General features: G+C 71.5%; 52 protein-coding genes (1 of these 52 cut by a window edge). 36 read left to right on the top strand and 16 right to left on the bottom strand.

The annotated features are described in order from the left end of the window. Positions 1 to 244 carry the beginning of a GNAT family N-acetyltransferase gene (locus tag ACXAHD_RS06050; RefSeq protein ID WP_281553980.1) on the bottom strand. It extends 338 nt beyond the left edge of the window, so 244 of the gene's 582 nt are visible here — the first part of the coding sequence; its start codon is at positions 242 to 244; its stop codon lies beyond the left edge, outside the window. Between the two features lie 31 nt (positions 245 to 275). Here ACXAHD_RS06050 and ACXAHD_RS06045 point away from each other — a divergent pair, with 31 nt between their 5' ends. Further along, a complete protein-coding gene (locus tag ACXAHD_RS06045; protein WP_348650127.1) occupies positions 276 to 1,520 on the top strand; it encodes a glycosyltransferase 87 family protein in 1,245 nt (414 codons plus the stop codon). On the opposite strand, the gene ACXAHD_RS06040 is transcribed toward ACXAHD_RS06045, so the two are convergent. Further along, positions 1,507 to 2,232 carry a GNAT family N-acetyltransferase gene (locus ACXAHD_RS06040; RefSeq protein ID WP_289212501.1) on the bottom strand — a complete coding sequence of 242 codons (726 nt, stop codon included), beginning with the start codon at positions 2,230 to 2,232 and terminating at the stop codon, positions 1,507 to 1,509. The two genes, ACXAHD_RS06045 and ACXAHD_RS06040, sit on opposite strands and share 14 nt — an antisense overlap. 363 nt (positions 2,233 to 2,595) lie before the next feature. On the opposite strand from ACXAHD_RS06040, the gene ACXAHD_RS06035 reads away from it, so the two are divergent. Beyond that, complete coding sequence (locus ACXAHD_RS06035; protein WP_475049063.1) at positions 2,596 to 3,846, top strand: helix-turn-helix domain-containing protein; 1,251 nt, start codon at positions 2,596 to 2,598, stop codon at positions 3,844 to 3,846. 15 nt (positions 3,847 to 3,861) lie between these two features. On the opposite strand, the gene ACXAHD_RS06030 is transcribed toward ACXAHD_RS06035, so the two are convergent. Beyond that, a complete protein-coding gene (locus ACXAHD_RS06030) occupies positions 3,862 to 4,437 on the bottom strand; it encodes an N-acetyltransferase family protein (RefSeq protein ID WP_475049060.1) in 576 nt (191 codons plus the stop codon). 117 nt (positions 4,438 to 4,554) lie between these two features. Between ACXAHD_RS06030 and ACXAHD_RS06025 the strand changes: the two genes are divergently transcribed. Beyond that, positions 4,555 to 5,019 (top strand): MaoC family dehydratase, encoded by a 465-nt coding sequence (locus tag ACXAHD_RS06025; protein WP_281553984.1) that lies wholly within the window; start codon positions 4,555 to 4,557, stop codon positions 5,017 to 5,019. Between the two features lie 7 nt (positions 5,020 to 5,026). Here the strand turns inward: ACXAHD_RS06025 and ACXAHD_RS06020 are convergent, their stop codons facing one another. Beyond that, positions 5,027 to 5,305: a YggT family protein gene (locus ACXAHD_RS06020; protein WP_281553985.1), complete on the bottom strand. Its 279-nt coding sequence runs from the start codon at positions 5,303 to 5,305 to the stop codon at positions 5,027 to 5,029. Positions 5,306 to 5,478: 173 nt separating this feature from the next. Here ACXAHD_RS06020 and ACXAHD_RS06015 point away from each other — a divergent pair, with 173 nt between their 5' ends. The 9 genes from ACXAHD_RS06015 to ACXAHD_RS05975 all read left to right on the top strand — a co-directional run bounded on the left by ACXAHD_RS06015 (position 5,479) and on the right by ACXAHD_RS05975 (position 14,538). After that, the gene (locus tag ACXAHD_RS06015) at positions 5,479 to 6,726 is read left to right on the top strand and encodes a winged helix-turn-helix domain-containing protein (protein WP_281553986.1); all 1,248 of its coding nucleotides are present in this window, start codon (positions 5,479 to 5,481) and stop codon (positions 6,724 to 6,726) included. An 89-nt stretch (positions 6,727 to 6,815) separates the two neighbouring features. Beyond that, positions 6,816 to 7,394, top strand: coding sequence for a DUF2752 domain-containing protein (locus ACXAHD_RS06010; protein WP_281553987.1), 579 nt, complete (start codon positions 6,816 to 6,818; stop codon positions 7,392 to 7,394). Positions 7,395 to 7,498: 104 nt separating this feature from the next. Continuing rightward, positions 7,499 to 8,254: an FAD-dependent thymidylate synthase gene (gene thyX, locus ACXAHD_RS06005; RefSeq protein WP_281553988.1), complete on the top strand. Its 756-nt coding sequence runs from the start codon at positions 7,499 to 7,501 to the stop codon at positions 8,252 to 8,254. 60 nt (positions 8,255 to 8,314) lie between these two features. Beyond that, positions 8,315 to 9,238, top strand: coding sequence for a 4-hydroxy-tetrahydrodipicolinate synthase (dapA, locus tag ACXAHD_RS06000; protein WP_281553989.1), 924 nt, complete (start codon positions 8,315 to 8,317; stop codon positions 9,236 to 9,238). After that, a complete protein-coding gene (locus ACXAHD_RS05995) occupies positions 9,235 to 10,923 on the top strand; it encodes a ribonuclease J (RefSeq protein WP_281553990.1) in 1,689 nt (562 codons plus the stop codon). Before dapA ends, ACXAHD_RS05995 begins: the two co-directional genes overlap by 4 nt. 92 nt (positions 10,924 to 11,015) lie before the next feature. Next, positions 11,016 to 11,933 (top strand): helix-turn-helix domain-containing protein, encoded by a 918-nt coding sequence (locus ACXAHD_RS05990; RefSeq protein WP_289212503.1) that lies wholly within the window; start codon positions 11,016 to 11,018, stop codon positions 11,931 to 11,933. An 89-nt stretch (positions 11,934 to 12,022) separates the two neighbouring features. Continuing rightward, positions 12,023 to 12,220, top strand: coding sequence for a DUF397 domain-containing protein (locus tag ACXAHD_RS05985; protein ID WP_282229933.1), 198 nt, complete (start codon positions 12,023 to 12,025; stop codon positions 12,218 to 12,220). A gap of 176 nt (positions 12,221 to 12,396) precedes the next feature. Next, positions 12,397 to 13,974 carry a S1 family peptidase gene (locus tag ACXAHD_RS05980; protein ID WP_281553992.1) on the top strand — a complete coding sequence of 526 codons (1,578 nt, stop codon included), beginning with the start codon at positions 12,397 to 12,399 and terminating at the stop codon, positions 13,972 to 13,974. Between the two features lie 189 nt (positions 13,975 to 14,163). Continuing rightward, positions 14,164 to 14,538 carry a DUF2784 domain-containing protein gene (locus ACXAHD_RS05975; protein WP_281553993.1) on the top strand — a complete coding sequence of 125 codons (375 nt, stop codon included), beginning with the start codon at positions 14,164 to 14,166 and terminating at the stop codon, positions 14,536 to 14,538. On the opposite strand, the gene ACXAHD_RS05970 is transcribed toward ACXAHD_RS05975, so the two are convergent. From ACXAHD_RS05970 to ACXAHD_RS05960, 3 genes are read right to left on the bottom strand one after another with little or no spacing between them, the layout of a single operon-like run. Further along, the gene (locus tag ACXAHD_RS05970) at positions 14,495 to 16,069 is read right to left on the bottom strand and encodes a type III secretion system chaperone family protein (protein ID WP_281553994.1); all 1,575 of its coding nucleotides are present in this window, start codon (positions 16,067 to 16,069) and stop codon (positions 14,495 to 14,497) included. The two genes, ACXAHD_RS05975 and ACXAHD_RS05970, sit on opposite strands and share 44 nt — an antisense overlap. Next, complete coding sequence (locus ACXAHD_RS05965; protein ID WP_281553995.1) at positions 16,066 to 17,892, bottom strand: HSP90 family protein; 1,827 nt, start codon at positions 17,890 to 17,892, stop codon at positions 16,066 to 16,068. The genes ACXAHD_RS05970 and ACXAHD_RS05965 overlap by 4 nt, the downstream gene beginning before the upstream one ends. 4 nt (positions 17,893 to 17,896) lie before the next feature. Further along, positions 17,897 to 18,367, bottom strand: coding sequence for a type III secretion system chaperone family protein (locus tag ACXAHD_RS05960; protein ID WP_475049054.1), 471 nt, complete (start codon positions 18,365 to 18,367; stop codon positions 17,897 to 17,899). Between the two features lie 237 nt (positions 18,368 to 18,604). Here ACXAHD_RS05960 and ACXAHD_RS05955 point away from each other — a divergent pair, with 237 nt between their 5' ends. Both ACXAHD_RS05955 and rimO read left to right on the top strand, forming a co-directional pair. Beyond that, the gene (locus tag ACXAHD_RS05955) at positions 18,605 to 21,112 is read left to right on the top strand and encodes a DNA translocase FtsK 4TM domain-containing protein (protein WP_281553996.1); all 2,508 of its coding nucleotides are present in this window, start codon (positions 18,605 to 18,607) and stop codon (positions 21,110 to 21,112) included. Between the two features lie 67 nt (positions 21,113 to 21,179). After that, positions 21,180 to 22,712, top strand: coding sequence for a 30S ribosomal protein S12 methylthiotransferase RimO (gene rimO, locus ACXAHD_RS05950; protein WP_475049051.1), 1,533 nt, complete (start codon positions 21,180 to 21,182; stop codon positions 22,710 to 22,712). Here rimO and ACXAHD_RS05945 read toward each other — a convergent pair. Next, positions 22,705 to 23,946 (bottom strand): RNA-guided endonuclease InsQ/TnpB family protein, encoded by a 1,242-nt coding sequence (locus ACXAHD_RS05945; RefSeq protein ID WP_475049048.1) that lies wholly within the window; start codon positions 23,944 to 23,946, stop codon positions 22,705 to 22,707. The genes rimO and ACXAHD_RS05945 overlap by 8 nt on opposite strands. 155 nt (positions 23,947 to 24,101) lie before the next feature. On the opposite strand from ACXAHD_RS05945, the gene pgsA reads away from it, so the two are divergent. The 5 genes from pgsA to pspM all read left to right on the top strand — a co-directional run bounded on the left by pgsA (position 24,102) and on the right by pspM (position 27,893). Next, a complete protein-coding gene (gene pgsA / locus ACXAHD_RS05940; RefSeq protein WP_475049045.1) occupies positions 24,102 to 24,704 on the top strand; it encodes a CDP-diacylglycerol--glycerol-3-phosphate 3-phosphatidyltransferase in 603 nt (200 codons plus the stop codon). Positions 24,705 to 24,784: 80 nt separating this feature from the next. Further along, on the top strand, positions 24,785 to 25,282 hold the full coding sequence (locus tag ACXAHD_RS05935; RefSeq protein ID WP_281555506.1) for a CinA family protein: 498 nt from the start codon (positions 24,785 to 24,787) through the stop codon (positions 25,280 to 25,282). Between the two features lie 166 nt (positions 25,283 to 25,448). Beyond that, the gene (locus tag ACXAHD_RS05930) at positions 25,449 to 25,961 is read left to right on the top strand and encodes a helix-turn-helix domain-containing protein (RefSeq protein WP_281553999.1); all 513 of its coding nucleotides are present in this window, start codon (positions 25,449 to 25,451) and stop codon (positions 25,959 to 25,961) included. Positions 25,962 to 26,193: 232 nt separating this feature from the next. Further along, the gene (locus tag ACXAHD_RS05925; RefSeq protein ID WP_281554000.1) at positions 26,194 to 27,075 is read left to right on the top strand and encodes a PspA/IM30 family protein; all 882 of its coding nucleotides are present in this window, start codon (positions 26,194 to 26,196) and stop codon (positions 27,073 to 27,075) included. 32 nt (positions 27,076 to 27,107) lie between these two features. Continuing rightward, on the top strand, positions 27,108 to 27,893 hold the full coding sequence (pspM, locus tag ACXAHD_RS05920) for a phage shock envelope stress response protein PspM (RefSeq protein ID WP_281554001.1): 786 nt from the start codon (positions 27,108 to 27,110) through the stop codon (positions 27,891 to 27,893). Here pspM and ACXAHD_RS05915 read toward each other — a convergent pair. The 4 genes from ACXAHD_RS05915 to ACXAHD_RS05900 form a co-directional block, all read right to left on the bottom strand. Next, complete coding sequence (locus ACXAHD_RS05915) at positions 27,796 to 28,638, bottom strand: DNA-formamidopyrimidine glycosylase family protein (RefSeq protein ID WP_281554002.1); 843 nt, start codon at positions 28,636 to 28,638, stop codon at positions 27,796 to 27,798. The genes pspM and ACXAHD_RS05915 overlap by 98 nt on opposite strands. Before the next feature lie 122 nt (positions 28,639 to 28,760). After that, positions 28,761 to 29,492 (bottom strand): DUF4142 domain-containing protein, encoded by a 732-nt coding sequence (locus ACXAHD_RS05910; RefSeq protein WP_281554003.1) that lies wholly within the window; start codon positions 29,490 to 29,492, stop codon positions 28,761 to 28,763. A gap of 336 nt (positions 29,493 to 29,828) precedes the next feature. Beyond that, a complete protein-coding gene (locus ACXAHD_RS05905; protein ID WP_281554004.1) occupies positions 29,829 to 30,068 on the bottom strand; it encodes a CPCC family cysteine-rich protein in 240 nt (79 codons plus the stop codon). Between the two features lie 138 nt (positions 30,069 to 30,206). Beyond that, on the bottom strand, positions 30,207 to 34,823 hold the full coding sequence (locus ACXAHD_RS05900; protein ID WP_281554005.1) for an ATP-dependent helicase: 4,617 nt from the start codon (positions 34,821 to 34,823) through the stop codon (positions 30,207 to 30,209). Positions 34,824 to 35,009: 186 nt separating this feature from the next. Between ACXAHD_RS05900 and ACXAHD_RS05895 the strand changes: the two genes are divergently transcribed. The 10 genes from ACXAHD_RS05895 to ACXAHD_RS05850 all read left to right on the top strand — a co-directional run bounded on the left by ACXAHD_RS05895 (position 35,010) and on the right by ACXAHD_RS05850 (position 44,960). Then, positions 35,010 to 35,351, top strand: coding sequence for a hypothetical protein (locus tag ACXAHD_RS05895; protein WP_281554006.1), 342 nt, complete (start codon positions 35,010 to 35,012; stop codon positions 35,349 to 35,351). 166 nt (positions 35,352 to 35,517) lie between these two features. After that, entirely contained in the window at positions 35,518 to 35,964 is a 447-nt protein-coding gene (locus ACXAHD_RS05890) for a hypothetical protein (RefSeq protein WP_475049040.1), read from the top strand. A 177-nt stretch (positions 35,965 to 36,141) separates the two neighbouring features. Then, positions 36,142 to 39,090, top strand: a complete 2,949-nt coding sequence (locus ACXAHD_RS05885) for a Na+/H+ antiporter subunit A (protein ID WP_475049038.1) — start codon at positions 36,142 to 36,144, stop codon at positions 39,088 to 39,090. Between the two features lies 1 nt (position 39,091). After that, a complete protein-coding gene (locus ACXAHD_RS05880) occupies positions 39,092 to 39,577 on the top strand; it encodes a Na(+)/H(+) antiporter subunit C (protein WP_281554009.1) in 486 nt (161 codons plus the stop codon). Next, complete coding sequence (locus ACXAHD_RS05875; RefSeq protein WP_289212508.1) at positions 39,574 to 41,220, top strand: Na+/H+ antiporter subunit D; 1,647 nt, start codon at positions 39,574 to 39,576, stop codon at positions 41,218 to 41,220. The genes ACXAHD_RS05880 and ACXAHD_RS05875 overlap by 4 nt, the downstream gene beginning before the upstream one ends. Further along, positions 41,217 to 41,789, top strand: a complete 573-nt coding sequence (locus ACXAHD_RS05870; RefSeq protein WP_281554011.1) for a Na+/H+ antiporter subunit E — start codon at positions 41,217 to 41,219, stop codon at positions 41,787 to 41,789. Before ACXAHD_RS05875 ends, ACXAHD_RS05870 begins: the two co-directional genes overlap by 4 nt. After that, positions 41,786 to 42,076 (top strand): MrpF/PhaF family protein, encoded by a 291-nt coding sequence (locus ACXAHD_RS05865; protein WP_123600656.1) that lies wholly within the window; start codon positions 41,786 to 41,788, stop codon positions 42,074 to 42,076. Before ACXAHD_RS05870 ends, ACXAHD_RS05865 begins: the two co-directional genes overlap by 4 nt. Continuing rightward, positions 42,073 to 42,456 carry a monovalent cation/H(+) antiporter subunit G gene (gene mnhG, locus ACXAHD_RS05860; RefSeq protein WP_281554012.1) on the top strand — a complete coding sequence of 128 codons (384 nt, stop codon included), beginning with the start codon at positions 42,073 to 42,075 and terminating at the stop codon, positions 42,454 to 42,456. Before ACXAHD_RS05865 ends, mnhG begins: the two co-directional genes overlap by 4 nt. Before the next feature lie 105 nt (positions 42,457 to 42,561). After that, positions 42,562 to 43,899, top strand: a complete 1,338-nt coding sequence (locus tag ACXAHD_RS05855) for a hemolysin family protein (RefSeq protein ID WP_281554013.1) — start codon at positions 42,562 to 42,564, stop codon at positions 43,897 to 43,899. Continuing rightward, entirely contained in the window at positions 43,896 to 44,960 is a 1,065-nt protein-coding gene (locus ACXAHD_RS05850) for a hemolysin family protein (RefSeq protein WP_281554014.1), read from the top strand. Before ACXAHD_RS05855 ends, ACXAHD_RS05850 begins: the two co-directional genes overlap by 4 nt. A gap of 55 nt (positions 44,961 to 45,015) precedes the next feature. Here ACXAHD_RS05850 and leuE read toward each other — a convergent pair whose 3' ends face one another. Next, the gene (gene leuE / locus ACXAHD_RS05845; protein WP_281554015.1) at positions 45,016 to 45,690 is read right to left on the bottom strand and encodes a leucine efflux protein LeuE; all 675 of its coding nucleotides are present in this window, start codon (positions 45,688 to 45,690) and stop codon (positions 45,016 to 45,018) included. A gap of 2 nt (positions 45,691 to 45,692) precedes the next feature. Continuing rightward, positions 45,693 to 46,364, bottom strand: coding sequence for a pyridoxamine 5'-phosphate oxidase family protein (locus ACXAHD_RS05840; protein ID WP_348650093.1), 672 nt, complete (start codon positions 46,362 to 46,364; stop codon positions 45,693 to 45,695). Positions 46,365 to 46,402: 38 nt separating this feature from the next. Here ACXAHD_RS05840 and ACXAHD_RS05835 point away from each other — a divergent pair, with 38 nt between their 5' ends. The 7 genes from ACXAHD_RS05835 (at position 46,403) to rny (ending at position 54,611) form a co-directional block, all read left to right on the top strand. After that, a complete protein-coding gene (locus tag ACXAHD_RS05835) occupies positions 46,403 to 47,752 on the top strand; it encodes an aminotransferase class I/II-fold pyridoxal phosphate-dependent enzyme (RefSeq protein ID WP_281554016.1) in 1,350 nt (449 codons plus the stop codon). 71 nt (positions 47,753 to 47,823) lie between these two features. Then, entirely contained in the window at positions 47,824 to 48,519 is a 696-nt protein-coding gene (locus ACXAHD_RS05830) for a UdgX family uracil-DNA binding protein (protein ID WP_281554017.1), read from the top strand. After that, entirely contained in the window at positions 48,516 to 49,832 is a 1,317-nt protein-coding gene (locus ACXAHD_RS05825) for an MFS transporter (protein ID WP_475049033.1), read from the top strand. The genes ACXAHD_RS05830 and ACXAHD_RS05825 overlap by 4 nt, the downstream gene beginning before the upstream one ends. A gap of 10 nt (positions 49,833 to 49,842) precedes the next feature. After that, entirely contained in the window at positions 49,843 to 50,043 is a 201-nt protein-coding gene (locus ACXAHD_RS05820) for a DUF3046 domain-containing protein (protein ID WP_281554019.1), read from the top strand. A gap of 500 nt (positions 50,044 to 50,543) precedes the next feature. Continuing rightward, positions 50,544 to 51,590 carry a recombinase RecA gene (gene recA, locus ACXAHD_RS05815; RefSeq protein ID WP_278168039.1) on the top strand — a complete coding sequence of 349 codons (1,047 nt, stop codon included), beginning with the start codon at positions 50,544 to 50,546 and terminating at the stop codon, positions 51,588 to 51,590. A 5-nt stretch (positions 51,591 to 51,595) separates the two neighbouring features. Continuing rightward, positions 51,596 to 52,315 carry a regulatory protein RecX gene (locus ACXAHD_RS05810; RefSeq protein ID WP_281554020.1) on the top strand — a complete coding sequence of 240 codons (720 nt, stop codon included), beginning with the start codon at positions 51,596 to 51,598 and terminating at the stop codon, positions 52,313 to 52,315. Between the two features lie 517 nt (positions 52,316 to 52,832). After that, entirely contained in the window at positions 52,833 to 54,611 is a 1,779-nt protein-coding gene (gene rny, locus ACXAHD_RS05805; protein WP_281554021.1) for a ribonuclease Y, read from the top strand. A 36-nt stretch (positions 54,612 to 54,647) separates the two neighbouring features. Here the strand turns inward: rny and ACXAHD_RS05800 are convergent, their stop codons facing one another. Beyond that, positions 54,648 to 55,679, bottom strand: a complete 1,032-nt coding sequence (locus ACXAHD_RS05800; RefSeq protein WP_281554022.1) for an amino acid ABC transporter permease — start codon at positions 55,677 to 55,679, stop codon at positions 54,648 to 54,650. Between the two features lie 49 nt (positions 55,680 to 55,728). Beyond that, positions 55,729 to 56,436: an amino acid ABC transporter permease gene (locus ACXAHD_RS05795; RefSeq protein ID WP_281554023.1), complete on the bottom strand. Its 708-nt coding sequence runs from the start codon at positions 56,434 to 56,436 to the stop codon at positions 55,729 to 55,731. Positions 56,437 to 56,548: the final 112 nt, after the last annotated feature.

The following is a 56,548-nucleotide window of genomic DNA, read 5'->3' as shown; positions in this document are numbered from 1 at the left end:
ACGCGGTGAAGCCCACCAGATAGGATTGCTCGGCCTGCTCGACGGCGACGAGCACCCGGTGCCGCTGCGACGGCGGATCGTTGATCGCAGCGTCCCACCGCTGCGCCAGCCAGCCCTCGTCCACCTCGTCGAGCGCCTGGCGGGGCAGCAGTCGCCGGTAGGCGACCCGCCAGGTGGTCAACTGGATGCGGGCAATCTCACCAGCGTCGCCCGGTCGGGCAGGACGGACATATCCGAGCGCCATGAGTGGTCAGCGTACGGACAGGGGCGAGGTCATGCCGCAGCGGGCCGCCGGGGGCACCGGTCGGCGGGTGGCGATCGTCGCGGTACTCGCGGTCGTCGTCGCGGCCTTCCTCGCCGTCGCCGCCGAACGGCACGGCTTCTTCGACCTCAAGGTCTACTACGGGGCGATGCACCACTGGCTGCGCGACGGCGGCGAACTCTACGATCACATGAAGCCGTTCAGCCAGTACGGGTTCACCTACCCGCCGTTCGCGGCGCTGGTGATGTCGCCGATGGCGGTCCTGCCGTGGCATCTGGCGATCGTGGTGAGCGTGACGCTCGCCGTGGTGACCAGCGCGCTGGTGCTGTGGTGGCTGGTCGACCCGATCTCCCGCCGCGAGGGCTGGACCCGCTGGTTCGCCTTCGCGGTCGCTGCCTGCCTGGTGGCCGCGTACGAGCCGATGCGCGAGACGGTGAACTTCGGCCAGGTCAACACGCTGCTGCTGGTCCTGGTCGCGGCCGACCTGCTGTGGCTGGTCGCGGCCGGGTCGCCGGTGCCGCAGCGGTGGCGCCGGTTCGCCGGAGTCGGGGTCGGTCTGGCGACGGCGATCAAGCTGACCCCTGGCATCTTTATCGTCTACCTGCTGGTCACCCGGCGGTGGCGGGCGGCGGTCACCGCCGCCGGTACGGCGACCGTGGCGACCCTGGTCGCGGCGGCGGTCGCCCCGGACGCGTCCCGGGAGTTCTGGACGCAGGCGCTGTGGAACACCGACCGGGTAGGTGCGTTGGACTTCGTCTCCAACCAGTCGCTGCGCGGGGTCGTCGCCCGGATCGATCCGCTGCATCCGAGCACCGTCGCCTGGCTGGTGCTGGTGCTGGTCACCCTGATCTGGTGGGCGTGGCGGTGCCGCCGCGCTGTCGCAGCCGGTGACGAGGCGACCGGGCTGGCGTTGACCGGCGTGGTCGGCTGCCTGGTCAGCCCGGTCACCTGGGTGCATCACCTGGTGTGGTTGCTGCCGGCGCTGATCCTGCTGGTGGACAACGGGCTGCCCGCGGCGCGGGGCAGCCGGCGGCGGCGGGCGTTGCTTGGCTTCGCCGTGGTCGGCTATCTGCTGCTGATCAGCCGGCTGGTGTGGATCTGGCGCGAATCCGACGCCGCGAACGTGGCCGGCTTCGTCGGCAGCAACGCGTACGTGTGGGTGAGCCTGGGGCTCCTGCTGTTCCTGCCGGTGCGTGAGCTGGACCCGTCCGCCCGCTGGCCGGCACCGGCCGCCGGTCGACCGATCACGTCGAGGTGAGGCTGACGCACGTCATCTTTGCGTCTTTACGTGCGTCAGCCTCACCTCGACGCCGGATGCCGGGCCATCGTGCGGCGGTGCCGGTGGTTGGGCTGGCCGGCTGCGGCTGCCGCCACATCGGCCACAGCGGCGGGCCGTTGTCGGGTAACGCCAGCGGGTGTCGGGTGGTGGGTCGGTAGCCGTGGCGTAGGTAGAGGTCGCGGGCGGCGGGGCTGGTGGCGACGAGGTAGCTGGCGATGCCGGCGGTATCGCAGATCTGGTGTCGGTGACGTAGTAGCGCGCCGCCGATGCCATTGCGCTGCCGGTGTGGCGCCACCCCGAGGTACGCCAGGTAGGTGTGTGGTTGGCGCGGGGCGTGGGTGTGCAGCAGGCCGGCGAGTTGGAGGAACCGGTCGGCGTGGCGGCCGGTGATGCGTCGTAGCCGGGCGGTCTGCCGGTCGGTGGTGGTGTGGGCGATCGGGTACGGCAGCCACAGCGCCGCTGCGGCCCGGTCGATCGTCGTGTGGACGGTGCCGTCGGTCATCGCCTGGGCCAGCAGGCCGGGGCAGAGCCGCTGGTAGACGTCCCGCCGCCGTGCCGTGCCGGGGATCAGCCAGCGGGCGTCGGGGGTGTCGACGAACGCGTCAACCAGCACCCGGGCCAGGCGCGGTACGTCGTCCACCCCGGCCCGCCGCACCCGCACCGTGCCGGCGGGGCCGGCGGTCGCGGTCACCGCCGGCCCTGTCGGCCGTGCCGGCTCCGTCGGCCGTGCTGGCTGTGCCGGCTTCGTCGGTCGGTGGCGGCCAGGTGTCGCACCAGCTGATCGACCCCCGGCGGTACGGGTGTGAGCAGTTGCCGTAGTTGCCGTCGGGCGAAAATCCACAACGCTCCTCCAACGGCCACTTGATCGACTTCAGCACAGCGATTGCACGTACAGCACGAGCGAGCATCATGGCGTCGAACGTTGAAATTATTGATCAACGACATGGTCATCCGCCTGCGCCAAACCCACGCTGGACGATGCCGACCTGAACCTGTAGGGGTAACCTGTCGCCTGACGGCTGTAGGCAGCGATGGGCGACAGCGGGGAGGCGCGATGACATCACAGCCAGGAGTTGCCGATGAGAGCAACCCGCCTCACTTCGGTGGTGTGCTGCGAGCACGTCGGGTCGGTCGCGAGTGGTCGCTTCGGGATCTTGGCGAACGGATACGGTTCAATCGCGGCTACATCGGAAAGGTGGAACAGGGCGACAAGTTTCCTGAACGGCAGTTCGCCGAACTTGCCGACCGGGCACTAGGTGCTAATGGTTTCCTGGTGGCAGCGTGGCGAGACACAGCGGAGGAGCGACGAAAGGCTCTGGTGACGGGGCGGATGCTGACCGCCTCAACCAAAGACTCGCTAAAGATGATTGCAGCCGTGGAAGATTCCATGGATCTGACCGATCTGGAGCAAGCTACGACCCGGCTCTCGACTGCATACCTCGGCACCGCTCCTGCGCCGATGCTGCATTCCGCTGTAGAGTTACGAGGCGATGTCCTGCGCCGCCTACGAAGCCGCCAGTACCGGCCGAATGAGTTGGCCGACCTGTATCAGATAGCTGGCCGCCTTCAAGGGGTGCTTGCGTACGCCGCTCTCGATTTGGGGGACTCGGCGGTAGCGATGACGCATGCAGATGCGGCGCTGGTCTGTGCAGAAAATTCAGGTGATCGTGAGCTCCGAGCCTGGGTGCGGGGAACCCAGAGTCTCATAGCCAGATTCGACGGCAACTATAGCCAAGCTCTCGCGTCCGTCACGGATGGGCTCGCGCACTCAGCTACCAGTGCGAGCAGACTTCGCCTGATATGTGGGTACGCCCAGTGCAAGGCGAACCTTGGGGACTCGGCAGGCAGCAACCGGGCCCTCGACCAAGTGCAACATGAGCGGGAGAAGTTGATCCCAAGAGCCTCGGAGCGCGGGATATTCGACTTCAGTGAGGCCAAACAGCACTATTATGCCGGCAGCAGCCTGATCTGGCTGGTTGAAGCCTCAGACGCAGATCGGGCAGCCCGAGAAGCGTCGGAGGCGATTCGGCTGTGGGAGAACGGTCCGGAGGAGGGTCGATCGCTAGACGACGAAGCGCTGGCGCGCGTTTATCAGGCCACCGCCTACCTGAAGGTCGGTAAGCTGGACGAGGCTGCGGCCGCTGTTCGCCCAGTACTCGATCTTCCACCAGAGCGCCGCATCTCGTGGATCCACAAACGTGTCGGACGCATGGCCGAGATACCAAGCGATTTGCCGGCACTTGGAAGGCCGAACAATTGCGAGCCGAAATCCGTGCCTTCGCTGAAGTCACGTAGCTCGGATTGAACTTCCGATCACATGTCAGCTGGCCAGGGTGAGGATCCGGTCGCCGGCGATCCGGGCCAGGTAGCGCACCTCGTCGAGCCCGACCGGGGTCTGCCCGGGTGGGCGGGGCACCTGGTAGACGCTGCGTTCCCCGTCCGGGCGCAGCCCGGCCGCCTGGTAGAACCGCCGGGCCCGCTGGTTGCCGTCGAGCACCCACAGTCGCATCGTGCGCCAGCCCTGCCCGGTCATCCCGGCGATCGATGCGGTGAACAGGAGCCGACCGACCCCGGTGCCCCAGTGGACGGGGTCGACGTACATGCTGACGATCTCGCCGTATGTCGGATCGAGCAGGTCCCGGTCCTGGTCGATCCGGTACGGGCCGAAGGTGCTGAACCCGACGATCTGCTCGCCTTCGGTGGCGACCAGGGTGCGGAACGGGTGCTCAGAGTCGGCGGTGCCGACGTCGCGGCGGCGCTGCGCCCAGGCGGCGACGTTGAGCCGGTCGAGCACGTCCACGGGGATCAGGCCCGCGTAGCCGGCCTGCCACGCGCGCACGTGGATCCCGGCGATCGCGTCGGCGTCCTCCGGAGTCTCCTGCCTGACTTCTGGCATATGGGGATTTCTATCCTGTTTCACAACCGACGTCTAGTAGCACCGGCCGGGTGTCGAATGGACCGGCCGGCCCCGCCGCGCGTCGCGCGTGTGTGAACCGGTTGGGAGACTGACGGGATGAGAGTCTTCGCCTCCGTCGACGATCTGGCCAGAGCCGTGGGCGAGTCGCTGGGGCCAGGCGACTGGTTGCCGGTCGACCAGCACCGGGTCGACATGTTCGCCGAGGCCACCGACGACCATCAGTGGATTCACACCGACCCGCAGCGGGCGGCCGACGGCCCGTACGGCGGCACGGTCGCCCACGGGTTTCTCACCGTCTCCCTTGTCCCGGCACTGATGCGCCGGCTGTACCGGGTGGACGGGGTACGGGCGAGGATCAACTACGGGCTCGACAGGGTTCGGTTCCCGGCTCCGTTGCGTACCGGTTCCGCCGTACGGGCCGAGGCCGCCATCGCCTCGGTGGAGCCGGTCGTCGGCGGTGTACAGGCGGTCATGGCGGTGACCCTCACCGCCGACTCCGGCGACCGGCCGGTCTGCGTCGCCGAGACCATCAGCCGGCTGCTGGTGACTGCACCGCGCTGACCACCGGTCACGGCAGCAGCGCCCGGATCAGCGCGATGGCGACGAAGACGACGATGAAGGAGAGATCGATTGCGGCGCCGCCGACGCGTAGCGGCGGCAGCACCCGCCGGACCGGGGCCAGCACCGGCTCGGTCACCGCGTGCAGGGCGGCGGTGACGCGGGAGCGGAGCGAGTCACGCGGGCTCGGCCCGGCCAGCACGGTGCTCCAGTCGAGGATCGCGCGGGCGATGAGCAGCAACTGGAAGACCAGGAGCAGCAGACTCAGAAGTGCGAACAGGGGACCCATCGGGGCAGACCTCCAGGACGACCGGTGAGCGTTCCACTATGCCCGGCGATCGTGTGTGGTCGCTGAGAATCGCCGCGGCGGACGGGTCCGATCGGCGAAGATCGGCCGCGCCCGGCTGCCGGGTCCTCCGGTGCCGCCGTCAATGTCGTACCCGGGCGGTAACTTGCGTGGCGATGCCCTTACCAGACAGTCTCTCGCTCGCCCAGGCCCGCCGGATCGCGCTCGCCGCTCAGGGCTTCACCGACCCCGTGCCGATTAAGGTGGCGAACCGTCGGCACCTGCGCCGGGTGCTGGACAGGGTCGGCCTGATCCAGATCGACTCGGTCAACGTCCTACAGCGCGCCCACTACCTGCCGCTGTACAGCCGGCTCGGTCCGTACCCGACCGACCTGCTGGACCGGGCCGCCGGGCATGCCCCTCGGGAGCTGTTCGAGTACTGGGGCCACGAGGCGTCGTTGATCCCGGTCGATCTGCAGCCGGCGCTGCGCTGGCGGATGGCCCGCGCCCGCGACGACGCCTGGGGCGGCATCCGACGTATCGCCGTCGAACAGCCGGAGCTGGTCGACCGGGTGCTCGCCGAGGTTCGCGCCCGCGGCCCGGCGACCGCCGCGCAGCTCGAGCAGGACACGATGCGGCCGAGTGGCAACTGGGGGTGGAACTGGTCGGCGGTCAAGACCGCCCTGGAGTACCTGTTCTGGGCCGGGGAGATCAGCTCCGCCGGGCGGACCAGCACCTTCGCACGCCGCTACGACGTGCCGGAGCGGGTGCTGCCGCCCCGGGTTGTCGCCGCGCCGACGCCGACCGAGGCACAGGCGCACCGGCAGCTGGTCGAGATCGCCGCCCGTTGCCTCGGCGTGGCCGCCGAGCCGGAGCTGCGTGACTACTTCCGGCTGTCGGCGGCGGCGGTCCGGCCGGTCGTCGCCGACCTGGTCGCCGACGGCATCCTGCGGCCGGTCCGAGTGCAGGGCTGGTCGCAGCCCGCCTACCTGCACCACCAGGCCCGGTTGCCGCGCTGGATCCGGGCCGCCACGCTGCTCAGCCCGTTCGACCCGGTGGTCTGGGAGCGGGCCCGCACCGAGCGGCTGTTCGGGCTGCGGTACCGGATCGAGATTTACGTACCGGCCGCGCAGCGGGTGCACGGCTACTACGTACTGCCGTTTCTCGAAGGCGACCGGCTGACCGCGCTGGTCGACCTCAAGGCGGACCGGGCCGCCGGGGTGCTGCGGGTGCCGGCCGCCTGGCCGGTGCCGGACGCCACCACCGATCCGGGGCAGACCGCGACTGCCCTGGCCGGCGAGCTGACCCGGCTGGCCGGCTGGCTCGGCCTGTCCGAGGTCGCGACACCGGCCACCGGCGACCTGGCCGGCCCGCTGACCCGGGCGTTGCCCGCCGCCGGTTCGCGCGGCGTGGCCATTGGTTGACCTGGCGGGTGCGCGGCCTGGTCGTTGGCTGAGCCGGCGGGACCGGCCGGTGTACGGTGGGACGATCGGCATCAAGGGAGGCGTGACGGATGGCGGGTCCAGACGGCGTGGCTGTGCAACGGCCCGTCGGTGACGGTCCGGGACCGCCCGGCGACGCCGGTCCCAACCCGGACGATCACTCCCACTATCACCAGCAGTACGCGTACCAGCCGCAGGCCCAACCGGACCGGTTCACCCGCCTGGTCAACCGGCTGTGGGCGCGGTCGCCGCGCTGGCTGGCCCCGTTGGCGGTGCTCGGCTGCATCGGCGCGGCCGCCGGCTACACGGTGATCACCGATCCGACGACCAGCAGCGCGGAGGCGGCACCCAGTTGCCTGCTGAAACTGACCACCGGGCTGGACTGCCCGGGCTGCGGCGGGACCCGGGCGGTCTGGTATCTGCTCAACGGTGATCTCGGCGCTGCCGCCCGGCACCACCTGCTGGTGGTCTTCGCCGTTCCGTTCCTGCTCTACGTCTACCTGGCCTGGGTCGGCCAGCAGCTGTTCCGCTGGCGGTTGCCGCAGTTGTCGCTCAGCCCGACGGCGGTCGGCTGGTCGCTGGGCGTCTGGCTGGCGTTCTCGGTGCTGCGCAACCTGCCGTGGGAGCCGTTCAGCTGGTTCTACGTCTGACCACTGCGGCCGCCCTGCGGCCGCCCTGCGGGCGGCCGGTGGTCGGCCCGCCCGATGGACGCCGTGTTTGCCCGTGATACCGGCCGGCAACTAGAGTCCGAGAAATGTCGGAAATCGTGTCGCCGCAGGTCACGCTGATCGCCTGGACCCAGTTCCAGCCGCCCGCCGACGTCGACTGGTCGACCGACGCCGACGGTGGTCAAGCCTTGGCCGAGTTCGCTGGCCGGGCCTGCTACCAGTCGTGGCGCAAGCCCAACCCGGCGACCGCCACCAACGCCGGCTACCTGCGACACATCCTGGACAGTGGGCACCTGTCGGTGCTGGAGCATGGCAGTGTCACGTTCTACCTGACCGGGATCTCCCGGTCGCTGACCCATGAGCTGATCCGGCACCGGCACTTCTCCTACTCCCAGCTGTCCCAGCGGTACGTGCCGGAGCGCGACGCGGCCATGGTCGAGCCGGCGGTGATCGCCGAGGATCCCGAGCTGCACCGGCAGTTCGTCGCCGCCGCCGAGGCGAGCGTGCGGGCCTACACCGAGCTGCTGGAGGGTCTGGAGAAGCGGTTCGTCGACGAACCCAACCCGACGCTGCGCCGCAAGCAGGCCCGGCAGGCGGCTCGGGCGGTGCTGCCGAACGCCACCGAAACCCGGATCGTGGTCACCGGCAACTACCGGGCCTGGCGGCACTTCATCGGGATGCGGGCCACCGAGCACGCCGACGTGGAGATCCGCGACCTGGCGGTGGAGTGCCTGCGGCAGTTGCAGCGGGTGGCGCCGAGCGTCTTCGCCGACTTCGAGATCCGCCGGTTGCCGGACGGCAGCGAGGTCGCCGCGAGCCCGTACACCCGGCAGGGGGAATAGGCCACCGGCCCGTACCACCAGCGCTGAGAACGCGGTGCGGCCGTCCGATAGGTTGTCCGTATGACGCAGCACCACCTAGCCGGTCCCGGGGCGGGGACACCGACCCCGTTCGGGCGACTCCTGACCGCCATGGTCACCCCGATGAACGACGACGGCTCGCTCGACCTCGACGGCGCCGCCCGGCTGGCCAGCTACCTGGTCGACGAGCAGGCCAACGACGCCCTGGTGATCAGCGGCACCACCGGCGAGTCGCCGACCACCACCGATGCCGAGAAGGAGCAGCTGCTCCGGGCCGTCATCGACGCGGTCGGGGACCGGGCCCGGGTGGTCGCCGGTGTCGGCACCAACGACACCCGGCACACGGTCGAGTTGGCGGTCGCCGCCGAGAAGGTCGGCGCGCACGGGCTGCTGGTGGTCGCGCCGTACTACAACAAGCCGCCGCAGGCCGGGGTGGTCCGGCACTTCACCGAGGTTGCCGACGCGACCGGGCTGCCGGTGATGGCGTACGACATCCCGCACCGCACCGGCATCGCGATGAGCAGTGAGACGCTGGCCCGGCTCGGCGAGCACGAGCGGATCGTCGCGGTCAAGGACGCCAAGGGCGACCTGGCCGCCACCTCCTGGGTGACCGGCCGCACCGACCTGGCGTACTACTGCGGTGACGACGCGCTCACCCTGCCGACGCTGGCGATCGGCGGGGTCGGACTGGTCGGCACCTCGACCCACCTGACCGGTGCGCTGACCAAGCAGATGATTGAGGCGTACGTCGCCGGCGAGCACGCCGCCGCGCTGGCCCTGCACCGCCGGTTGCTGCCGCTGTTCACCGGCATCTTCCGCAGCCCCGGCACGATCCTGGTCAAGGCGGCGCTCGGGGTGCTCGACCTGCCCGCCGGTCCGGTGCGCTCGCCACTGGTCGAGGCCACCGACGCCGAGCTGGACCAGTTGCGGGCCGACTGCGCCGACGCCGGACTGGAGCTGCCGTGAGCCAGGCACACATGGAGTTGGACCTGCCGCCGCAGCTGCCGCCGGGCGGGCTGCGGGTGATCCCGCTGGGCGGGCTCGGCGCGATCGGTCGCAACATGACGGTCTTCGAGTTCGACGGCAAGCTGCTGGTGGTGGACTGCGGGGTGCTCTTCCCGGATGTGGAGCAGCCCGGGGTCGACCTGATCCTGCCGGACTTCGCCCCGATCCTGGACCGGCTCGCCGACGTCCAGGCGATCGTGCTGACCCACGGCCACGAGGACCACATCGGCGCGGTGCCGTACCTGCTCGCCCACAAACCGGACATTCCGTTGGTGGGTTCCCAGTTCACCCTGGCGCTGGTCGAGGCGAAGCTGGCCGAGCGGCGAATCGAGCCCTACACGTTGACCGTACGCGAGGGTCAGCGGGAACGGATCGGGCCGTTCGAGTGCGAGTTCCTCGCGGTGAACCACTCGATACCGGACGCGCTCGCGGTGGCGATCCGCACCCCGGCCGGCCTGGTGCTGCACACCGGTGACTTCAAGATGGACCAGCTGCCGCTGGACGGGCGGATCACCGATCTGGCCGGCTTCGCCCGGCTCGGTGCCGAAGGCGTCGACCTGCTGCTGTCCGACTCGACCAACGCCGAGACCCCCGGCTTCGTCACCCCGGAACGCGACATCGGTCCGGTACTCGACTCGATCTTCGGCAAGGCCACCGGCCGGATCATCGTGGCGAGCTTCGCCTCCCATGTGCACCGGGTGCAGCAGGTGATCGACTCGGCGTACGAGTACGACCGCAAGGTCGCGCTGATCGGCCGGTCGATGGTGCGCAACATGGGCATCGCCCGGGACCTCGGCCTGCTGCGGATCCCGCCCGGCCTGGTGGTCGGGCTGGACGAGGCGACGGCCCTGCCGCCGGACCGGATCGTGCTGATGTCCACCGGGTCGCAGGGCGAGCCGATGAGCGCGTTGGGCCGGATGGCGACCGGTGACCACCGGCACATCACCGTCGCGCCCGGCGACACCGTGGTGCTGGCCAGCTCGCTGGTGCCGGGCAACGAGACCTCGGTCTACCGGGTGATCAACCAGCTGGCCCGGGCCGGGGCGACCGTGATCCACAAGGAGACCGCCAAGGTGCACGTCTCCGGGCACGCGCCGGCGGGGGAGCTGCTCTACCTGCTCAACGTGGTGCGGCCGAGCAACCTGCTGCCGGTGCACGGCGAGTGGCGGCACCTGCGGGCGCACGCCCGGCTCGGCATCGAGTCCGGTCTGGACCCGCAGCGGGTCGTGCTCTGCGAGGACGGTGACGTCGTCGACCTGGTGGACGGGCACGCCACCCTGGTCGGGCATGTCAAGAGTCGGTACGTCTACGTGGACGGTCTCGCGGTCGGTGACGTCGGCGAGTCGTTGCTGACCGAGCGGCGGATCCTCGGCGACGGCGGGTTCATCGCGGCGACCGTGGTGGTCGACTCGGTGACCGGCAAGGTGGTCGGTGGGCCGACCGTGTCGGCGAAGGGATTCTCCGAGGACCCGGAGGCGTTCAACGCGGTCGTTCCGTTGATCACCGAAGCGTTGGGTCGGGCCGCTGCTGACGGCATCACCGATCCACACCAGCTGCAGCAGGTGGTCCGGCGGATTGTCGGCCGCTGGGTCAACGACGCGTACCGGCGCCGGCCGATGATCGTACCGACCGTGGTGGAGGTTTGAAGACGTCCTGAGGCCCGCCGGGGCTGACCGGGCGGCCGGCCGGCGGGCATACTGGTCGGACAGTTACCCACTGTCGTGACGAGAAGGCTGGCGTGCCAGGCGATCCCGGCTCCGGTGAGTCCCCTGCGGCGGCGCGGCGCAGGCTCCGACTCGCGCTGCGTCGCGCCCGCGAGTCGGCCGGGCTGACCCAGGGCAAGGTGGCGGACGCCCTCGACTGGTCGGTCTCCAAGGTCAACCGGATCGAGAAGGGCAGCGTCTCGGTCTCGACCACCGATCTGCGGGCCCTGCTGGAGTTGTACGGCGTGGTGGACGCCGACCGGGCCGGGCGGCTGCTGCGCGACGCCCGTACCTCCCGGTTGCGGGGCTGGTGGGACGAGCCGCGCTACCGGGAGCACCTGACTCCGGCGATGCTGCAGCTGCTGCAGTTGGAGGGCGAGGCCAGCGCCATCCGGGTGTTCCAGCCGACGTTGATCCCGGGCCTGCTGCAGACCCGCGAGTACGGCGAGTTCGTGTTGAACTTCTGGCGCAGCGAGCTGCCGGAGGCCGACCGCGCGCTGCGGCTCGAGGCCCGGCTGCGTCGCCGTGACCAGGTGCTGGACCGGCCCGATCCGCCGGAGTTCCACCTGGTGCTGGACGAGTCGGTGCTGTGGCGCACGATCGGCGGGCCGCGGGTGATGGTCGGGCAGTTCGCCGCCCTGCTACGGGTGGCGCGGCGACCGAACGTGCGGGTGCGGATCGTGCCGTTCGCCGACGCGGCGATCATGGCGATGCTGGCACCGTTCACGCTGCTCGACTTCGGTGACGAGGAGAACGCGCTGCTCTACCGCGAGGGCATCCTGCTGGACGAGATCGTCCACGCGGCGCAGCGGATCGGCCGGCACCGCGACTACTTCGCGCACATCTGGGACTCGGCCCACGACGAGGCGACCTCGGCCCGGTTGATCACCGAGCGGACGGCGACGTTGTCCGCCGATCTGCCGGTCGCGGAGGCCCCGTCCGTCGGTGGGTGAGTTCCGGTCGCGTATCGGCCGGGCCAGCTGCCGCGTTAACCAGGCAAATGCCGAATAGTCGGCATTAAGTCTGAAGCGGAGAAAAGACTATGATGCGGACATATCGCGGCTGGTGGCGGAGCAGCCGGTGTGACACCAACGCGTGCCTGGAAGCTACCGTGACCGCCTCCGGTGACGTGGCGCTGCGCGACTCGGCCGAGCCGGACGGGCCCTGGCTGGACGTCGACCGGCAGCAGTGGCGACGGTTCCTGCGCGGCGTCAACCGGGGCGACTTCGCCGGCCGGTAGGAGGCGGGTGGAGGCCGCCTCCCACCGACTCGGCCGACACCTGGTACGTGACGCGGCCCCGGGCGGTTCATCAACCCGGCTGTGACATTCGGCATCCGGGCCGGCCGATCCATCGACCGGCGCCCTCCGTACCACCTGTCGGCGTCCATCCGACGCCAACGGCAGAGGAGGTAAGGATGCGACGCCGACGAATCGTTACCGCCGGAATCACCGTCGCCGCGGTCGGGCTGCTCGCCGGGGTGACCCTGCCGGCCGTGGCCGGCGACGACCCGACCGACGGCGACGTCGCCACCGGTCAGCCGGCCGGTACGGACGGCCAGCCGGCCGCCGCGCACGACGACCTCGTCGCCGCGCTGCGTCGCGACCTCGGCGTCAGTGCGGCGGACGCCCGGACCCGGCTGGCCACCGAACGCTGGGCCACCCGTACCGTCGACGTTCTGCGGGCCGACCTCGACGCGGCGTACGCGGGCGCGTGGATCAGCCAGGACGGTGCCGACCTCGTCGTCGCGGTGACCGACCCCGCACAGCTGGGCCGGGTCCGCGCCGCCGGTGCCGAGGCCCGCCTGGTGGCCCGCAGCCAGCAGCAGTTGACCGGCGTGAAGGAAAGCCTGGACCGGGTGGGTGACGCCGCCAGCCCCGACCTGGCCGGCTGGTACGTCGACCTGGCCGACAACACCGTGGTGCTGCTCGCCCGGCCCGGAGCCCAGCCCGCTGCCCGGGACTTCGCCGCCGCCGCCGGAGTGCCGGCCGACGCGGTCCGGGTGGACGCCACCGACGAGGCGCCGGTGCCGCTGTTCGACGTCCGCGGCGGCGATCCCTACTTCATCGGTGCCGGCGGCCGGTGCTCGGTCGGCTTCTCCGTAATCGGCGGCTTCGTCACCGCCGGGCACTGCGGCCGCCCCGGCGACACCACCACCGGGTTCAACCGGCAGGCGCAGGGCGTGTTCCAGGCGTCGTCGTTCCCCGGCGACGACTGGGCGTTCGTCGCGGTCGACGACGACTGGACGCCGCAGCCGGTGGTCAACGACTTCAACGGCAACAACCTGCCGGTCGCCGGCAGCGTGGAGGCGCCGGTCGGGGCCAGCATCTGCCGTTCCGGGTCCACCACCGGGACCCGGTGCGGCGTGATCCGGGCCAAGGACGTCACGGTCAACTACCCGGAGGGTGCGGTCAGCGGGCTGACCCGCACCGACGTCTGCGCCGAACCCGGCGACTCCGGCGGTGCCTGGCTCTCCGGCGACCAGGCGCAGGGCGTGACCTCGGGCGGCTCCGGCAACTGCCGCACCGGTGGCGTCACATTCTTCCAGCCGCTGGCCGAGATCCTGCAGGTCAACAACCTGACCCTGGTCACCACTGAGGACGGTGCGACCCCGCCGAGCGGCGTGCCGACCGCCGTACCGACGGTCGCGCCGACCCAGCCGGCGGACCCGCCGCAGAGTCCCTGCGCCGACCACCCGGTGCTGCGCGACGGCGAGCTGAACCGGGTCGGTGACCGGCAGACCCAGCCGGACGGAAGGTTCTTCCGGGCCGGTGCCGGCCGGCACACCGCCTGCCTGCAGGCACCGGCCGGCGCGGCCTTCGGGCTCGCGCTGCAACGCTTCACCGCCGACGGCTGGCGCACGGTCGCCCGGGGCGACCGCGCCGGTGCCACGATGACCCGGTTGAACTTCTCCGGACCCGCCGGTGCCTACCGGTACCGGGTGCAGTCCGGTCGGGGCGTGGGTGGCTACCTCCTCGGGTTCTCGGTGAACTGACCGCCACCCGCCGGGGGGGGGGGAGGGGGGAGGAAGAACAAAGGGAAAAAAAAAAAAACACCCAAAACCCCCCCAAAGGAACACCCCCCCCCCCCCCGTCACCCCCCCCACACCCACGTCCCGCCGCTGAGTACGCGTACCCTGTCAGCCGTCAACCGGCGCTCGTAGCCTGGCCTACGGGAGGTCACGATGGGCTACGAGTTGCTGACCGTCGTCATCCTGGCGGCACACTTCGGGTTCCTCGCCTACCTGGCGGTCGGCGGTTTCCTGGCCTGGCGGTGGCCGCGGACGATCTGGCTGCATCTGACCGCGGCGGGCTGGGGGGTGCTGGTGGTCGCGGCCAACCTGAGCTGCCCGCTCACCGTCGCTGAGCACTGGTCCCGCCGCCGGGCCGGCCAGGCCGGCTTCGACGAGGGGTTCGTCGAGCGCTACCTGACCGGAGTGATCTACCCCGACCAGTACGCCTGGGCGGCCCGGCTGGCGCTGGCCACGGTCGTCGTGGCCAGCTGGGCCGGGGTGCTCAGGGCAGTTCGGCGACGGCGTCGGCGAACTGCGCCCCGGTGATGACCGCCGCGTTCACCAGCGCGGCGAGCTGCGCCCCGCTGACCCCGTACGCCAGGTCGGTGCTCACGTCGCCGGCCAGGATCAGCTCGCCGGAACCAGTGTCGTGCACGTAGGCCTTCGGCAGCAGCCGGTCGTGGTTCCACGAGTTGCAGAACCGGTACGCCTCGGCCAGCCGGTCCGCCGGCAGCCGCCGGTCGGCCAGCACCCGGCTGTGCAGCACCCGCTGCTGCTCGCCGAGCCGTTCGAAGTGGATCACCGCATGTCCCCACTTGCCGCCGACCACTCCGCTGTCATCGACGAAGTACCGGTCGCCGCGTTCGTTGAGCGCCGCCGTGATGCCCTCCAGAGTCAACGGCGAGACCACGTCCGGGCTGCCGCCCGCCGGCGGTACGCCGACCTCGCCGCCGGTGGCCGGCGGCTGATCGGCCGGTAGCTCGACGGTGTCGGTCAGCGGCTCGGCGGCCAGCCAGTCGGTGATCCGACGCGACTGGTGGTCGGTGCCGTTGCGGGCGTCGAACCGGCCCGCCAGCTCGGTGGCGGTGGCGGCCAGCTGCGCGCCGAGCGCGGCCATCGGCAGGTCGGCGGCCGGCCGGCCGCCGTACTCCGGCCGGTGGATCGTCTCGTCGCCGTGGCCGGCGGCGGCCGCGAGCCGGCAGACCAGGGCGCCGGCGGCGGCGAACTCCATCGCCGAGGCCTCGTCGTACGGCCGGTCGAGCCACTCCAGATGCTCGGCGAGGATCGCCAGGCCACGCTGGTGCTGACTGACCAACGCGCAGAACCGCAGATGCTCGGCCAGGTACGGGAAGGCATCACGTTCGTGCCGGTGCCGCCGGTACGCCCGCACGTGCGCCTGCGCCGCGTCGGCGTACCGGCCCAGCCGCAGGTACGGCATGATCACCGCGACCAGCGCCTTCTCCGGCTGCTCGGTGCAGCCGACCGCACCGCTGAGCACCGGTTCGACGATCGCCAGCGCCGCCTCCCACTCACCCCAGCCGGCGAGCAGCTCGGCCTGGCGGGACGGGTCACAGCCGGCGCAGTCGCTGTTCTCGTCCCGTGGGGCCGTCCGCCACCGGTCCAGCCACTGCCGGGCCTGGGCCTCGTCGCCGACATGGTCGGCTATCTTGCAGCGCAGGTTGTACACCGCCTGCAGACTCTGCCCACTGGCGGTGAACCGGCGCTCCATGTCGTCCAGCGCGGCCCGGGTCTGCGCCAGACCCACCCGGGGCGTGCCGCGCAGCGTGGCGACCGCCCACTTGTGGTACCAGCGCAGCAGTTCGGCGTCCCACGGCTCGAACAGCTCCGGGTACCGGTCGAAGGTGCTCAGACACCAGCCGAACGCCGGCAGCATCCGCCAGCGTTCGGTGTGGTGGTTGTACGTCTCGATCAGCGCCATCCGCGCGTCGAAACCGATCCGTGCCTGCCCGGCCGCGTCGGCGTGCGCGGCGATCCGTTCCAGCTCGGCGATCTTGCCGTCGCCGTCGGGCAGGTCGGTGGCCTCGTCCAGCGCCTGAACCAGCTCCTCGGCGGTCACGGGGTCTCCTCGGCGGTGGTGTCCGGCCCGGCGGCCGGATCGGTGAAGGCCCGGTCCAGCAGGGCCAGGAAGGACCGGTTGAGCGCGGCGCTGTCCACCGCCCGCAACGGATGGTGACCGGCGAGCAGCGCCTGACCGTACAGTGCCTCGACGGCGTTGCGCAGCGCCGCTCCCGCCGGTTGCCCGGCGAGCCGGCGGATGAGCGGGTGCCGCCAGTTGAACACCAGCTCCGGTCGGTGGTCGACGTCGACGTCGGCGAACGCGGACAGCACCTCCGACCACAGCTCGTCGGAGCCGGCCACCGCACGGCGCACACTGTCCTGCTCGCGGGCGGCCTGGCCGAGGACGTACAGGGCCGGCACCGTGACCGGGTCGAACTGCCGCAGTTGCGGTACGCAGTCCAGTTCGGCCAGCACCGTGCGGGCGGTGGCCAGCAAGGTCTCCGCCACCGCCAGCTGCCCGGGCGAGAGGGTCTCCAACCGGGCGGCCAGCTCACCGGGGTCCAGCCGGCGGGTGCGGATCGCCGGGTCCAGCCGGGGGAGGCGCTGCAGGATCTCCGCGTCGTAGGCGTAGCCGGCGTTGACGATCGGCGTACCGGCGGCGGACGCGATCGCGGCCAGTGACCGGAACTCGTCGACCGTCTCCACGTACCGGATCATCGCCAGATGCTGGCGGAACAGCCGCAGCGGCATCATCCCCCGGCTGGTCTCGAACGGCAGCCACGAGTCGACCAGCCGCAGCATCTCGTCGTCGCGGACGGCGAGCGCCTTGACCCCGAGGTGGTGCACCCGCAGGAAAGCGGCGAGCCGTTCCGGCTGGCTGACCGACAGCTCAAGCAGCCAGCTGCGGATCTGCTCGCCGAGCCCGTCGCGGACCGCGCCGAGCAGGTCGTCCTCGTAGAGCGCCTCGCGGCTGGCGGTCGGGCGCAGCACGGAGGTGTCGACCACGCAGCGGACGAAGAACGCCCACTCGGGCAGGAGCTTGCTGGCGTCGTCGCTGAGCAGCATCCGTTTCAGGTAGACCCGGTGACCGCCCTGGCCGACCGTTGACGCCGACGGCAGCACGAAGCCGACGCCGACCAGCCCGGCTTCCGGTACCCGCAGGTCGATCACGTCCATCGGTCGGGCACCGAGCAGCGTCGCGCCGTAGTCCAGCAGCGCCTCCCGGCGGGCCGCCGGGTCGGCGTGGACCACCTCCCACGGGGCCTGCGGCTCGGTCAGCCGGACCGGCTCGCCTCCGGGCGGGCAGAACAGCACCGGGACGTCCAGCAGCCGGGCGTAGTCGCGGACCAGGTCGCGGACCTGGTCGGCGGCCAGCCAGTGTCCGGCGTCGGCGCGGGGACGCAGCGTGACGGTGGTGCCGACCGAGCCGCGTGCGGCGTCGTCGACCTCGGTGGTGTAGCGCCCGTCGGCGTACCCAATCCAGCGCACCGCCGGTCCGCCCCGGGCCGAACTGGTCACCACCTCGACGGTGTCGGCGACCATGAAGCACGACAGCAGGCCGATGCCGAACTGGCCGAGGAAGTCCTGCCGGGCGAAGCCCAGGTCGTCCCGTTTGGAGGTACGCCCGACGCTGGCCAGGAAGGTGTGCACCTGCGGTTCGGTCAGGCCGATGCCGTCGTCGTGCACCCGCAGGCCACCGTCGGCGGTGGGCTCGATCCGGACGGTACCGCCGGCCCAGTCGGGCTCGGCCTCGCGCCGGGCGGTGATCGCGTCGGTGGCGTTCTGCACCAGCTCCCGGGCGAACACCCGGGGGCTGGCGTACAGGTGGTGGCTGAGCAGGTCGACGATGCCGCGCAGGTCGACCTGGAAACGGTGTTCCATCCGGTCAGCCCGCCAACTCGGCGACGGCTTCGCAGACCTGGCAGCCGGTGGCGATCCCGCAGTCGAGCAGGTGGTCGAGCTGCGGTGAGCTGACTCCGCGTTCCAGCGCGGTGATCAGTTCACCGCAGACCCGGGCGGTGCCGTCGTCGTCGACGTGGACGAAGGCCTTGGGCCACAGCCGGTCGTGGTTCCATTCGTTGCAGAAGGCGTACAGCGCGGGCACGTCGTCCACGGTGAACAGGGTTGGCGCGATGGTCCGCACCCGCAGCACCTCGCCGTTGGGTCCGAGCCGGGAGAACACGATCAGGTTGTCGTTCCACCGGCCGACCAGTTCGTCGTCGGAGTCGGCCTGGAAGTGGTAGCCGCGCGCGGTGAGGGTCTCGGCGATCATCGCGGTGGTCAGCGGCCGCAGCACCTGCATCGCACCGCTGCCGGAGGGCGCGTCGGGCAGGTCGTCTGGGTCCGGCGGGGGCATGCGGTGGTCCTTTCGGTACGGCACGTCGGACAGGGGGCCTCGCGCCCCGGCCGGGGGCCGGCGCGCGGTCGGGCCGGCGATGTCCGGACGGGGGTCCGGCGGTGGACGTCGTCGTCGTGGCCCCGGGGGACAGTAGGGGCCGATCGGAATGGTGGCACAGCCGCGCCGCCCCGCGTGGTTCGGACACGACCCGGAAAAGCGAGGGTTTGTATGCCGGCGGGGTTACCGTGGGACTCTATGGCCGGCCGAACCTCCCAGGCGAGTCGGCGGCGCGGCGGGTCGACCAGCCGTGGCGCCGCGACCGGTCGTGCCCGGACCCCGGCCCGCAAGCGCCCGACAGCCCGTCGGCGCCCGGCCCGCAACTCGCCGGCCGTCCTGGTCGGTCGTGCTGTCGGTGCCACCTGGATGGGGCTGGCGCACGGCGTCGGCTGGGCGGTGCGTACCGCCGGTCGCCGGGCGGCCACCGCGCGGGAGTTGAGCCCGGAGCACCGGCGCGACGGTGCCGGGCTGTTCGTACTCGGCCTGGCCATTCTCACCTCGATGGCGATCTGGTTCGGCGCGGCCGGGCCGTTCGGGGTCCGCGTCGCGGACATGATGCGGCTGTTCATCGGCGCGATCGCGGTCGCCGTGCCGTTGCTGCTGCTGATCGGCGCGGTCCGGCTGATGCGTGATCCACCGGAGGAGCCGGACCCTCGGGGCCGCGGGCTGGTCGGCTGGTCGGCGATGCTGGTCGCCACGGCGGGGCTGCTGCACATCGGCCAACGCCCCGACGACGACCTGCAACGTGACTACGCCGGCGGGCTGATCGGACTCGGCATCGGCACGGTACTGGAGCACACGGTCAGCTACTGGGTCGGCGTGCCGTTGCTGATCCTGCTGCTGGTCTTCGGTCTGCTGGTGGTCACCGCCACCCCGATCAACCGGATCCCGGAGCGGCTCGGGCTGCTCGCCGGGGTGGTGACCGGGCGTGGGCCGGAGTCCGATCCGGCCCCGGCCGGTGCCGACACCGCTGACGACGAGACCGCCGGTGACGAGCGGGCCCGCCGCCGGCCGCCGCGCCGCCGGCAGGCCAGCCGGACGGCCGACGCCCTGCCGGTGTCGTCGGCCGGTGACGATGGCACCCTGGCCGAGCCGCTCGATCTGCAGGAGACGATGGAGCTGCCGCGCCGGCCGGCGGCGAAGGTGCCGACCACCCGCACCCCGCCGGAGCCGCCGGAGCATTCGCCGACCCCGACCCGCGCCGAGCAGTTGGCGATCACCGGGCTGTCCGGGGACTACCGCCTGCCACCGGCAAAGCTGCTGCGGACCGGTCCACCGGCGAAGACCCGCAGCAAGGCCAACGACGAGGTGATCGCCGCACTGCAGGGGGTGTTCGAGCAGTTCGACGTTGACGCGGCGGTCACCGGGTTCACCCGGGGTCCGACGGTGACCCGATACGAGGTGGAGCTCGGCCACGGGGTGAAGGTCGAGCGGATCACCCAGCTCTCCCGCAACATCGCGTACGCGGTGAAGTCACCTGACGTGCGGATCCTCAGCCCGATTCCGGGCAAGAGCGCGGTCGGCGTGGAGATCCCGAACACCGACCGGGAGGACGTGTCGCTCGGTGACGTGCTGCGCTCCCGTGCCGCCGGTGCCGACCATCACCCGATGCTGGTGGCGCTCGGCAAGGACATCGAGGGCGGCTTCGTGGTGGCCAACCTGGCGAAGATGCCGCACATCCTGATCGCCGGGGCGACCGGCGCCGGCAAGTCGTCCTGCCTGAACTCGCTGCTCATCTCGATCCTCAGCCGGGCCACCCCGGACGAGGTACGGCTGCTGCTGATCGACCCCAAGCGGGTCGAGATGACCGGGTACGAGGGCATCCCGCACCTGGTGACCCCGATCGTGACCAACCCCAAGAAGGCGGCCGAGTCGCTGGAGTGGGTGGTACGCGAGATGGACATGCGCTACGACGACCTGGCCGCGAACGGTGTCCGGCACATCGACGACTACAACCGCAAGGTACGGGCCGGGGAGATCACCGCTCCGCCCGGCAGCGAGCGGGAGATCCGGCCGTACCCGTACCTGCTGGTGATCGTCGATGAGCTGGCCGACCTGATGATGGTCGCCCCCCGGGACGTGGAGGACTCGGTCGTCCGGATCACCCAGCTCGCCCGGGCCGCCGGCATCCACCTGGTGCTGGCCACCCAGCGGCCGTCGGTGGACGTGGTGACCGGCCTCATCAAGGCGAACGTGCCGTCCCGGCTGGCCTTCGCCACGTCGTCGCTGTCCGATTCGCGGGTCATCCTGGACCAGCCGGGCGCCGAGAAGCTGATCGGCCGGGGCGACGGCCTGTTCCTGCCGATGGGTGCGTCGAAACCGCTGCGCATCCAGGGTGCCTGGGTCAGTGAGAAGGAGATCGACGAGATCGTCGCCTTCTGCAAGAAGCAGCGCGAGCCGGAATTCCGCCCCGACGTGCTCACCACCGCCCAGGAGAACAAGAAGAAGATCGACGAGGACGTCGGCGACGACCTCGACCTGCTGGTCCAGGCGATCGAGCTGGTGGTGACCTCGCAGTTCGGGTCGACCTCGATGCTGCAGCGCAAACTGCGGGTCGGGTTCGCCAAAGCGGGCCGGTTGATGGATCTGATGGAGACCCGGGGCATCGTCGGGCCGTCCGAGGGTTCCAAGGCACGCGACGTGCTGGTCAAGCCGGACGAGCTGGAGGACGCGCTGGCGAGTCTGCGGGCCGTCGAGGCGAGCTGACCGCACTGGTCCGGTCGGCTGACCGATCGGATCGTCCGGCACCGCGCCGCCCGGCCGCCGTACGCCAATGGCCCGGTACCCTCGTCAGGTGTCTGCTTTTCCCCCGCCTCCCGCCCAACCGTCCGGCCGGCGCGTCGCCCTGCTCACCCTGGGGTGCGCCCGCAACGAGGTCGACTCGGAGGAGTTGGCCGCCCGGCTGGACGCCGACGGCTGGCAGGTGACCACCGACGCCGACGGTGCCGACGTGGTGCTCGTCAACACCTGCGGCTTCGTCGAGAAGGCCAAGCAGGACTCGGTGCAGACGCTGCTCGATGCCGCGGACGGCGGGGCCAAGGTGGTGGCTGCCGGCTGCATGGCCGAACGGTACGGCCGGGAGCTCGCCGAGCACCTGCCGGAGGCGCAGGCCGTCCTCGGGTTCGACGACTACCCGGATATCTCCGGCCGGCTGCGGGCGGTGCTGGCCGGCGAGCAGCTGCCCGCGCACGCCCCGCGGGACCGCCGCACGATGCTGCCCCTGACCCCGGTGTCCCGGCAGCACTCCGGTGTCGTGGTGCCCGGTCACGCGACGGTCGACGAACGTACTCCTGCGCACCTGCGCGCGGTCCTGCGGCACCGGCTGGCCGGCGGCCCGGTGGCGTCACTGAAGCTGGCCAGTGGCTGTGACCGCCGGTGCGCCTTCTGCGCCATCCCGGCGTTCCGGGGGGCGTTTGTCTCCCGCGCTCCCGAGGAGCTGCTGGCCGAGGCCGAGTGGCTGGCCGGCACCGGCGTTCGGGAACTGGTGCTGGTGAGCGAGAATTCGACCTCGTACGGCAAGGACCTGGGGGATCCGCGGCTGCTGGAGAAACTGCTGCCACAGTTGGCTGCCGTCGACGGCATCGTCCGGGTACGGGTCAGCTATCTGCAGCCGGCGGAGACCCGTCCGGGTCTGATCGAGACGATCGCCACCACGGCCGGCGTGGCACCGTACTTCGATCTGTCCTTCCAACACGCCAGTGAGCCGGTGCTGCGCCGGATGCGGCGCTTCGGCTCCACCGGGCGGTTCCTCGACCTGCTGGCCTCGGCCCGGTCGTTGGCGCCGCAGGCCGGCGCGCGAAGCAACTTCATCGTCGGATTCCCCGGTGAGACCCGGTCGGACGTCGACGAACTGGTCCGGTTCCTGTCCGCAGCCCGGTTGGACGCGATCGGGGTGTTCGACTACAGCGACGAGGACGGCACCGAGGCCGCCGGTCTGCCCGACAAGGTACGGGCCGCCACGGTGAAGCGGCGCTATGACCGGATCTGTGCGCTGGCCGACGAGCTGTGCGCGCAGCGGGCCGAGGAACGAGTCGGCACGACGGTGGAGGTGCTGGTCGACAGCGTCGACGACGGGCTGGTGGAGGGTCGGGCCGCGCACCAGGCACCGGAGGTGGACGGTTCGACGACGTTGGTGGCCGGCGCTGCCGGTGTCACCGGAGCCGGGGTCGACCTCGCCACGCTGCGCCCCGGCGACCTGGTCCGGGCGACGGTGACCGGGACCGAAGGGGTCGACCTGGTGGCAGTGCCGAGTGACGTGCTCTCGTCCGGTACGGCCGACCGGCCGCTCTCCAGCGCGGTCAGGTGAGCTGTTGACTTCCTCCCCGCCCTTGAAGAACGGGGATTCCCTGGTTCGCCCCAGGGGGTTCCTGCTTCACCGACGACCGCCCCGTCCGAGAGGAGGACTCCCGGTGAGGTCTCACACCGCCTCCACAGGCAGTCACGGAGAGCCCCTCCGCGAGAATGTTCCGGGCCGCGTTCACGTCCCGGTCATGGGCCTGCCCGCACCGGCAGGTCCACGACCGGACCGCCAACGGCAGGTGTTCAGCCAGTACGCCACAGCCCGAGCACAGTCGGGTCGACGGGAACCAGCGGTCCACGACCACCAGATCCCGGCCGTACCAGTCCGTTCTGTACCCCAGCATGCTGCGGAACTGCCGCCAGGCCGCGTCCGAGACGGCGCGGGCCAGACGGTGGTTGGCCATCATGTTGCGGACGGTCAGGTCCTCGATCACGATCGTCTGGGTTTCACGAACGAGCCGGGTGGTCAACTTGTGCAGGTGGTCGCGGCGGCGGTCGGCGATCCGGGCATGAACCCGGGCCACCGCCAGCCGGGCCTTGGCCCGGTTCGCGGAGCCTTTGGCCCTGCGTGCGAGGTTCCGCTGGGCGCGGGCCAGCCGATCGCGGTCACGGCGTTCATGTCTCGGGTTGGGGATCTTCTCCCCGGTGGACAGGGTGAACAGGCTGTCGAGGCCGGCGTCGACCCCCACCACGGCGGTGGTGGCCGGGGCCGGGTCGATCCGGTCGTCGCAGAGCAGGGAGACGAACCAGCGGCCCGCCGGGTCCTGCGACACGGTCACCGTCGACGGCGCCGCGCCCTGCGGGAGCGGTCGGGACCAGACGATGTCCAACGGTGCGGACATCCTGGCGAGGGTGAGGCGGCCGTCGCGCCACCGGAACGCGCTGGCGGTGTACTCCGCCGACCGCCGCGACCTCTTCCTCGACTTGAACGTCGGGTACCGGGCCCGTTTGGCGAAGAAGTTGGTGAACGCGGTCTGCAGGTGCCGCAACGTTTGCTGCAGAGGGACGCAGGAGACGTCGTTGAGGAACGCCAGGTCGTCGGTCTTCTTCCACCCGGTGAGCATCGCCGACGTGGCGTTGTAGGTGACCCGTTCCCGACGCAGGGTCCACGCCTCGGTGCGGGCGGCCAGGGCCATGTTGTAGACCAGCCGGACACAGCCGAACGTCCGGGCGAGCTCGGCGGCCTGCCCGGGGGTGGGGTGGAAGCGGTACCTGAACGCCCGCTTCACGGTCCTGGACACAGTCCACAATCTGGCGATTCGGTCGTGAGCCGTGGGGTCGCGTGTGGGGTGGACACCGATCCGCCCCGGCGACGGACCGGCTTTCCCTGTCCCGCTCCGCAGGAGTTCCGATTCCTCCCCGGCCGCAACGCCGGAGTATCCACGGAAGGACTCTGATGACCGAGCCGGGCGCCACCGCCGGTCCGCGTACCGCCGTCGCCGCGGTACCGGTGGTCAACGCGGCCAACGCGCTCACCGGGCTACGCATGGTGCTGGTGCCGGTCTTCGTGGTGTTCGTGATTCTCTCCGGGATGACCCACCCGGGCTGGCAGATCGCCGCCTGCCTGACGTTCGTCGTCGCGTCGGCGACCGACCTGATCGACGGCTGGATCGCCCGCCGGTACGCCTTGGTGACGTCGTTCGGCAAGGTCGCGGACCCGATCGCCGACAAGGCGCTGACCGGCACCGCGCTGGTACTGCTGTCCTGGTACGACCTGGTGCCCTGGTGGGTGACCGGGCTGATCCTGGTGCGTGAGTGGGGGGTCACGCTGATCCGCTTCTGGGTGCTGCGGCACGGGGTGATCGCGGCGAGCCGGGGCGGCAAGGCGAAGACGGCGCTGCAGATCACGGCGATCGTCTGGTACCTGCTGCCGCTGCCGTCGGTGCTCGCCGCAGTCGCTCCGTGGATCATGGCGGCCGCGCTGCTGGTCACCGTGGCGACCGGGCTGGACTACCTGGTCCGCGCGCTGCGGCTGCGCCGTACCGGGCCGGACCGGTGACCTCGGCCGGGTCGGACCGGGTGCCTCCGGCCGGCGCGTCAGCGGGCGGGCGGCCGCCGCCGGACGGCGGCGATCTCGGCATGGGGCGGTCGGCCAGCGGCAGCCCGGCTGCGGCGGTCGTGCACGCCCTGGCTGAGCGGGGCGAGACGCTTGCGGTCGTCGAGTCGCTCACTGGTGGCTTGCTGGCGTCCGCCCTGGTCGAGGTTGCCGGGGCGAGCCTGGTCTTCCGCGGTGGGCTGGTCGTGTACGCCACCGACCTGAAGCGTACCCTGGCCGGGGTGCCGCAGCGGTTGCTCGCCGACCGGGGACCGGTCGACCCGGACGTCGCGGTCGCCATGGCCCGGGGTGCCCGGGTCCGGTGCGCCGCCGACTGGGCGCTGGCTACCACCGGGGTGGCCGGCCCACAGCCGCAGGGCGGCAAGCCGATCGGGCGAGTCTACGTTGCCCTGGCCGGTCCGGCTGGAGTGCATCAGGTCCGGCGGTTGGACCTCGGCGGCGGTCGGGATGCGGTACGCAGGTCGAGCGTGACCGCTGCCCTGCGGCTGCTGACGACGCAACTACACGCCACGCGGCCCTGAGCGGGGGACACCCGCAACGCCGAGCGGATATAACTGACATCTGACTCTGATCGCCCTGCCGGGCCCGATTCGTGCTCTCGGGTGGGGTGTCGATCGGGTGGCGAACGGATAAGGTTGCGGGAAGCCTCCGGCACTCGCCGGCCGGTCCCGGACAGGGGGAGGTGCGATGGTCCTGCTACGCCGCGTTATCGGTGACGCGCTGCGTGCCCGCCGGCAGGGTCAGCGCCGGACTCTGCGCGAGGTTTCCACCGCCGCGAACGTCAGCCTCGGCTACCTCTCCGAGGTCGAGCGCGGCCAGAAGGAAGCCTCGAGTGAGCTGCTCGCTGCGATCTGCGACGCCTTGGGTGCCCAGTTGTCGGAGGTGCTGCGTGACGTGAGCCACACCGTCGCCGTCGCTGAGCAGCGGCAGGGCCTGCTGGTTCCGTTTCCCGAGCAGTCCCCGACGTCGTCCGAGCGGCCCCTGGAGGAGCGGCCGAGCCACAGCGAAGCGCTGCGCTCCGCCCCGGACGGCGCCGTCGGTACGACCGAGCGGGGCGACGCTTCGGCGCACCAGGTCGCCTCCGAGGGCGGGGTGACCGTCTCGGTCCGCAGCGACTCGCCGCTCAAGACGACGCTGCGGGCCTCCCGGCGGGTGCCGAACACCGGTGGTCGGGACCGTGACGTCGTCTGCGCCGCCTGAGCCGCAGCCGATCGAGCGGCTGCGGGCTGCCGGATCCTGGGCTCGCCACCGCTGGATCCGGGACACTAGGGTTGACCCTCAACCGGCCCACCCTGCCGGATCCCACCGATGGCGGCTTACGCGGTGGCGACGGCCTGGGACGATGGTAGGGGTGCCGGCGCACCGTACCGCCCGGGTCGGGCCGCCGTGACCGCCTGACCGTTCGCGCCGATAGTGAGGGGATACCGCAGAGATGGCGAACCCGTTCGTCAAGGGTTGGCGCTACCTGATGGCGCTGTTCGGCGCCAAGATAGATGAGCACGCCGACCCCAAGGTGCAGATCCAGCAGGCGATCGAGGACGCCCAGCGCCAGCACCAGGCACTGGTTCAGCAGGCCGCCGCGGTGATCGGCAACCAGCGACAGCTGGAAATGAAACTCTCCCGGCAGATGAGCGAGGTCGAGCGACTGCAGGGGATGGCCCGGCAGGCGCTGGTGCTGGCCGACAAGGCCCGCGCCGAGGGCGACGAGGCGGAGGCGAACAAGTACGAGCAGACCGCCCAGACTCTCGCCACCCAGTTGGTCGCCGGCGAGCAGTCGATGGAGGACCTCAAGACCCTGCATGACCAGTCGTTGGCCGCCGCCGCCCAGGCCCGTCAGGCGGTGGAGAACAACCAGATGATCCTGCAGCAGAAGCTGGCCGAGCGGACCAAGTTGCTGAGCCAGCTCGAGCAGGCCAAGATGCAGGAGACCGTGGCGTCGTCGCTGGAGTCGATGTCGGCGCTCGCCGCGCCGAAGAACACGCCGTCGCTCGACGAGGTGCGGGACAAGATCGAGCAGCGCTACGCCACCGCGATGGGCCGGGCCGAGCTGGCCGGCAACTCCGTCGAGGGGCGGATGCTCGAGGTGCAGAAGTCCACCCTCGACATGGCTGGTTCGTCGCGGCTCGACCAGATCCGGGCCAGCATGGCGGGAGAGAAGCTCGCCGGGGCACAGCCAGGGCCGGCGGTCGAGCAGACCCCGGCGGGTGCGGACAGCACGGCCGGCGCGGACGGTGCCAGTGTCGCCCGCCTCGACCAGCTCCGTGCCTCGATGGCGAAGGACAAGAACACCGGTGACGCCTCCGCCGCCGGCTGACCATCGGGCCAGGGGGGCGGGAAGGAGCAACGGTGGTGGATCCACGGACTCGTTACTTCCGCAGGCTGCGTCGCCTGCGTCGGGGTGCCCGCCGGTGGACCGTACTCGCTGGCGGCTTCGGTGGCGCGGCGGCGGTGCTGCTGCCGTACGCGGGGGTCAGTCCGGTCGACGCGGTATGGGCGGCGGCGGCCGGTGCCAGCACGGCGTTGGCCTTCTGGCGTTGGTCCGACCTGCGGGCGCTGGCCGGGCAACCGCCACCCCCCACGCCGGATCCGGCCATCGCCGCCGAGCAGGCCCGGCTCAAGCTGGTCGCCACCGTCGAGCGGATTCCGCTCGGCCGGGCCGCCGTCGGTGAGGTACGCCGACAGCAGGCGCTGCTGGCGTTGCGCGGAACGGTGGCGGCGGACGTCTGGACCCGGCTGGACCGGGCCGCGCGTACCCTCGCCGGGCTGGTGCCGCGGCTGACCGGGCCGGGCGAGTCGGCCCAGCTCGAAGCCGCGGTGGCCGAGCAGTCCCTGCGCGACCTGGCGTACCGGGTGGCCAGCGTGGAGAAGGCGGTACGGCTGGCTCCGGCCGATGCCGGGCTGGCCAACTCTCACCGGGTGCTCGTCGAGCAGTTGGAAGCCGGCACCGTCGCTTACGAAGGTCTCGTCGCGGCGGCCGCCAACTACGTCGCCGAGGACGGTCGTGCGGTCGGGCAGCACCCGTCGGTGAGCCGGCTCACCGAGGCCGGTGACCTGCTGCGGGGGGTTGCCGCCGGGCTGGCGGAGCTGCGCCAGCCACCAGACCCGGCTGGCACGTCGGGCACCAGTAGGTGACCCGGCCCGCCGACTCGGTGCGTCGCACCGCCGTGCCGCAGCGGCGGCACGGCCGCCGCCAGCGGCCGTACACGTAGGTGGCCTCCCCAGGTAGGCCGGTGATGCTGCGGCTGGCCCGCCCCCGGTTGGCGACCAGCAGCCGGCGTGCCAGGTCGACGACGGCGGCCAGGTCCGGCACCTCGCGGACCGGCGTACCGGGCGCGACACCACGCAGGAACAGCAACTCGCAAGCGTAGACGTTGCCGATCCCGGCGAGATTACGCTGGTCGAGTAGCGCCTCGACGACGGGCGTCTCGGGCCGAGCGGCGAGCCGGCGGACCGCTTCGGTCGCGTCCCAGTCAGCACCGAGTAGATCCGGCCCCAGCCCGGCGGTGAGCTCCGACTCGCGGTCCGTCACCACCAGCATCAGTTCGTGCAAGTGGTAGCCGACGGCGACGGATTCACCGGTGCGCAGCACCACGCGAATCAGGTGTGCCGGCCGGGCCGTCCAGCGTTGACCGACCCGGTAGGTCCGCCAACTGCCGTCCATCCGCAGGTGCGAGTGCAAGGTGTACCGCCGGTCGTCCGGTGCCGCGAGCCGCAGCAGCAGGTGCTTGCCACGGCTCACGCAGTCCAGCGCGGTCCAGCCGGACAGGTCGGTGGTCGCGAGCCGGGGGATCCGGAAGTCGCTGCCGGTGAGCAGCCGGCCAGCCAGCACTTCCCGCAGCCGGTGAGCGGTGTTCCAGACGGTGTCGCCTTCAGGCACGACGACAATCCTGCCGCAGGTCGTGACCGGGCGGGCCGATAGCCGGCCGACTGCCTCAGGCCGGACAGCCGACTGCCCGGGCCAGATGTCTCCGGCCCGGGCAGTCAGGGTGACGATGACGGTCAGTATCGTCGTCGGAACACGGCGAAGGTGGCTGCGGTGCCGAGCGCCAGCGCACCGATCAGCACCACCCAGATCGCTGTCGAGTTGATACCGTTGTTGATCTCCGCGTTGGCTTGTACCGCAGCGAGGAGGCTGTCGTCCGGCGGTGCCGGCAGAGGAACCGGGGGAAGTTCGCCGTACCGCACCAGACCGGTGCTCTCCAGCAGTGACATGTGGGTCTGGACGAAGCCGTTGGCGTCCTGCGCGAGCTGCCGGACGACGTCGTTACGGGTACTCGCTCGGACCGCACCGATGACCGGGAAGATGTTGCCGTGGGCGGCGCGGAGCCGCTCAACGAAGATCCGGTCGAACCGGGCACCCTCCGCGACCTTCATCTCGTCGACCCAGCCCTGCTGGGTGGGGGTCGGGTCGGTAGGCAGCTCCACGCCGAGCTCGTTGGCCGCTTCGACCACCAACAGGTCGAGCTCGATGTGCTGGTCGGCAATCTCGGCGCCGACCTCGCGGACCCTCTGCGTGCTGCCCTTCTCTGCGGCCAGCACACCAGCCGGGATCTCCCACAGTCCGGCGAGCCGGACGCCGTTGAGCAACTGGATGTCGGTGGCGGCGAGCTGGGTCGCTCCGGAGGGCTGCGCGAGCGCGGCGCCGGGCAGTGCGAGCAGCCCGGCGACGAGACCCACCAGGACTGCTGCCAACCGGCGCGGGGTGTGTGCCGCAGATCGTGCCCGGGCCATAGTGTTTCAACCTCCGAGTGGGGTCGACAGAGCGGTCGATGATCGACAAGAACGTTATGTCGAATGCCGCCTGCGCGTCAATGCTTTCGGCTCGGAACCACAGAAAAAAAGGAGCACCTAAACGTTTGCTGTGGCTAATCTTACTGAGATTGCCGGCATCGTCTGTTCAGCTGATGTTCCCGGTTCAACGTGGAGGTCACGGGCTTGTTCACATAGCGCGAATCTGGCCGCCTGGTATCTCGTGGTAGGAGTGCGGTTCGTGGCGTCGCGGTAACAGGGCGCCGATACCGTAGCAGAATGTCGGCCAATTCCTGACCCGGCGGATCACTGGAATCGCTACGGTGACTCGTCGGGACGCGGTGGCCGGACGATGTCGGCGTAGCGCAGATGGCTGGCGCCGTAGATTGCGAAGTTGAGCCGGGCATGGGACAGGCTCAAGTCGCCGTTCGGCCCGCCACGCACCACCTCAGCGTCGCCATCGCCCTGGCCGTCGTCGGTCCAGAAGCAGACGGGGCAGGTGGTGCATCCGGTCCGGTAGCCACAGCAGGGGCATCTGTCGACGGAGTACGGGACCACCCGCTAAGCCTTCCACAGGAACGTTTCGGGCATGTGCCTGAGGTACCCCGTCGGCGGTCCGTCGACAAGCGCACCGCCGACGGCGGGTACCTCCGGCGCACCCGCCCGTGCCGGCGGTGCCTGGCCCGACGTTCACGATCAGCCCCGTAACCGCAGTCCACGTGGCGTGGCCCGGAAGCCGGCGGCGGCCAGCGCCGTCCGTAGCGTGGAGCTGTGCACCCGCTCCCCGTCGGCGCGTTCGACCGTGATGGTGCCGAGTGCCCCGGAGCTCACCGCGTCGGCCAGCGCCCGGGCCGCCGCCTCGAGCCGCTGTCCGTCCTGAGTGAAGCAGAGCAGACTGCGACCGCCTCGTTCGACGTAGAGCGCCGCCTCCGCGTCGACCAGGACCACCAGCGCCCCGGCCTTGCGCCCGGGTCGGTGCCCCGCGTTCGACTCGTCGGCGCTGTCCACCGGTCGCTCCGGCCAGGGCAGTGCCGCGCCGTACGGGTTCGCCGGATCGGCTGCCGCCAGCACCACCGCCTCCGGCTGCCGGCGGTGCGTCGGATCGGAATTGGCGAGTTCCCGCAGCCGGTCCACCGCACCCGGTACGGCGAACTGGGCCGCACCGAGTCCGTCGACGAAGTAGCCCCGGCGGGCCGCACCGCGTTCCTCCAACGCGGCCAGCACCGGGTACACGGCGGCGAACCCACCCGGCTGCCCCTCGGCGGCGACCGCCCCCCGGGTCACCACCCCGTGCCGTTCGAGCAGCACGTCGGCGGTGAGCGCCGCCCGCCGGGTCGGGTCGGGGTCGCGGGATGGCAGCAGTGACCACCGACCGGCCAACTGCGGTGCGGCGGTACGGGCGACGAACTCCCGACCGACCCGCCGGGCCCGACCCCGTGCCCCGGCGGCGGTGCGGACCCGTTGTGTCGGGCGCGGGCCGAGTACGGCCCGCAGTGGAGCCAGTGTGTCGTTGGTCAGCCAGCCGGCCCACACCAGATCCCAGATCGCCGTCTCGATCCGCCCGGCCGGATCGGCAGTGTCGGCGGGCGCAACGCCAGCGGTGCCGGCGAGCGCCGCGTTGACCCGGTCGGCCAGTTGCCGGAAGAACAGCGCCTGCTGGTCGGCGAGGGCGGCGAGCACCGCCTCGTGCACCGGGGTCAGCGTGAGCGCCGGGTCCGGCGCCGGTAGCAGCAGGGGCGCGGTCTCCGTGAACACCAACCGGATCCAGCCGTCACCCGCGCCGACCGCGCCGGCACCGGACCAGGTGACCTCGCCGGAGGCGCAGAGCTCGTCCAGGTGCGCGGGGGAGTAGTCGGCCACCCGGGCCGGCAGGATCAGCCGTTCCACCGCTGCGGCCGGCAGGACCGCCCCCTGCAGTTGCTCGACGGCGGCAGCCACGCCGTCCACCCCACGACCCGGGCCGGCGACCTGCTGCCACCGGGGAAGGAACCGGACCAGGGCGGTGGCCGGCACCGGCTCGATCTCGCGGCGCAGCGCCGCGAGCGATCGGCGCCGCAGCAGCCGCAGCACATCGGCGTCGCACCACTCGGTGCCGGCCCGCCCCGGGGTGAACTCGCCGGCCACGATCCGCCCGGTCGCGGCGAGCCGCCGCAGGGTCTGTTCGACGACAAAGGCGCCCAACCCGAACCGGGCGGCGCACGCGGCGGTGTCGAACGGCCCCCGGGTACGGGCGTAGCGGGCGACCAGGTCGCCGAGCGGGTCGGCCACCGGGGCGAGGTACGCCGCAGCGACGCCGACCGGCAGCGCGACACCGAGCGCGTCGCGCATCCGCCCGGCGTCCTCCACCGCGATCCACCGCTCCTGCCCGGCGATCCGCACCCGCACCGCGCGCCGGGCCCGGGACAGCTCGGCCGGCCAGCCCGGGTCGACCTGCCGGGCCAGCAACTCGGTGTCGGCCAGGTCGCCGACGACCCGCAGCAGCTCGGCCAGGTCCTCGGCGTCGCACACCCGGCGGTGCCCGCCCAGCCACTGCAGCTGCCGGTGGGTCTCGGCGAGCACCGCCGGGTCGAGCAGTTCCCGCAGCTCGACCCGGCCGAGCAGCTCACCGAGCAATGTTGAGTCGAGGCTCAGCGCGGCGGCCCGGCGCTCGGCCAGCGGCAGGTCCCCTTCATAGAGGAACGCTCCGACATAGCCGAACAGCAGGGAACGGGCGAACGGTGACGGTCGCGGTGTCTCGACCTCTACCAACCGCAGCCGCCGTGCCGCCAGGTCGCCCATCAGCCCGACCAGCGCCGGCATGTCGAAGACGTCCCGCAGGCATTCCCGCGCCGCCTCCAGGGTGATCGGAAAATCGGTGAACTCCCGGGCCACGTCGAGCAGTTGGGCGGCGCGTTGCCGCTGCTGCCACAGCGGCTGCCGGCGTCGCGGATCCCGGCGTGGCAGCAGCAGCGCCCGGGCGGCGCATTCCCGGAACCGGGCGGCGAACAGGGCCGACCCGCCGACGGCGGTTTCGACGAGCTGGCTGATCTCGTCGCTCTCGAAGGCGACCAGGTCGGCACCGGGTGGTGTGTCGGCCACTTCGGGTAGCCGGATGACGATGCCGTCGTCAGCGGGCAGCACCTGGGCGTCGACGCCGTATCGCTCGGTCAGTCGCTGGCCGATCGCCAGTGCCCACGGCGCGTTCACCTGGGCACCGAAGACGCTGTGCACGACCAGCCGCCAGTCGCCGAGCTCGTCGTGGAACCGTTCGACGACGACCGTCCGGTCGTCCGGCAGGCTGCGGGCGGCGGCGCGTTGGTCGTCGAGGTAGCGCAGCAGGTTGTCGGCGGCCCAGTCGTCCAGACCGGACGACAGCAGCCCGGCGCGGGCGGCGGTCGGGTCCTGCCGGCCGACCTGGCGCAGCCGGGCGCCCAGCGCACGGCCCAGCTCGACCGGGCGACCGGGTTGGTCGCCTTTCCAGAACGGCATCCGGGCTGCCTGGCCCGGGGCGGGGGTGACCAGCACCCGGTCCGGGGTGATCTCCTCGATCCGCCACGACGTCGCGCCGAGCAGGAAGACGTCGCCGACCCGGGACTCGTAGACCATCTCCTCGTCGAGTTCGCCGACCCGCACGGGCCGTTCCGCCCCGGCCAGGAAGACACCGAACAGGCCACGGTCCGGGATCGTGCCTCCACTGGTGACGGCCAGCCGCTGCGCGCCCGGCCGTCCGGTGAGCAGGTCGGCGTCGCGGTCCCAGACCAGCCGGGGCCGCAGTTCGGCGAAAGCGGTCGACGGGTACCGACCGGAGAGCATGTCCAGCACCGCGTGCAGCGCCGAGTCGGGCAGGTCGGTGTACGGGGCCGCGCCGCGTACCAGGGTCGCCAGCGCGTCCACCGGCCAGGGATCGAGCGACACCATGGCGACGATCTGCTGGGCCAGGACGTCGAGTGGGTTGCGCGGGTACCGCAGCTGCTCGATGGCGCCGTGGGACATCCGCTCGCTGACCACCGCACAGGCCAGCAGGTCACCACGGTGCTTGGGCAGGATCACCCCGTGCGACAGCGCGCCCACCTGGTGCCCGGCCCGGCCGATTCGCTGCAGGCCGGCGGCGACGCTCGGCGGTGCCTCGATCTGTACGACGAGGTCGACCGCACCCATGTCGATGCCGAGCTCCAGGCTGGAGGTGGCGATCACCGCCGGCAGTTGGCCGGACTTCAACGCCTCTTCGATCTGCTGCCGTTCAGAGCGCGACACGCTGCCGTGGTGGGCGCGGGCGATCACTGCCGGGGCGCCGTGTGCGGTGTCCGACTGGGCCATGATCTCCGCCGGCATCCGGGTGCTGGACCGCCGGTCGTTGCCGCTGCTGTCGGCGCGGGGCGGGCCGGACTGCTGGTCCGTGCCGTCCGCCCGGTCTGCGGCGAGTTCGTTGAGCCGGGCGCAGAGCCGTTCCGCCGAGCGCCGGGAGTTGGTGAACACTATGGTCGACCGGTGCCGCCGGATCAGGTCGAAGACGCGTTCCTCGACGGCCGGCCAGATCGACCGGCCGGCCGGCGGCGGACCGTCGGCGTCCTCCTGCACCGTCTCGCGTTCGTCCAGCTGGTCGAGATCCGGCACCGGCACCTGGACGCTGACCTCGATCGTCTTGGCCGTGGCCGGGGCGACCACCTGCACGGGCTGATAGCCACCGAGGAACTGGGCGGTCTCCTCGATCGGCCGGACCGTGGCGGACAGGCCGATCCGCTGGGCGGGCGCCGGCAGCAGCGCGTCCAACCGCTCCAGCGACAGCGCCAGATGCGCACCGCGTTTGGTGCCGGCGACCGCGTGCACCTCGTCGACGATGACCGTACGCACGCCGCGCAGCGACTCCCGGGCGGCCGAGGTGAGCAGCAGGAACAGGGACTCGGGAGTGGTGATGAGGATGTCCGGCGGTTGCCGGAGGAAGCTGCGTCGCTGATCGGCCGGGGTGTCGCCGGTGCGAATGCCGACGGTCACCTGCGGTGCCGGTGCACCGATGCGGGCGGCGGCTTGGCCGATGCCGACGAGCGGGGTACGTAGGTTGCGGTCGACGTCGACCGCGAGTGCCTTGAGGGGGCTCAGGTAGAGCACCCGGCACCGCAGCCGCGGATCGTCGGGAGCGGGCGAGCGGGTCAGCTGGTCCAGCGACCACAGGAACGCGGCGAGGGTCTTGCCGGATCCGGTGGGTGCGACCACCAGGGCGTGCCGGCCGTCGCTGATCGCCTCCCACGCGCCGGTCTGCGCGGCGGTGGGCCCGGCGAAGGCGGCGGAGAACCACTCCCGGGTGGCTGCCCCGAAGCGCTCCAACACCGCGGTCATCGCTGTCCCTCCATCGGTCCGTCCGGCTGCCAGCGTGAACCATCCTGCCCGCCGGGTACGACGAAGCTGGGCCGTCCGAGCGACCGAATCCCACAAATTCGGGTGAGACCGGCAGGTCTGGCTTGCCCGACTTAGTAGTTATGGAGTAACTTTCTGTCATCGTCCGATCTCTCAAGGAGTACCCCCATGCCCGTTGTCGAGCGCGGCCTCCACCACGACACGGAGGTGCTTCTCCGGAAGGTGGACGGCCTGGTGGCCCTGCTGCGGCTGCGGCACCACCGGCTCGACCCAGTGGCGGTGGACCGGTTCGCCGACACCCTGCGGGCCCTGGTCGTCGACAGCGGATCGGCGAGCGCCGCCGACCGGGCGCGGGTACGCGCCACCGTGCATTACCACATGCTGTTGGCCAGCCGACGAGGTCGGCTGCCGCTCGCCGACGTGCCCGCACCCGCCGGACCGGCGACGCCGGCCCGCCCGGCGATGCCCGCCACGCCGACGACGGCTCCCACCGAACCAGCCGGCACATGACGGTAACCGTACGGTAACCACCGAATCCGCTGTGATCGCTTACCATCCAAAGTCCGGAATCCGGCGACGCCCAGGCCCGGCCACCGCCAGGCAGGCACGGCCAGCCAGGCAGCCGTCACCGAAAGACCGGTAGGCTGGCGGGGATCGACAGCGGAGGGGGGCACGGATGGCACAGCTGCGCCACCTCCCGGCTCCGCGCAGGATCGCCGTCGTCCTACTCGTCCTGCTCACCGTCACCGCCGTGCACGGTGCCGCCTCGGTCGCCGTACCGGCCGTCGCCGTCGCCGCCGGGCCGGCCTCCATCGGAGCCACGCTGCTGCACCAGACCGTCTCGCCCGGTGGTCGCAACTGCGTCGACGACGCCGACCACCGGCAGCAGCAGAGCATGTCGGCCCGGCCCGGCCCAGCCGGTGACGACCACGGCACACCGACCGGTACCGTCACCACGCCAACCTGGTCCGCCGCGCCATCCGCCACCGGCCGGGCCGCCCGGTCGTCGGCCGCTGGTCCGCTCCTGCGCCGCGGGACGCTGCCCTGCTCCAGCCGGGCACCACCCGACCGGCTGGCCGCGCAGCTGACCACCGCGGCGGCGCACCTGCCCATTCTCGACTGAGCCGGGCCACCGACCCGGCGGAGTCCGGGGCCGGCCGGCCCGAGCCTCCGCCCCGTCACGTCACCCCGCCACGGCCGCGACGCGCCGTCCGGCGTTCCTCACCCGCCGGGCCGGCGAGCCCGGCAACGGACCCGTGCCGGCGCGCGGGCCCGCGACGATACCTACCTGGAGCCATGCGTGCTGGTACTGCTCATCGTCCACCTGGCGACGGCGCTCGTGGCGCCGGCGCTGGTCCGCTGGTGGGGTCCGCGTGCCTGCTACCTGCTGGCCGCCGCGCCCGGCGCCGCCGCCGGCTGGGCACTGGCCAACACCGGTGCGGTACGCGACGGTGCCACGCTCGACGAGACGTACCGGTGGGTGCCGCAGCTCGGCCTCGACCTGGCGTTTCGGGTGGGCACCCTGTCCTGGCTCATGGTGCTGCTGGTCGGCGGCGTCGGAGCCCTGGTCCTGATCTACTGCGCCCGCTACTTCGCGCCGGGTGAGCCCGGGCTCGGCCGCTTCACCGCGAACTTCGTCGGATTCGCCGGAGCCATGCTCGGTCTGGTCCTCGCCGACGACCTGATCCTGCTCTACGTCTTCTGGGAGCTGACCACCGTCTTTTCCTACCTGCTGATCGGCCATCATCCGGAGAAGCGGGCCAGCCGCCGGGCCGCCGCCCAGGCGCTGATCATGACCACCCTGGGCGGCCTGGCCATGCTCGTCGGGTTCATCATGCTCGGTGAGCAGGCCGGCACCTACCGCTGGTCGCAGATCGCGGCCGGCCCGCAGCCGGCAGGCGGCTACCTGGCCGTCGCGCTGGTGCTGGTCCTCGTCGGCGCGCTGTCCAAGTCGGCGATCTTCCCATTCAGTTTCTGGCTGCCCTCGGCGATGGCCGCGCCCACCCCGGTCAGCGCCTACCTGCACGCCGCCGCCATGGTGAAGGCCGGCATCTACCTGGTCGCCCTGCTGTCACCGGTGTACGCGGGCAACCCCTGGTGGTACTGGCTGATCGTCACCACCGGCACCGCCACCATGCTGGTCGGCGGCTGGGCGGCGCTGCGCCAGACCGACCTCAAGCTGCTGCTGGCGTACGGGACCGTGAGCCAGCTCGGCTTGCTGGTGTTGGTGACCGGCGCGGGCGAACGCGCCCCGGCGTTGGCCGGGGCGACGATGCTGCTCGCTCACGCCCTGTTCAAGGCGACCCTGTTCCTGGTGGTCGGCATCGTCGACCGGTGCGCCGGCACCCGCGACCTCACCGAGCTGAGCGGGCTGGGTCGACGGATGCCGGCGGTCGCCGTGGCCGCCACACTCGCCGCCGCGTCGATGGCCGGGGTGCCGCCGCTGCTTGGCTTCGTCGGCAAGGAGGCGGTGCTGGAGGCGTTCGCACCGGACCCGGTCGTGTTGGCGCTGATCGTCCTCGGCTCGGTGCTCACCACCGCGTACAGCGCCCGGTTCATCTGGGGCGCGTTCGCCGGCAAGCCCGGTCGGGAGCCGACCACCGCCGCGTCGGTCGGCCCGGTGTTCGTGCTGCCGGCCGGCGTACTGGCGCTGCTCGGCCTGCTGCTCGGTCCGGCGGCCGGCGTCGTCGACACGGTGCTCACTCCGTACGCCGGACTGTTCGGCCCGGGTGACTACCACCTGGCGCTGTGGCACGGATTCACCCCCGCACTGGGGTTGTCCCTGGTCGCGCTCGTCGGCGGCGCCGCGCTGTTCCTGGCCCGGGAGCGGGTGGCCGCCGTGCAGCGGCGGCTGCGGGCCCCGACCGACGGGGCGACCAGTTACGCCCAGGCGACCCACCTGCTCGACCGGATATCGGTGGAGGTCACCGGTGCCACCCAGCGCGGGTCGCTGCCGCAGTACCTCGGCATCATCCTGCTGGTGCTGGTCACCGTGCCCGGTGGGGCGCTGCTGGTGACCCGCCCATGGACCGGGCAGTGGCGCTGGTACGACACGCCGGCGCAGATCGGGGTGGCCGCCGTCCTGGTGGTTGCCGCGATCGCCACGGTCCGGGCACAACGCCGGCTGAAGGCCGTCATCCTGGCCGGGGTGACCGGGTACTGCACCGCGTTGATGTTCGTCCTGCACGGCGCGCCCGACCTGGCGCTCACCCAGTTCCTCGTCGAGACGATCACCATCGTGGTGTTCGTCCTGGTGGTCCGTCGCTTGCCGATCTACTTCTCGGAACGTCCACTGCGCTCCAGCCGGTACGCACGGATCGCCCTCGGGGTCGTCGTCGGTGTGGTGATGGCCGGCATGGCGATGGCGGCGGTCGGCAACCGGGACGCGGCACCCGTCTCGGCGGCCTACCCCGAACAGGCGGTGGAATACGGCGGCGGGCGCAACGTGGTGAACGTGACACTGGTCGACATCCGGGCCTGGGACACCATGGGGGAGATCTCGGTGCTGGTCGTCACGGCGACCGGCGTGGCCAGCCTGGTGTTCCTGCGGCCGCGTACCGGGCCGGGTCCCCGCCGGGTCGGCGCCGCGACCGCAGCCGGCCACGGTGGCCGGCCGGGCGGCCCGTCACCGCCAACCCGGTCCCGGCGCCAACGGATCTGGCTGCGGGGCGGCGCTACCCAGACCGCGCGGGGCCGGTCGATCATCTTCGAGGTGGTCACCCGGCTGCTGTTCCACGCCATCCTGGTGTACTCGATATTCCTGCTCTTCTCCGGCCACAACGCACCCGGGGGCGGGTTCGCCGGCGGGCTGGTGGCCGGACTGGCACTGGCGGTGCGCTATCTCGCCGGTGGCCGCCACGAACTCAACGAGGCGGCACCGGTGGACGCCGGGCTGGTGCTCGGCGTCGGTCTGTTCCTGGCGATCGGCGCCGGGCTGAGCCCGATCCTGGTCGGCGCCGACGTGCTGCAGAGCGCCATCGTGGACCTGCACCTGCCGGTGATCGGCGACGTCCACCTGGTCACCTCGCTCTTTTTCGACGTGGGCGTCTACCTGATCGTGGTGGGCCTGGTCCTGGACATCCTGCGCAGCCTCGGCGCCGAGGTCGACCGGCAGATCGCGCGGTCCGCCGAGCCGGACGTCGAGGTGGACGACACCCCGCAGGGCGAGCTCGCCACCGCACCGGGTGCCGCCGGCAACGCCACCGCACCGGGTGCCGGCAGCGACCGGGTCGCCGGAGGAAGGAGCTGACATGCCGCCCAACATCGTGCTCGTCCTGGTCGTCGGGGTGCTCTTCGCCGCCGGCGTCACCCTGTTGCTGGAACGCAGTCTCACCCGGGTGGTGCTCGGGGTGATCCTGCTCGGCAACGGGGCCAACCTGCTGATCCTGCTGGGCGGGCGGCCCGGCGGGGCGCCCATCGCCGAGGTGACCGCCGCCGAGGAGATGAGCGACCCGCTGCCACAGGCGCTCATCCTCACCGCGATCGTGATCACGCTCGGGCTCACCGCGTTCCTGCTCGCCATGGCGTACCGCAGCTGGCTGCTCTTCGGCCACGACGAGGTCCAGGACGACCTGGAGGACCGGCTCATCGTTCAGCGCGCCCTCGCCGACCAGGGACCCAACGCCGAGGACGATGCCGAGGACAGCGACGACAACGACACCGACCCGATCGACGCGATCGGTGCCCCCCGTACCGCCCCGGCCCGCGCCGGCGATCTCGATCGGAGCGACCCGTGAGCTTCCTGGTGCCGTTGCCGGTGATCGTGCCGCTGCTCGGCGCGGGTATCACCCTGGTGCTGGCCCGGCATCCGCGCGCCCAGCGGACCACCAGCGTCGCGGCCCTCACCGTCACCTTCGGCGTCGCGCTCGCCCTGTTGATCACCGCCCACATCGAGGGACCCCAGGTGGTACGGGTGGGTGGCTGGCCGGTGCCGCTGGGCATCGTGCTGGTCGCCGACCAACTCGCCACCCTGATGCTGGTGGTCTCCACCGCAGTGACGCTGTGCGTACTGCTGTATTCGATCGGTGAAGGTCGCGCTGACGGCCGGGAGAGCACACCGGTGGCGATCTACCACCCGACGTACCTGATTCTCACCGCCGGAGTGACCAACGCGTTCCTCTCCGGGGACCTGTTCAACCTGTACGTCGGGTTCGAGATCCTGCTCGGCGCCAGCTACGTGCTGCTCACCCTGGGCGGCACCGAGGTACGAATCCGGGCCGGCACGACCTACGTCGTGGTCAGCATCCTCTCCTCGGTCATCTTCCTCACCGCCATCGGGCTGATCTACGCCGCCACCGGCACGGTGAACCTGGCGCAGCTGGCCGACCGGCTCGACGGACTCCCCGACGACCTGCGGCTGATGCTGCAGCTGATGCTGCTTCTCGCGTTCGGCATCAAGGCCGCCGTCTTCCCGCTGTCGGCCTGGCTGCCGGACAGCTACCCGACCGCGCCAGCTCCGGTCACCGCCGTCTTCGCCGGTCTGCTGACCAAGGTCGGCGTCTACGCGATCATCCGTACCGAGACGTTGCTGTTCCCCGGCGGACGCACCCGCGACCTGCTGCTGGTGGTCGCGTTGCTGACCATGGTGGTCGGCATCCTCGGTGCGGTCGCACAGTCGGACATCAAGCGTCTGCTCTCGTTCACCCTGGTCAGTCACATCGGCTACATGCTGTTCGGGATCGCGCTCGGCACCGCTGCCGGACTGGCGGCGGCGATCTTCTACGTGGTGCACCACATCACCGTCCAGACCACGCTGTTCCTGGCGACCGGCCTGGTGGAGCGCCGGGGCGGCAGCACCAACCTGGAGCGTCTCGGCGGGTTGGCCCGAGCCGCGCCGCTGCTCGCCGCGCTGTTCTTTCTGCCCGCGTTGAACCTGGCCGGCATACCACCGTTCTCCGGGTTCCTCGGCAAGCTCGGGTTGCTGCAGGCCGGGGTCGCCGACGGTGGCCCGCTGGTCTGGGTGGTCGCCGCCGGCGCGGTGGTGACCAGCCTGCTCACCCTGTACGCGGTGACCCGGGTGTGGAATCTCGCCTTCTGGCGCAAAACCGCACCGCAGGCCACAGCGGGCGGTCCGGCGACGGCACCGGCACCTGCTGCGGCCCCGCAGCCGGCGACCGTGCCGTCCGCCGCCCGGGCGGTGTCCGGTGTCCGGGTGCCGTCCACCGACTCGGCCTCCACCCCGCTCGCCGCCGACGGCCCGGGGTCGGTGGAACCGATGCCGCCCCTGCTGGTCGGCGCGACCACCGCACTGGTGCTGCTCGGCCTGGCGCTGACCGTGCTGGCCGGACCGTTGTACCAGATCGGCACCGAGGCGGCGGCCAACCTGGTGAGTCGTACGCCGTACGTCGACGCGGTGTTCCCGCAGGGAGGAGCCAGATGAGTCCGGTGTCCAGGGCCGCGCGCTGGCGTGCCCAGATCGTCGCGGTCGCCGCTCTGGTGGTGCTGTGGAACCTGTTCTACGGGCGGTTCTCCGTCGGCAACCTGCTCGGTGGGACGGCCGTCGCGTTGGTGGTGGTCACCGTCTTCCCGCTGCCGCCGGTCGCCTTCGAGGGCCGGATCCGGCCGCTGGCGGTGCTGCGCTTCCTCGTCCGGTTCGTCGTCGACCTGTTCATCGCGAGCGCGCAGGTGGCCTGGACCGCCGTCCGGTTTGGGCACACGCCGCGCAGCGCGGTCCTCGCGGTGCGGCTCCGAGTCCGGACGGACCTGAACCTGACCCTCACCGCCGAGGCGTTGTCGTTGATCCCGGGCAGCCTCATCGTCGAGGCCGACCCGGCCAGCGGCACCCTCTACGTCCACGTGCTCGACGTCGTCGACCACCACGACGTCGAGCAGGCCCGGCGGAAGGTGCTGGCGTTGGAGGAGCGGATCGTCCGGGCCGTCGGCTCGGCGGACGACGTGCGTCACCTCGCCGACCCTCGCCCGGCCGACCATCACGGAGAGAATCGATGACCTTTGTGGCTGTCGTGGTGACCGTCCTGCTGGCCGTGGCGGCCCTGCTGACCGTCGGGCGGATCATCCGTGGTCCGACACTGCTCGACCGGGTAGTGGCCGCCGAGGTTCTGATCGCCATCATCGTCGGCGGGCTTGCCGCCGAGGCCGCGGTCAACCGGCACGCCACCACTTTGCCGGTGCTCGTGGTGCTGTCCCTGCTCGGGTTCGTGGGCTCGGTCAGCATCGTCCGGTTCGTCGCCGCCCGCCCGCCTGCGGTGGCCGCCGCCGAACGGGAGCAACGGTGAACGGGGTGCTGACCGTACTGTCCGGCACGCTGCTGATCGGCGGCGCGTTGCTCAGCCTGGCGGCCAGCATCGGTCTGCTGCGCTTCCCCGACGTTGCCGCCCGGATTCACGCGGCGACCAAGCCGCAGGTTCTCGGCCTGTTGCTGTTCCTCAGTGGGCTGGCGTTGCGGCTGCAGAGCGGCACCGAACTGGCCACTCTGCTGATGGTCGCGGTCTTCCAGATGGCGACCGCGCCGGTCGCGGCCCACATCATCGGCCGGGCCGCCTACCGGGCCGATCTGGTACGGCGGGACCTGCTGGTCACCGACGAGGCGGACGGGATCACGACGGGCGCCACCGGCGGCGACGGAACCGGTGGGCAGCGGCGGGCCACTATATAATCCGGCCATGACCGATGCTCCTGCCCAGGAGGGCAGCAGTAGCCAGCCGGGTAGGACCCGGCTGCCGACATTCCGGCCGCCGGTCGCCGGAGCGCTGAGCCCCCGGTGCTGATCGTCTTCGGTCTCTTCCTGATCACCGTCTTGACGGTCGCGACCGGCTACTTCGTCGCCCAGGAGTTCGGCTACGTCGCCGTCGACCGGGGCCGGCTCCGGGCCCTGGCCGACCGGGGCGACCCGGCTGCCGCCCGGGCGCTGCGGGTGACCAGCCGGCTGTCGTTCATGCTCTCCGGTGCCCAGCTGGGGATCACGGTCACCGCGTTGCTGGTCGGCTACGTCGCCGAGCCGTACCTCGGCGCCGGACTGTCCGAGCTGCTCGGCGGGGTCGGAGTTCCGCCGGCCGCCAGTCTGACCATCTCGGTCGGGTTGGCGCTGATCATCTCGACCGTGGTGCAGATGGTCCTCGGTGAGCTGGCCCCCAAGAACCTCGCCCTCGCACGGGCCGAGACGTTGGCCCGGGCGCTCAGCCGGTCGACCCTGATCTACCTGGCCGTCGCCGGGCCGCTGATCCGGATGTTCGACATCGCGGCGAACCGGTTGCTGCGACGGGTCGGCATCGAGCCGATCGAGGAGCTGCCCAGCGGCGCCACCGCCGAGGACCTCGGCCAGATCATCGCCGAGTCCCGCCAGGAGGGGCATCTCGACTCGGCGATGTCCACGCTGCTCGATCGGGGACTGCACTTCCGGCAGCTGACCGCCGGTGAGGCGATGGTGCCGCGGGTCGACGTGCACACGGTGCGGGTCGACGCGCCACTGACCGGGCTGGTGGAGCTGCTGGACACCGGGCACTCCCGCTTCCCGGTGCACGGCTCGGACGGCGTCGACGATCTGGTCGGCATCGCCAGCATCGCGGACGTGCTCACCGTAGCGCCGTCGCGGCGGGCGATGACGACCGTCGCGGCCGTGATGGTTCCCCCGCTGCTGGTGCCCGAGACCTTGCCGTTGCCGGCGGTGCTGGACCGGCTGCGTAAGGGGCACCGGCAGCTGGCCTGCGTGGTCGACGAGTACGGCGGCTTCGCCGGGGTGATCACCCTGGAGGACATCGCCGAGGAGCTGGTCGGACCGATCCGGGACGAGGACGACCCCCCGGAGCCGGCCCCGGCCCGCCAGCCGGACGGCTCCTGGCTGGTCCCGGCCCGCTGGCGGATCGACGAGGTCGCCGACACCACCGGGGTCGAGCTGCCCACCGCCCCCGAGTACGACACCCTCTCCGGCCTGGTCATGCGGGAGCTGGGCCGGGTGCCCGAGGTCGGCGACCAGATCTCGATCAGCCTGGACGAGACAGCCGCCGGCAACGGCCATCATCGGGCCCGGCGGGCCGTACTGCACGTTATCTCCGTCGACCGGCACGTGCCCGACTCGGTCCGGCTGGAGGTGATCGGGTGAGCGCCGGGTGGGCGTTGCTGACCTCGCTGGTGCTGCTCGCCCTGAACGGATTCTTCGTGGCTGCGGAGTTCGCCCTGGTGGCGAGCAAGCGGTACCGCCTGGAACAGGCTGCGGCGGGCGGCTCGCGGGCGGCCCGGGCGGCGTTGGACGGCTCGCGCGAGCTGTCGCTGATGCTCGCCGGGGCGCAGCTGGGCATCACCGTCTGCACCCTCGGTCTGGGCGCGTTGGCCGAACCGGCGGTGGAGCGGCTGGTGGCGCCCCTGCTGGAGCGGGCCGGTCTGCCGTACGCGGCCAGTCACCTGGTCGCGTTCCTGTTCGCCCTCGCCCTGGTGGTCTTTCTGCATCTGGTGGTCGGCGAGATGGCACCGAAGTCGTGGGCGATCACCCACCCGGAGCGATCGGCGCTGCTGCTGGCGCTGCCGTTCCGGGCATTCGCCCGGGTGTCCCGGCCGGTCCTGTCCGGGCTGAACGCGATCGCCAACGCCGTGCTGCGGGCGTTCCGGGTCGAACCACAGGACCAGCTGGCCCAGGTGCACGGCCCGGACGAGCTGCGCATCCTGCTGGAACAGTCGCGGGAGCACGGCCTGCTGCCGCCGGACCAGCACGAGCTGCTGGCCAAGATGCTCCAGCTGGAGCGCACCACCGTGCGGGACGTGATGCAGCCGGTGGACCAGGTCGTCGCGGTGGCCCGGACGGACACCGCCGTGCGGGTGGAGGAGCTGTCCCGGGGTAGCGGTCGGTCCCGTCTGGTGGTCTACGGCGAGGCCGGCGATCTGATCGGCATCGTGCACGTACGCGACGCGGTGCGGGCGAACACCTGTGACGGAGCCCCGACCGCCGAGTCGCTGATGAGCCGGCCGTTCCTGCTGCCGGCGACGGCGACCGTCACCGAGGCGGTGGCGGCGATGCGCGCCGACCAGGTCCAGTTGGCGCTGGTCACCAACGGTGCCGGAGCCGACCGGCCGATCGGTTTCGTGGCGTTGGAGGACCTGCTGGAAGAGGTCATCGGCGAGTTCGACGACGAGACCGACGCCGTCCCGAGGGGACGGCGGATGCGCTGAGCTGCGCGTCGACGGTGTGGTCTCGCCGGGCCGGCGGTCATGCTGCTCCGGCGGGTCACGCTGCTCCGGCGCTGGCGGTCGCCAGCTTGACCCCGAAACCGAGGAACAGGGCACCCACCCCGCTGGTGACCGTCACGGCGAGCCGGCGCCGTTGCCGGAACTGCATCGCCAGATAAGTCCCGGTGAAGATCAGCACGGTCAGGTAGATGACGCTGAACAGTTGGGCGATCGTGCCGAGCAGCAGGAACGACAGCGCCGGGTACGGGTACGCCGGGTCGACGAACTGGATGAAGAACGACACGAAGAACAGGATCGCTTTCGGGTTCAGCAGGCTGATCACCGTCGCCCGCCGGAACGGGCGACGCGCCGCCGCCGGCTCGGCTGCGTCCACCAACCGGGGCGCGCCCGGGTCGTCCCGCCGCCGCCAGCGCCGCCAGGCACCACGGAGCATGGTGACGCCGACATAGCCGAGGTACGCCGCCCCGGCGTACTTGATCACGGTGAACACCGCCGGATGGGTGTTGAGCAGGGAGGCGACCCCGGCTGCGGAGAGCACCATCAGCACCGTGTCGCCGAGGAAGACGCCGCCGGCCGCCCGGTAGCCGTGCCGCACGCCGCGTCGGGCGGCGGTGGACAGGACGAACAACGAGTTCGGCCCGGGCAGCAGAATGATCGCCACGGTGCCCAGGACGTACGTCCAGATGTCGGTGATGCCCAGCATGGGGGTCATCCTCACCTGTCCGCCGGTCCGCTGGCGAGAGAAATTTCGCTGGTGGTGAAGTAGGTCGGCACCGCCCGGGTGACTCCGGTAGCGGATTGCGGCGGGTCGGCGACGGTGCGCAGCGGCAGCACCCCGGCCCAGTACGGCAGTGCGAGGTCGGCCTGATCGTCGACGGGGTCACCGGTGCGGCCCTTGACCGACACCTCGTCGAGAGCGACGGCGAGCACCGCTGTCTGCGCGAGTTCCCGGTTCGTCGGTGGCCGGCTGTCCGAGACCCGGCCCGGAGCCGCCTTGTCGATCAGGGCGTCGAGTGCCCGCCGCTTGTCGGCCGGATCGCTGACCAGCCGGGCGGTGCCGTGTACGACGACTGACCGGTAGTTCGCGCTGTGGTGCGCCTGGGCGCGGGCATAGACCAGGCCGTCGAGCAGGGTGACGGCCACACAGACGGCGAGCCCTTGTGGGTCCCGGGCGGCCAACAGGGGCGTGCTCGCGGTGGAGCCGTGCAGGTACAGGGTCTCGTCGACGCGTACGTGCAGAGTGGGCAGTGCCCGGGGCGCGCCGTCGGCGACGAACGCCAGGCAGCAGTGGTACGCCTCGTCGAGGATGCGGTGTGCCTCGGTGCGCTGGTAGGTGACCCGGTTGAGGTGTCGCGTGGCGGTGGTCCGGGCGGTGGCGGGATACATTCGGGCTCCCAAGTTTGTTCTAGTACAATATGCTATTTGTGTCAGAACAATATCAGCCGACCGGTGCGACCGCGACCGAGATCTCGGCCAGCGTCGAGGCCGGTGTCCGTACGGGTGCGTTGGCACCTGGTGCCCTGCTGCCGGCGGTGCGTACGCTCGCCGACGCACTCGAGGTCAGCCCGGCCACCGTCGCCAAGGCGTACCAGGCGCTGCGCCAACGTGGGATCGTCGACACCGACGGCCGGCGCGGCACCCGGGTCCGCGCCCGCCCGCCGGTCGCCGTGACCCGGCCCGGCCCGTCCGCGCCGGCCCCGCCGGGCACCCTGGACCTGTCCACCGGTGAGCCGGATCCACGGCTGTTGCCGCCGCTGGCGACACATCTCGCTGCGGTCGCCCGGGAGTTGGCCGACACCGCGTCCGGGCAGGGTTACGCCGACGCCGGCCTGCTGCCCGACCTTGCCGCGCTAGCCATGGTCCGGTTGGCTGACGACGGCCTGCCGGCCGGCGGTCTCACTGTCACCAGTGGCGCGCTGGACGGGATCGAACGCCTGCTCACCGGCACTCTGCGCCCTGGCGACCGGGTCGCGGTGGAGGATCCCGGCTGGGCCAACCTGCTGGACCTGATCGCGGCACTGGGCCTCACTCCGGTCCCGATGCCGGTGGACGACCGCGGCCCGACCGAACCCGGCCTGCGGGCGGTGCTGTCCGCCGGCGTCTCCGCCATCGTGGTCACCACCCGGGCGCAGAACCCGACCGGCGCCGCCCTGGACGCGGACCGGGCCGACCGGCTGCGACGGCTGCTGCGCGAGGCCGACGATGTGCTGCTCATCGAGGATGACCACGCCGCTGAGCTCTCCGATGGTCCGCCGCACGTGTTGGCCGGCGTGACACCCCGGTGGGCGTTCGTCCGCTCCGTAAGCAAGCCGTACGGCCCGGACCTGCGGATCGCCCTGTTGACCGGCGACGAGACCACTCTCAGCCGGGTGGCCGGTCGGATGCGTATCGGTTCCGGCTGGGTCTCCACGGTCCTGCAGCGGCTGCTCGGACAGTTGTGGCGCGATCCCTCGGTCGCCGCCACCGTGGCCGGGGCCGGCCGGGTCTACCAGCGCCGCCGGGAGTCGTTGCGGGCCGCGCTCGCCAACCACGGCGTCGCCAGCCACGGCGGCAGCGGGATCAACGTCTGGGTGCCGGTGACGGACGAGACCCACGTGGTGGCCGCGCTGCAGGCGGCCGGATTCACCGTCTCCACCGGAGCCCGCTACCGGCTACGCAGCGCGCCGGGTATCAGGATCACCGTCAGCGGGCTCGACGAGCACCGGGCCGGCGAGCTCGCCGCGGCGGTGCGCGACGCGCTGCGCCCAGCAGGACTCACCGGGGTCGGCAGGTGAGGTACGCGGGCCGCACTCGGACCGGTCAACCCAGGCGCTCCGGTCAATCCGCAACCGGGTAGGAAGGACTTGTGACCGTGCACGAAACCACCGCCGGAGCCGATGGGTACGTCCCCACCGGTGCCCGTAGCCTCGCCGACCTGCGCGCTGCCGCCCCCAGTTGCCAGGGCTGCGAACTGCACCAGCCCGCCAGCCAGGTGGTCTTCGGCCGGGGCAACCCCGATGCCCGGGTGGTGATGGTCGGCGAGCAGCCCGGGGACGTCGAGGACCGCCAGGGGCTGCCGTTCGTCGGCCCGGCCGGCCGGCTGCTGCGCCGGGCGGTGGACGACGCCGGGATCCCGGTCGACCAGATCTATCTGACCAACGCGGTGAAGCACTTCCGCTTCGTGTCGCGCGGCGGTCGACGGATCCACCAGACCCCGGACCGGGCGCACATCGTGGCCTGCCGGCCATGGTTGGTTGCCGAGTTCGCGATGCTGCGCCCGGACGTCGTCGTGGTGCTCGGCGCGACCGCGGCCCGGGCACTGCTCGGCCCGGCGTTCCGGGTGACCCGCTCGCGTGGCGTACCGTTGCCGTGGCCTGCCTCGGCCGAACGGGCCGAGGAGTTTCCGGTGGGTCCGGCGCAACTGGTGGCCACCATCCATCCCTCTGCGGTGCTGCGTGCCGACGCCCAGCAGATCGCCTTCCGAGGGCTGGTCACCGACCTCGGCGTCGCCCGCAGACTGCTCGCCGATCGGGGCAGCCCGACCCAGGCGGTACGCCGATGACCGCGCTCACTGCACCGTCGTCGGTGACCGACCCGCCGCCATCCGGTGACGTCACCCGCATCCAACGCCGTACGCTGCGGCTGCTCGCCGGTACCCAGATGATCGGCGGCGTAGGCGTCACCATCGGGATCTCGGTCGGTGGCCTGCTCGCCGCCGAGCTCGGCGGGGTGGCCGTCTCCGGCCTGGCGCAGAGCGCCGCAGTGGTCGGCGGGGCGCTGCTCGCCGTACCCGTGGTCCGGATCATGAACGGGCACGGCCGCCGACCCGGTCTGGTCTTCGCCTACCTGACGGGTGCGACCGGGGCGGTGCTGGTGGTGGCCGCCGCCGCGGGGCGCTGGGTGCCGCTGCTGTTCGTCGGCATGGTCCTGTTCGGCGGGGCGACGACTGCCGGGCTGCAGGCCCGGTACGCGGCGGTCGACCTCACCGAGCCGCGTCGTCGGGGCCGGCAGCTGTCGCTGGTGGTCTGGGCGACCACGGTCGGCGCGGTGACCGCCCCCAACCTGGCCGGGCTGGCCGACCGGTCGGTCAGCGGGGTCGGGCTGCCGCCGCTGGCCGGCCCGTTCGCCGTCAGTACGCTGGCGTTCCTGCTGGCCGCGCTGCTGGTGCTGGTGTTGTTGCGACCGGATCCGCTGCTGACCGCCCGGCGGATCGCCGGCCCCGCTGCGGCGACCGCCCCGGTGCAGTCCGGCCGGGCTTCGCAGGCCAGGTCCGGCCGAGGCCTGCGGGCCGCGTTCGTGGTGGTAGCCGCCCGGCCCGCCGCGCGGCTCGGGGTCTGCGCCGTCGCAGTCGGCCACCTGGTGATGGTCGGGGTGATGGCGATGACGCCGGTCCACATCGGGATGGGGCACACCGGCGGTGATCTGTTGCGCACCGTCGGGCTGGTGCTGAGCCTGCACATCGCCGGGATGTACGCGCTGTCGCCGGTGGTAGGTTGGCTCACCGACCGGGCCGGTCGCCGGCCGGTGATCGTCGGTGGGGTCGGGCTGCTGCTGGCCGCGTGTGCCGTGGCGGGCACCGCCGGCCACGACCCGGTACGCCTGGTGATCGGGCTGGTGCTGCTCGGGCTCGGCTGGTCGGGCACCATGGTCGCGGGCTCGACCCTGCTGTCGGAGTCGGTGCCGGTCGACGTCCGTCCGTCGGTGCAAGGCCTGTCGGACCTGGTGATGGGTCTGGCCGGCGCGTTCGCCGGCGGGGTCAGCGGAATCATCGTCGGGCTGTCCGGTTACGGCGTCCTGACGTTGCTGTCGGCGCTGGCCACGGTGCCGCTGCTGGGGTTGGTGCTGCGCCCGGTGCCGGCTCCGTCGAAGCAGTAAGGAGGCAGGGATGCGGTTGACGGACTTCTGGGGCCGGTTGGACGAGGCGTTCGGGCCGGCGTACGCCCGCAGTATCGCCACCGATCAGGTACTGGCCCAGTTGGGTGGGCGCACCATCGCCCAGGCACTGGCGGCGGGTGAGGAGACGGCGGTGGTCTGGCGGGCGGTCTGCGCCGCGTATCCCGACCGGGTCCCTGGCCGGTTGCGCTGATCGCGAGCCGGTCGAGCTGGGATTCACGACCTGTTGATTACGGTACGCCTCAGTCAATGCGCATAGTGTCACTGTCCCGGTTGTCGGGTGTTGGTTGGGCTCTGATGTCACCGGTGCATCAGAGCACCGGTGACATCAGAACTGGAAGTGTCTCGGGGCAACCGGAGTCGGCCTGTGTGTCGCGCGTCGCTTGTCGGGTCGGTCGTACTCCTGTCGGCTGGTCGTGCCTCCGCTTGACGGGGTACCTCTGCTTGGCGGGCGTGCGTTCGCGTAGCTGAATTCACTCTTTGCGGTCCAATGGATGCTTTGGGTGGTGAAACTCGTGGGCGTGTCTGGTTTTCCACTCGTACATCTGTTCGGCTATTGTCCACAGCTAGGTGCTCATCCACAGGTTGCGGCCCGTCGGCTGTTTTCTGTCGGACCCAGCGCCTAGCGTGACCCGGGTGACGAGAAGCTCGGCCAGGACGCCTGGGAAGTCGGCGAACGTAGGGGTGGCAGCAATGGCGGCAGTGCCAGACAAGGAAAAGGCGCTCGATCTGGCGCTGGCTCAGATCGACAAACAGTTCGGCAAGGGCTCGGTGATGCGGCTGGGCGAGCGGCCGGTGATCCAGACCGCAGTGATCCCCACCGGCTCCATCGCGCTCGACGTTGCACTCGGCGTCGGCGGCCTGCCCCGGGGTCGGGTGGTCGAGGTCTACGGCCCGGAGAGCAGCGGTAAGACCACGGTCGCCCTGCACGCGGTGGCCAACGCCCAGCGTTCCGGCGGCATCGCGGCGTTCATCGACGCCGAGCACGCGCTCGACCCTGACTACGCCAGGGCGCTCGGCGTGGACACCGACGCCATGCTGGTCTCCCAGCCGGACACCGGTGAGCAGGCGCTGGAGATCGCCGACATGCTGATCCGCTCCGGCGCGCTGGACATTATCGTGATCGACTCGGTCGCGGCCCTGGTGCCCCGTGCCGAGATCGAGGGCGAGATGGGGGACAGCCACGTCGGTCTGCAGGCCCGGCTGATGAGCCAGGCGCTGCGCAAGATCACCGGTGTGCTGAACAGCACCGGCACCACCGCGATCTTCATCAACCAGCTGCGGGAGAAGATCGGCGTGATGTTCGGCTCGCCGGAGACCACCACCGGTGGCCGGGCGCTGAAGTTCTACGCCTCGGTGCGGCTCGACGTGCGACGGATCGAGAGCCTCAAGGACGGCACCGACGTGGTCGGCAACCGGACCCGGGTCAAGGTCGTCAAGAACAAGGTCTCCGCGCCGTTCAAGCAGGCCGAGTTCGACATCATGTACGGCAAGGGCATCTCCCGGGAGGGCTCGCTGATCGACGTCGGCGTCGAGCAGTCGATCATCCGCAAGTCCGGTGCCTGGTACACCTACGAGGGCGACCAACTCGGTCAGGGCAAGGAGAAGGCCCGGGAGTTCCTCCGGGAGAATCCGGACGTGGCGGCTGAGATCGAGAAGAAGATCCTGGAGAAGCTCGGCGTCGGCGCGCTCGGTGCCGACGAGGCCGGCGGGCCCGAGCTGCCGCCGGTCGACTTCTGATCCGGATGGCCGGGCGACGACGCGGCGCACGGACGGGCCGGGGCTGGGATGCGGCTCCGCCCCGTCCACGCGCCTCCCGTGCCGGCCGCAGCCGGCCGGCCGACCCCACCGCCGGGTTCGCAGACCCCACCGCTGAGCGCGACGGCCGCACCACCGGGTCCGCCGCGGTCGGCGGTGGGCAGCCGGTGGACGAGGCGCAGCAGGCCCGCGACATCTGTCTGCGACAGCTCGCCGTCCGCCCTCGGACTCGGGCGGAGCTCGCCGCAGTGCTGCGGCGACGCGGCATCTCCGAGGCCACGGCCAGTTCGGTCCTCGACCGGTACGACGAGGTCGGGATGATCGATGACGCGGCGTTCGCCCAAGCCTGGGTGACCAGCCGGCACCACGGTCGAGGGCTGGCCCGGCGCAACCTCGCCGCCGAGTTGCGTCAGCGTGGCGTGGATCCACAGACTGCCCGGGACGCGCTGGACGGGCTGGACGAGTCGACCGAGCGGGCCACCGCGACGGAGCTCGTCGAGCGCAAGCTGCGTACCGCCCGGGGTGCTCCGGACGTGGTGTTCCGACGGTTGGTCGCGATGCTTGCCCGCAAGGGTTACTCGGCGGGGGTAGCTGTGCCGGTGGTCCGGGAGGCACTGGCCGTCCGGTCCGCCGAGGCCGCCCAGTTCACCGACACGGTGGATGCCGAGGCACTGATCGGCGAGGTTCCCGACCCGGATGCTGAGTAGCCCTGGTCCACCTGACGGGACACCATCCCCTGCGGGATGCGCCAAATTTCCGACTCATCCCGGCGCGTCCTGAGCGCGATATGCTGCCTGTGAGTGGGCCGATGCCCTACGTTCCGTTGTCGGTCTGATCATGACTTCTTGACCGAACGGCCCCTCGCGACCTAGCCTCGCGTTACAGACGAACAACCGACCCGTCGCAGGCTAACCGCACAACATAGATCGCATAACAGTACGGCATCACTTCGCAGCAGCAGTTCAGTAGCCAGACATGCCGCAACCGGACAGGCCGGTCCGGCGGCGACAGCACGCACAACGGCCGCTTTCGCCGTGATCGTGCCCGCACCCACGTCGGTGCTGTCTGGTCGTTGGTCAGCCGCCACGGTCGGGTGTTCCCATAGCCGTGGCCGGCGCCGGAGCGAGAAGCCTCCGGGAAGGCCGACGGCGGACTGGAGGCGGTCGTGGCGCAGCGCAGGAAGCCGGCGGGACACGCGAGTGTCGGTAGGCTCGGAGGGTCGGCATGACCGGGCTGGAGTGGATGCTCTTCGCCGCGGTCGTCGTGCTCGCCGGCCTGGTGCTCGCCGGCCTCGCGCTCGGTGCCCGCACGCTGCGCCGGCTCACCACACCGGCGGCCGCGACGCCGGTTGAGGAGGACCCGGCTTTCGTCGCCGCCCGCGACCGGCAGGAACGCTCCCTCGCCGCGCTGCGTACCGCGGCCGACGAGGCGTCCTCCGCCGTCGAGCAGGCCAAGGCCGCCGCCGCTGCGGCCCGTACCGACGCCGCCGCCGCCAAGGCCGAAGCGACCGCCGCCCGGGCCGAGGCCCGTCGAGTGCTCGACGCCGCCCGGGCCGAGGCGGACACCATCCTGGAGCGGGCCCACCGGCAGGCCGAGACCGAAGCCGAGCAGGTCCGGGCAGCGGCCCGGCGCAGCGGCGAGCGGGAGATCGCGATGCTCTCCCGGGCCGTCAAGGAGCAGTCCGCCGAGCTGGACCGGCGCGGCCAGCGGATGGACGAGCGGGAACGTCAGCACGCCGAGGAAGCCGACCGGGTCGCCGAGCGGGACCGCCGGTTGACTGCCACCGCCGCCGAACTCGCCGAGCGCAAGGCAGCCCTGGCCGCCCGGGAGGCGGACCTGACGGCCGCCGAGGAGCGATGGCAGCGCGAGCTGGAGCGGGTCGCCGGGCTGACCGCCGAGGCGGCCCGGGGCGAGCTCGTTGAAGCGATCGAGGGCCAGGCCAAACGGGAGGCGGCAATCCTGGTCCGCGACATCGAGGCCGACGCCCGCAACACCGCTGACCAGCGGGCCCGGCACATCGTGGTGGACGCCATCCAGCGGGTCGCCAGCGAACAGACCGCGGAGAGCGTGGTCAGCGTCCTGCATCTGCCCGGCGACGAGATGAAGGGCCGGATCATCGGGCGCGAAGGCCGCAACATCCGGGCGTTCGAGTCCGTCACCGGGGTCAATTTGATCATCGACGACACACCCGAGGCGGTCCTGCTGTCCTGCTTCGACCCGGTACGCCGGGAGACCGGCCGGCTCACCCTGGAGAAACTGGTGCTCGACGGCCGGATTCATCCGCACCGGATCGAGGAGGTCTTCGAGACCGCCCGGCAGGAGGTGGAGCAGCTGTGCCACCGGGCTGCCGAGGAGGCGCTCGTCGACGTCGGCATCACCGAGATCCACCCTGAGCTGGCCACCCTGCTGGGCCGGCTGCGCTACCGGACCTCGTACGGCCAGAACGTGCTCAAGCATCTGGTGGAGACCGCGCACATCGCCGGGGTGATGGCCGCCGAGCTGCGTCTGGACGTCCCGCTGATCAAGCGGTGCGCGTTCCTGCACGACATCGGCAAGGCGCTCACCCACGAGGTCGAGGGCAGTCATGCGCTGATCGGCGCCGACCTGGCCCGCAAGTACGGCGAATCCGAAGAGGTGGTGCACGCTATCGAGGCACACCACAACGAGGTGCCGCCGCAGACCGTCGAGGCGGTGCTCACCCAGGCCTCCGACGCGTGCTCCGGTGGTCGTCCCGGCGCGCGGCGGGAAAGCCTGGAGGCGTACGTCAAGCGGCTGGAGCGAATCGAGGAGATCGCCGCCGGCAAGATCGGCGTGGAGAAGGTCTTCGCCATGCAGGCCGGCCGGGAGATCCGGGTGATGGTCAAGCCGGACGACGTGGACGACATCGGTGCCGCGGTGCTGGCCCGCGACGTGGCCAAGCAGATCGAGGAGGAGCTGACCTACCCGGGGCAGATCCGGGTGACCGTGGTCCGCGAGTCCCGGGTCACCGAGATCGCCCGTTGACCGGCCGGACGGCCGGTCAACGGGCGGGCCGTCCGGTTAGCTGCTGCCTGACGTAGCCGTGCCGCCGGTGGTGGCGCTGCCGCCGGTGCCGGCCGCAGTCTGTTGGCCGGCCACCGTCGACGCCGGTGCCGCCGGCGGCTGGGGTGTGGCGCTGGTCCGCCGGCCCTGAGCCAGCCGCCGCTGCACCGACTCGGCGAGCTTGGACAGCGCGTAGTTGACCGCGATGAACAGCACCCCGATCACCAGATACACCTGGATCGGGTTACGCAGGTTCTGGATGATCGTCCGGCCGACCAGCAGCGTCTCCTGGTAGCCGATGATGAAGCCCAACGAGGTGTCCTTGAGCACCACGATCAGCTGGCTGATCAGAGCCGGCAGCATGATCCGGAACGCCTGTGGCAGCAGGATCATCCGGGTGGTCTGGAACGACGTCAGCCCGATCGCGGCGGCCGACTCGCGCTGCCCCGACGGCAGACCCTCCATCCCGGAGCGCAGGATCTCGGCGATCACCACGCCGTTGTAGATGGTCAGACCCAGCACCAGGTACGGCAGCATCTCGTGGCCGAACGGGAGGACGATCTCCAGGCCGAGGTCCGGCAGGCCCCGGGCGACGAAGAAGATCGTGATCACCACCGGCAGGCCGCGGAACACCTCGACGCAGAACCGGGTCACCAGGTTCAGCAGCCAGCTCAGCGCCCGCAACGCCAGCGCGAACGAGGTGGCGAGCCCGGTGAACCGGCGGCGCAGCAGCGCCTTCAGCTGGATCCGCAGCACCGCCAGCGCGGTGCCGAACAGCAACGACAGCGCGATCGCCAGGCCGGCGGCGGTCAGCGTGGCGGTGACCCCCTCGCCGAGCAGTGTCCAGACCTGACCGAACACCTCGTTGCCGGGGTCGATCAGTGGACCCCACTTCTCCATGGTGAACTGTTCGCGTTCGGCCAGCGGCCGGTAGACCAGGAAGTACCCGGCGGTGACGGCGGCGAGGGCCGACAGCACGCTGACGATCAGCGTGACCCGTCGGGCCCGTGGTCCGGGGGCGTCGTACAACACGCTCTGCTGCTGGCTCATGGCGTGGTTCCTCCGGTGACGGCTGCGGCGCTCGCGGGGGACGGGGCGGTCATCTGGCCACCGCCCGGTGGGCCTCGACCCGGTCGAGCAGCAGCCCGAGCGGCACGGTCATGATCAGGAAGCCGATCGAGATGCCGACGAAGACCGGGATGATCGGCTCGCCGAGGGCGCTGGTCAGGTTCTGCGCCGAGTTGGACAGGTCACCGACCACCCCGAAGAAGCCGGCCAGCGCCGAATTCTTGATCATGGCGATGATGACGCTGCCCAGCGGGACGATCGCGGCCTTCCACGCCTGGGGGAGTACCACGTACCGCAGGTTCTGGGTGAAGGTCAGGCCGATCGCGCGGGCGGCCTCCGCCTGACCGGGCGGCACCGCGTTGATCCCGCTGCGGATCGCCTCGCAGACGAACGCACCGGTGTAGACGCTCAGCGCGATGATCGCGAACCGGAAGTACGGCAGGTCGATGCCGAGCCGGCTGAACACGATGCTCAGCCCGGGGATCCGCAGGAAGTCGGCGTTCGACCCGAGTGCGGGCAACCCGAAGGCCGAGAAGAACATCACGACGGTCAGCGGCACGTTGCGCAGCACCGTCACGTACGCCCCGCCGAGCCAGCGTAGCGGCGGCACCGGTGAGATCCGCAGGATCGCGACGAGCGTGCCGATCAGCAGCGCGCCGGTCGCGGACAGCAGACACAGCTGCAGGGTGAGCCAGAAACCTCCGACGAAGACGTCGAAGTGGTCGACGAGCACTCTCACACGAAAGACCCTTCTGCGAACCGTCCACCTGGGCGAGAGGGGGGGGGGGGGGGGGGGGGGGGGGGGGGGGGGGGGGGGGGGGGGGGGGGGGGTGGGCGGGGGGGGGGGGGCG

The organism is Micromonospora sp. ABR4_055 (assembly GCF_056160425.1).
This window is presented reverse-complemented; position numbering and strand designations above follow the sequence as displayed.

What these genes read in the sequence shown, in the direction of transcription:
- ACXAHD_RS05810 (WP_281554020.1), top strand. Translation starts at nt 51,596, where the DNA reads ATGGCCGGGCGACGACGCGGCGCACGGACGGGCCGGGGCTGGGATGCG.
- ACXAHD_RS05965 (WP_281553995.1), bottom strand. Translation starts at nt 17,892, where the DNA reads ATGGAACACCGTTTCCAGGTCGACCTGCGCGGCATCGTCGACCTGCTC.
- ACXAHD_RS05935 (WP_281555506.1), top strand. Translation starts at nt 24,785, where the DNA reads ATGGGGCGGTCGGCCAGCGGCAGCCCGGCTGCGGCGGTCGTGCACGCC.
- rny (WP_281554021.1), top strand. Translation starts at nt 52,833, where the DNA reads ATGACCGGGCTGGAGTGGATGCTCTTCGCCGCGGTCGTCGTGCTCGCC.
- ACXAHD_RS05930 (WP_281553999.1), top strand. Translation starts at nt 25,449, where the DNA reads ATGGTCCTGCTACGCCGCGTTATCGGTGACGCGCTGCGTGCCCGCCGG.
- ACXAHD_RS06035 (WP_475049063.1), top strand. Translation starts at nt 2,596, where the DNA reads ATGACATCACAGCCAGGAGTTGCCGATGAGAGCAACCCGCCTCACTTC.
- ACXAHD_RS05985 (WP_282229933.1), top strand. Translation starts at nt 12,023, where the DNA reads ATGATGCGGACATATCGCGGCTGGTGGCGGAGCAGCCGGTGTGACACC.
- ACXAHD_RS06045 (WP_348650127.1), top strand. Translation starts at nt 276, where the DNA reads ATGCCGCAGCGGGCCGCCGGGGGCACCGGTCGGCGGGTGGCGATCGTC.
- ACXAHD_RS05825 (WP_475049033.1), top strand. Translation starts at nt 48,516, where the DNA reads ATGACCGCGCTCACTGCACCGTCGTCGGTGACCGACCCGCCGCCATCC.
- ACXAHD_RS05975 (WP_281553993.1), top strand. Translation starts at nt 14,164, where the DNA reads ATGGGCTACGAGTTGCTGACCGTCGTCATCCTGGCGGCACACTTCGGG.
- ACXAHD_RS05840 (WP_348650093.1), bottom strand. Translation starts at nt 46,364, where the DNA reads ATGTATCCCGCCACCGCCCGGACCACCGCCACGCGACACCTCAACCGG.
- ACXAHD_RS05865 (WP_123600656.1), top strand. Translation starts at nt 41,786, where the DNA reads ATGACCTTTGTGGCTGTCGTGGTGACCGTCCTGCTGGCCGTGGCGGCC.
- ACXAHD_RS05880 (WP_281554009.1), top strand. Translation starts at nt 39,092, where the DNA reads ATGCCGCCCAACATCGTGCTCGTCCTGGTCGTCGGGGTGCTCTTCGCC.
- ACXAHD_RS05870 (WP_281554011.1), top strand. Translation starts at nt 41,217, where the DNA reads ATGAGTCCGGTGTCCAGGGCCGCGCGCTGGCGTGCCCAGATCGTCGCG.
- ACXAHD_RS05895 (WP_281554006.1), top strand. Translation starts at nt 35,010, where the DNA reads ATGCCCGTTGTCGAGCGCGGCCTCCACCACGACACGGAGGTGCTTCTC.
- ACXAHD_RS05955 (WP_281553996.1), top strand. Translation starts at nt 18,605, where the DNA reads ATGGCCGGCCGAACCTCCCAGGCGAGTCGGCGGCGCGGCGGGTCGACC.
- ACXAHD_RS05900 (WP_281554005.1), bottom strand. Translation starts at nt 34,823, where the DNA reads ATGACCGCGGTGTTGGAGCGCTTCGGGGCAGCCACCCGGGAGTGGTTC.
- ACXAHD_RS06025 (WP_281553984.1), top strand. Translation starts at nt 4,555, where the DNA reads ATGAGAGTCTTCGCCTCCGTCGACGATCTGGCCAGAGCCGTGGGCGAG.
- ACXAHD_RS06030 (WP_475049060.1), bottom strand. Translation starts at nt 4,437, where the DNA reads ATGCCAGAAGTCAGGCAGGAGACTCCGGAGGACGCCGACGCGATCGCC.
- recA (WP_278168039.1), top strand. Translation starts at nt 50,544, where the DNA reads ATGGCGGCAGTGCCAGACAAGGAAAAGGCGCTCGATCTGGCGCTGGCT.
- thyX (WP_281553988.1), top strand. Translation starts at nt 7,499, where the DNA reads ATGTCGGAAATCGTGTCGCCGCAGGTCACGCTGATCGCCTGGACCCAG.
- ACXAHD_RS05925 (WP_281554000.1), top strand. Translation starts at nt 26,194, where the DNA reads ATGGCGAACCCGTTCGTCAAGGGTTGGCGCTACCTGATGGCGCTGTTC.
- ACXAHD_RS06010 (WP_281553987.1), top strand. Translation starts at nt 6,816, where the DNA reads ATGGCGGGTCCAGACGGCGTGGCTGTGCAACGGCCCGTCGGTGACGGT.
- ACXAHD_RS05910 (WP_281554003.1), bottom strand. Translation starts at nt 29,492, where the DNA reads ATGGCCCGGGCACGATCTGCGGCACACACCCCGCGCCGGTTGGCAGCA.
- ACXAHD_RS06020 (WP_281553985.1), bottom strand. Translation starts at nt 5,305, where the DNA reads ATGGGTCCCCTGTTCGCACTTCTGAGTCTGCTGCTCCTGGTCTTCCAG.
- ACXAHD_RS05960 (WP_475049054.1), bottom strand. Translation starts at nt 18,367, where the DNA reads ATGCCCCCGCCGGACCCAGACGACCTGCCCGACGCGCCCTCCGGCAGC.
- pgsA (WP_475049045.1), top strand. Translation starts at nt 24,102, where the DNA reads ATGACCGAGCCGGGCGCCACCGCCGGTCCGCGTACCGCCGTCGCCGCG.
- dapA (WP_281553989.1), top strand. Translation starts at nt 8,315, where the DNA reads ATGACGCAGCACCACCTAGCCGGTCCCGGGGCGGGGACACCGACCCCG.
- ACXAHD_RS05890 (WP_475049040.1), top strand. Translation starts at nt 35,518, where the DNA reads ATGGCACAGCTGCGCCACCTCCCGGCTCCGCGCAGGATCGCCGTCGTC.
- ACXAHD_RS05800 (WP_281554022.1), bottom strand. Translation starts at nt 55,679, where the DNA reads ATGAGCCAGCAGCAGAGCGTGTTGTACGACGCCCCCGGACCACGGGCC.
- ACXAHD_RS06015 (WP_281553986.1), top strand. Translation starts at nt 5,479, where the DNA reads ATGCCCTTACCAGACAGTCTCTCGCTCGCCCAGGCCCGCCGGATCGCG.
- leuE (WP_281554015.1), bottom strand. Translation starts at nt 45,690, where the DNA reads ATGACCCCCATGCTGGGCATCACCGACATCTGGACGTACGTCCTGGGC.
- ACXAHD_RS05980 (WP_281553992.1), top strand. Translation starts at nt 12,397, where the DNA reads ATGCGACGCCGACGAATCGTTACCGCCGGAATCACCGTCGCCGCGGTC.
- ACXAHD_RS05820 (WP_281554019.1), top strand. Translation starts at nt 49,843, where the DNA reads ATGCGGTTGACGGACTTCTGGGGCCGGTTGGACGAGGCGTTCGGGCCG.
- rimO (WP_475049051.1), top strand. Translation starts at nt 21,180, where the DNA reads ATGGCCCGGTACCCTCGTCAGGTGTCTGCTTTTCCCCCGCCTCCCGCC.